Here is a 57,671-nt window from a genome sequence, read left to right as displayed (position 1 = left end):
GTCCATTTAAAGTTCCTTTTGGAATTGTTTTACCAGTGTTATCTGCTTCTGTCTGCGTTTTATTACTATTTAATTTGCCAATTACCGCTTGGATGAATTATCTCGGCTGGTTAGCAATCGGATTATTGCTATACATTACTTATTCTAAATCTCATGTCATATATTAGAACCGTGTTCATTCTCGGTGAATAAATGTTATTTTTTTTGTTCACTCTTGTTAAACACTTCACTAAATACACAAAAACGTAATTTATTTTTACATTAAGGAAACATGAAATTACGACAATGTGAAATAGAAATTACTTAAAGTCAAAGGCACAAATTGTCAGTTGAAATTTGAAATAGGATCCGTAAATGATTTTGATCAATGATAATTTACAAAGATCGTTCAGAATGTATTGAATAATTATAAGTAAATCGACTTGATGTTATTGCCTTTATATCAAGGGAAATGAGGCTTTATATTATTTTGAAAGATGGATAAGGAAACACAAATCGTTACTATTAAAAAAATCAGTTAACTAAATAGGAAAATCCGTATTAATGATTATTAATAGAAAATAATTTATATTTTTTCCCGAAAGCGCTTGCAAATCACAATATAGTACGCTATATTTCAAGTGTAAGATAAAAGTGAAAAACTTAACAAAGGGGGCTTAAAGAATGGCGAATTTTTATATTTTAACCAATAATCCGATGGTTGAAGAGAAATATCCAGAAATTACAGAATTTGAAGAAGATTCAACAGTTGGGGATATTTTTAATCACAGTAGAGATGCCATTCATTTAGGCGCCAATTTGATTAATCATCCACTTGCTGGAAGTATCAAACCCAATCAAAGCCCATATAAGAGTTTAGTTTTGAGCGATCGAAAAGGCGATTTGGATATGTTCTCGTTAACTTTAATTGAGGGGGCTAATCAAGTGTTAAAGAAATTAGGTCCTAGAAGACGTGGATATGCTGAAAGTGTCTTAGAGGATTTTCAAGTGATAGATTTGGACCTATTAGATTCGGCTATTGATGGATTACCTTATGAATACCATGAATAAATAGACTTATAAATTGTCTTATGTGTAGGGAGGAGAGTTTTATGTCAGAGATATATGATCTTTTAATTGTTGGTGCAGGACCCGGTGGTTTAGCTGCAGGTATTTATGGAAGTCGTGCAAAAATGAAGACTGCTGTATTGGATAAGAATGCTGAACCAGGTGGACAAGCTTCAACAACAGATGAAATGGAAAATTATCCGGGATTTTATAAAGGTACTACAGGTCCTGGAATTATGAAGGAATTTGCAGATCATGCTAAAGCATTTGGCACAGAATTTTTAAGAGGCACAGTTGATGAAGTTGATTTTACTGGACCTATTAAAACAGTCCATACACAACAAGGCGATACTTATGAGTCTAAAGTGGTTATCTTGTCACCAGGTGCTACTCCTAGAAAAATCAATGTCAAAGGAGAGGCTGAACTAAGAGGTAAAGGTGTAAGTTATTGTGCAACTTGTGACGCTGATTTCTTTGTAGATTTAGATGTTGTAGTCGTAGGTAATGGTGATGCTGCCATTGAAGAGGCAATGTATTTAACTAAATTTGCTGAAACAGTAACTATCATTGTTATTCATGAAGAAGGAAATCTTGATTGTAATAAAGCCAGTGCTGAAAAGGCTATGAAGAATCCAAAACTCAAGTGGGTCTGGAATTCAACTGTTGAAGAAATTGCTGGTGACGAACTAGTAGAAAAAGTTGTTCTAAAGAACATCAATACTGGCGAACTAACAGACTTAGAGACAAATGGTGTCTTTGTATTTATTGGTACAGAACCACATACAGACTTTCTTAAAGGAAAAGTTGAATTAGATGATCGTGGTTATCTTGTTGCTAACGATATGATGGAAACTAACGTTCCTGGAGTTTACGCAGTAGGGGATGCAAGAGTTAAGTATCTACGTCAAGTTGTAACAGCAGCAGCTGATGGAGCTATTGCCGCATCTGCAGCTGAAAAGTACTTATCAGAACTAGAAACACTACAAAATGATGTTCTTGATGAAAGTAAAAAGAAACCAGTTATCTTGGCATTTTGGGCACCACAGGTAGAAGAAAGTATTGATTCGATCGCTATTGTGGATAAGGTTGTCGAAGAGAAAAATGGTTCTATTGGATTAGTAAAACTTGATACATATAGAGCAAAGAAAACAGCTACACAATATAATGTTTCAGAAATTCCTACTATTGTATTGTTCAAAGATGGAAAAGATATAGCTCGTCTTGAAGGTACAAAGAATATTACTCCAGAAGCATTAGAAGATTTATTGAAAGAATCTGTTGAAGTCTAAAACAGATGAATAAAAAGTTTAGAGAGATCTAAATTTTTTATCTTTGAAATTTAGTCCTGTATTAGATTTCAAAGATAAAAAATTGAAAGGGGGCGAAGATGATGATGGAACATCTTACAAAGGAGAACTTTGAAGAAACAATCAGTAATTCGAAAGGTTTAGTTATGGTGGATTTCTTTAGTCCAAAATGCGTACCATGTATGGCATTGATGCCTGATGTTGAAAAACTATCAGACGAAAAATCTGATGTAGCTACATTCTACGCATTTGATACTACAGGAAATATGAGAATGGCCATGAAACAAAAAGTAATGGGCATCCCAGCATATCTATTCTATAAAGATGGTGAGAAAGTTGCTTCTCTAGGAAAAGACATTCTTGAAGAAAAAGGAATGGCAGCTGTAACAGCTAAACTAGATGAATTAACAGTTTAGTTTCATCATTGATTGAATAACTGCAAATAGGCAAGGAATGGAGGGATATTATGCGATTAGAAATTGGCAATATCCTAATAAAAGATATTGCCTTCGGCTCAAAAACCGAAGTTAAAGATGGCACACTTTTCGTTGATAAAGACGAATTGATCGAAGCCGCAACAGGCGGAGATGAAAGAATCAAATCTCTTGATGTGTATTTAGCAAAACCAGGTGACAAGACTCGTATCATTCCAGTTAAAGATGTCATTGAACCACGTTGTAAAGTTGACGGAAAAGGCAATATTTTCCCAGGTGTTATTGGGGATGTTGACCAAGTTGGTTCAGGACGTACACATGTACTTAAAGGTGCAGCAGTTGTAACAACTGGTAAGATTGTTGGATTCCAAGAAGGAATCATTGATATGAGTGGTGAAGGTGCTAAATATACACCATTCTCAAAACTAAATAATATTGTAATTAAGATGGAACCAATTGACAGCATCAAGCAGCATGAACATGAAGAAGTAATTCGTTTAGCTGGTTTTAGAGCTGCCAACTATATTGGTGAAGCAGGAAGAAATGTTGAACCTGATGAAGAAAAGGTATATGAAACAAAGCCACTTCTAGAACAAGTTAAACAATATCCTGATCTACCAAAAGTCGTATATGTATATGCACTACAAACACAAGGACTTATGCATAACACCTTCTTCTATGGCGCAAATGCTATGAAGATAGTTCCAACGTTTATGTATCCAACAGAAGTATTTGATGGAGCTATTACAAGTGGTAACTGTGTTTCAGCTTGTGATAAGAATCCATCATATGTACATCTGAATAGTCCAGTTATCGATGATTTATATTCAAGACATGGTAAAGATATTAACTTTATCGGATGTGTCATTACCAATGAGAACGTAACGCTACAAGATAAGAAACGTTCATCAAATATGACTGCTAAATTGGTTGAAATGCTTGGCGCAGATGCAGCAATCATCTCAGAAGAAGGATTTGGTAATCCTGACGCTGACTTAGTTATGAACTGTAACAACCTTGAAAATAAAGGTATTAAGACAGTTCTTGTAACTGATGAGTATGCTGGACAAGATGGTGCCAGTCAATCATTAGCAGATTCAACTCCAAAAGGAGACGCCGTTGTAACTGCGGGTAACGCCAATGAAGTTATCGATCTTCCAGTTATGGATACAGTTATCGGACATCCAGAAGTTGCCAACATTATTGCTGGTGCTTGGGATGGAAGTCTTCGTGAAGATGGATCAATTGAAGCTGAACTTCAAGTAATCACTGGTTCAACAAATGAACTAGGATTCTTCAATCTATCAGCTAAAACAATCTAATAACGAAATTATAGTAAACATTAAATTTAATAAAATTGAAGGAGAGCACATTATGGGTATTCTTGAAAACAAAAAGATCGCCATTTTAGGCGACCGTGATGGAATTCCTGGTATGGCTATCGAGGCTTGTGTAAAAACAGCGGGCGCAGAAGTTGTATTTTCAACAACTGAATGCTTTGTTTGAACAAGCGCGGGAGCTATGGACTTGGAAAACCAACAAAGAATTAAAGATCTTACAGACAAATACGGAAAAGACGATCTAGTAGTAGTACTAGGTGGTGGAGAAGCAGAAGCTTGTGGCTTGGCTGCTGAAACCGTATCAACTGGTGATCCAACATTCGCTGGTCCATTAGCAGGAGTCCAGTTAGGACTCAAAGCATATCACATGTTTGAACTAAAAGATGAAGTAGATCCAGCAGTATATGACGAACAAGTATCAATGATGGAAATGGTATTAGATAAAGACGCTATAAACAAAGAAGTACAAGAATATCGTGGATAGTTTTCACTACTTCCCAAACCTTTTGTAAAGGAGGAAATAAAATGACCAAAAAAAGAATTGTGCATTACATAAACCAATTCTTTGCCGGGATCGGTGGTGAAGAGAAGGCTGATGTTAAGCCTGAAAAGAGAGACGGTGTTGTTGGACCTGGTATGGCGTTTAAAGGTCAACTAAATGATGTAGCCGAAATCGTTGGTACAGTTATATGTGGTGATAGTTACTTCAATGAAAATGAAGCAGAAGCTTCAGAAACTGTTCTTGAAATGATCAAAAGCTACGATCCAGATCTCGTTATCGTAGGACCAAGTTTTAATGCTGGTCGTTACGGTGTCGCTGCTGGTGCAGTTGCCAAATTGGTTGATGAGAATCTTCATTTACCAGTTGTTGGTGGGATGTATCCAGAAAATCCTGGTTTTGAGCTATACAGAAAGCACGGATATTTTGTAGAAGTTGGTAACAGTGCTGCTACAATGAGAAAAGCAATTCCTGCAATGTCTTCTGTCGCAAAGCAAATTATTGACGGCAATAAAGAAATTACAGGCTATATGCCAAAAGGTCTCCGTGAAAATGTATTCAGAGAAGAACGTGGTTCAAAACGCGCTGTTGAAATGCTCGTAGATAAAATTCAAGGCAAGGAGTTCGCAACAGAATATCCAATGCCTACCTTCGACCGTGTCGATCCAGCTCCGGCCGTTAAAGATATTACAAAGGCTAGAATTGCCTTAGTATCATCTGGTGGTCCGGTTCCTAAAGGAAATCCAGACCATATCGAATCATCAAGTGCATCTAAGTATGGTAAATACAGCTTGAAAGATATCGATGACTTTACACCAGAAAACGGACAAACAGCTCATGGTGGTTATGACCCAGTCTATGCAAATGAAGACTTGGATCGTGTCCTACCAGTCGACGTGATTAAAGAAATGCTTGCTAACGGTGAAATCGGTTCGTTACATGATTATTGGTACGCTACCGTTGGTAATGGTACATCTGTAGCAAATGCTAAGAAATTTGGTACAGAAATTGCAGGGCAATTAAAGAAAGACGGCGTTGATGCTGTTATTCTTACATCCACTTGAGGAACTTGTACTCGTTGCGGTGCAACGATGGTTAAGGCTATTGAAGCCACAGGACTCCCAATTGTTCACATGTGTACAATTGTTCCTATTTCTAAGACTGTTGGTGCTAATAGAATCGTTCCTACAGTCGCAATTCCATATCCTCTTGGAAATCCAGAATTGGATCCAAAAGATGAAAAAGAATTACGTAGAAAACTAGTAAGAAAAGCTCTTAAAGCACTTGAAACACCTGTTACTGAACAAACAGTGTTTAGCTAGTAGGGAGCTCAAGAGTTTCAACTAGGAGCCGAAAATTTTTCGACTCCTTTTTTTATAAGTAACATTTTTTTCAAACAATTATTTTGGGGGTGCAGAGTATGACTTTTCCAGTACTTAAAGGAACCGCTTATACATTAGTTCATACACCGGATATCTTGGTACATGAAGGTAAATTGCAAGAGAGTGAAATGAGAAATAATCCAGACTCAGATTACCTCAAAGCTATCCCAGATCATTTACGCTCATTCGAAGATGCTGTAGGTTATGGACCTAATCAAGCTTATATTGGTAATATTCATCCACGTGATTTAAAGAATATTGAAAAGCCTTGGTATGAACATCCACTAAAGGATGCTACTACTAACGGTAAATTTGGTTCAATCATGTCTGAGGATATGTTTTATGGCTGTTTGAAAGCCGTCGACATGTTTGATCTAGTCGTTTTAGAAGCCAGCTATCAAGAAGAAATTGCTAAAAAATTAAATGATGATCCTGTAATTGGCAAGTATTGGGTAACTTTAGATAAATTGACAGAAAACCCCAGTACTGTTGATGAAATCAAATCATTGATCGAAGATAAAGATGCAAAACCATTGTATCTTGACGGAAAACTCGTTGGTTGCATTAAGAGAGCCCATGAATTTGATGCAGCTTTAACAAGTGACGTTATGTTCGAAAACTTAGTAAGTAAAGCCTCAGCAGCTTATGTATTAGCTGAATTATTTGCTAAAAATGATATTAAACCCAACGATGTTGACTACTTAATTGAATGTAGTGAAGAAGGCTGTGGTGATATGTTCCAGCGTGCCGGTGGTAATTATGCTAAATCTATCGGTGAAATTTGCGGATGTGTAAACGCAACTGGTTCAGATACAAGAAGTTTTTGTGCCGCACCATCTCATTCAATGGTAGAAGCTTCAGCCCTTGTGCAAGCTGGAGTATATTCAAACATTGTAGTTCTTGCCGGTGGATCATCAGCAAAATTAGGAATGAACGGAAAAGATCATGTTAAAAAAGATCAACCACTTCTTGAAGACTGTTTAGGTGCTTTTGCTATTCATGTGGGTGAAAACGATGGTAAATCTCCTGTTATCCGTACCGATATTGTTGGTAAGCATAAGATAGGCAGTGGTGCTGCTCCACAAGCTATCATGCAAGCTATTGTTGCGGACCCTCTAGAACATGCAGGTTTATCAATTAAAGATGTTGACGTATTTTCTGCCGAAATGCAAAATCCTGAAATTACTGTTCCTGCTGGTGCTGGAGACATACCTTCAGCAAACTACAAGATGATTGCTGCTTTAGGAATTATGAAAAAAGTGTTTGCTAGAGACGAATTAAATCAAGTCGTTGAAAATATTGGTATGCCAGGATTTGTGCCTACACAAGGTCACATTCCATCTGGTGTTCCATTCTTGGGACATGCTAAAGAAATGATTGAAAATGGTGATATTCACCGTACTATGATCATTGGTAAAGGTAGCTTGTTCCTAGGAAGATTAACAAACCTCTTTGATGGTATTTCATTTATTGTAGAAACAAACGACGGCCATGTTGGAGATGATTCAGTCGATAAAGACACAATTCGCCAAATGATCGCCGAATCAATGAAGAAATTCGCTGATTCTCTAAAATAAAGAATAAACCATCCTTAAGGGGGGAGAAAAATGGAAAATAACGTACAAAACACTATTGCTGATGTGTTTAATGAAATTGCCCAAGGATTAGAGAGTGGTAATTTTGGCTCCAGACCTCGTGTAGGTGTAACGTTACTTGGTAGTGAACATGGTGAAGAAGAAGTTCTTCGCGGAGCTGAGTTAGCACAGGCAAATGATCCCTCCATTGAAGTTGTTGCTATTGGTACATTGACGGATACAAAACTGGAAACAGTCGCTGCAAAGGATCCTGAAGATGGGCATAACAAAATGGATGAGATGTTAGCTGATGGTAGATTAGATGCCGCAGTAACAATGCATTACACTTTCCCAATTGGTGTATCAACTGTGGGTCACTCTACTACACCAGGTATTGGCAAAAATATGTTTTTAGCCAATACTACAGGCACTTCAGATATGGAGCGCATCAGCGCTATGGTTAAAAATACTATCTCTGGTATAGGTGTTGCTAAAGCCAATGGTATTGAAAATCCAACTGTAGGTATTTTGAATATTGATGGAGCACATCAAGTTGAGAAAGCATTGAATAAATTAAAAAATAATGGTTATGAAATCAATTTTACACAGAGTCATCGTGCTGATGGCGGTGTAGAAATGCGTGGTAATGATTTACTTCAAGGTGTCCCAGATATAATGGTTATGGATAGTTTGACTGGTAACATCATTACTAAAGTAATGAGCTCTTTTCTAACAGGTGGAAGCTATGAATCTGTTGGTGAAGGATACGGCCCTGGTGCCGGTAAAGGGTATGACAAGATTATCAATATTGTAAGTCGTGCTTCAGGAGCTAACGTTATTGCTGGTGCATTAAGTTATGCAGGTAGGTGTGTGAAGGGTAACTTAATAGATAAAGTAAACGCTGAATATAAAGCTGCCGAAAATGCCGGCTTGTCAGAAGTATTGGATAATTTGACAGCTGCTCCTAAGAAAGAAGAACAAGCTAAGGTCAAAGAACCTGCTAAAAAAGCCGTTTCAGAAGCTATCTTAGGTATTGATATTCTAGTGCTAGAAGATGCTGTTACAGAGCTTTGGAAAGCTGATATTTACGCTACAAGCGGCATGGGATGTACAGGTCCAGTCGTTATGGTAGCGCCAGAAGATGAAGATCATGCTCGTGAAGTTTTAAAGAAGGCAGACTATTTGTAGTAGAGTGCAAGAAAACATGGTCAGCTTTCGAGTATTAAGGCAAATGGCCCCCAACAATCCGATCTTGGATTGTTGGGGGCCATTTGTTTTAAACGTAAAAAGCTATGTTTTCTTGCACGTTTCGGCAGCATATTTAAGCAAGAAATATTTATACCACAGTCCAGCTTTTAGTATTTGTCGGAAATATTTTTACTTTTAAAAATATACTCGAGATTACTGTTATATAATAAGAAATGTATATAGTATAAAAGAAAATAATAGGAGAAACAGTATGATTATATGTAAAAACTGTGGTCATTTGAATCCAGAGGGGTCCAAGTTTTGTGAAAATTGTGGGGCGTTGATTGAAGAAACTAGAGCCCATCAATCTGTAGTAAGTCAAGGTGAACGTCAAGTTGAACAAGAGACACAATCGAGTAAACTGTCTCCTAAAAAGCCTAATAATAAATCTTTGATCATTGGGATTATTATTATTGTTTTGCTTGTTTTAGCTGCAGGGTTTGATTATATGAAAAATCATAATGGTGACGAGACTAGAACAGAAAATACTAAAAATTCTACAGATAAAAATAATAAACATGATGAGCCAAAAAGTAATCAATCTTCTTCTGATGCAGATGTCAAAACGATTTTATCGAGTAATCTATCTGGTATAAAAGGTGATACTACAGCTTATTACTATAATTTAGATGATGACACTACAGCTAGTTATGGCGATGCTAAAACTCCTCAACGTGCGGCTAGTGATATTAAATTGTATATTATGGCAGCGGCCTTTCAAAAAATAGCTGACGGTGATATTTCACTTAATGACCGTTATGAATTGACTAATGATGATAAAGTTGGTGGAACAGGTGTCACTCAAAATATGCAGGCCGGAGAATCATTAACATATCGTGACTTGATCGATTACATGATAACTAAAAGTGATAATACAGCAGCCAATATCATTACTAAAGAAGTAGGTGGTATGAGTGCTGTTAATGATGAAATAGAAAAATTAGGTTTAAGTGACAATACTAAAATGGAACGTATGTTAATGGATCAAGATGCGTTGGCTGAAGGTAAAGATAATAAGACAACATCGTATGATTTAGCCATATTTATGAAAAAACTTTATCGACACGACGTGGTATCAGCTAAATACGATAAAGAAATGATGTCAGTTTTATCTAATACAAGTAATCATTCGAAGATACCTGCGGAGATAAACACTAATGTAGTTGATGTTTATAATAAAACAGGTGAATACGCTGATTACGGTGTAGAAAATGATGCGGCCATTCTAAAACGTGATAATAAAGCCTTTGTTTTAGTAGTTATGAGTCAAAATGGAGATTCTGATGAACAAAAGGATGCAATGGGATCTCTTGGTAAAGAGTTGACCCAGGAAATTTTAGGGAATTAAAGAGTGTGACAACACATGTTCAGCTTTCGAGCATTAAAGTAAATAAAGTAGGTAATCCAATTGGATTACCTACTTTATTTGATTTAAGCGGAAAAAGCTATGTTCCAGTGACAAACCGCTTTTTGTTACACTCTCTTGTTAGAAGTATTCAAGTAAATCTTGTTCCTTCAAAGCTGCTTTTTGATCTTTATCAAGATCAAGAATTACCTTACCCTTTTTCAAAACAATTAGTCGATTACCGTATTTAATAGCTTCGGTTAAATTATGAGTGACCATTAAACAGGTTAATTCTTTTTCTAAGATAACCTTGTTAGTAAGCTCCATCAATTCTTGACTAGTTTGTGGGTCTAGAGCAGCTGTATGCTCATCTAATAAAAGTAATTCAGGTCTTTGAATGATTGCCATTAGGAAGCTTAAAGTCTGTCTTTGACCACCAGATAAATTTTCAGTAAAAGTATTGAGTCGATTATCTAGTGTAGGTAGATCTTTGGTTAACTCCTTAAATTTTTCCATATTGTCATTTAGTTTACGAAGACGTAATCTTCTAGGCAGACCGCGACGTTTTGCCAATAGAAGATTTTCAGCCACGGTCATTCTTGGAGAAGTACCAAGTTTTGGATCCTGATATACACGGCTGATATAATGGCTTCTTTTAGCAAGGTTTTTGTGAGTTATATCTTCATCATTTAATTTGATGTCACCAGATGATAACTTGTTAGCACCAGTTATAGCATCAAGTAAAGTTGATTTACCAGCACCGTTAGTTCCCAAAACGACAATGAAGTCTTTTGGATAAATTTTCAAATTGATTCCATCAAGAATATTTAAATCTTGATTGTCGTTATAAATTGTTTTAACTGCATTGTTGATTTCTAGTAATGGTTTCATTTTGACTTGACCCCGTTTCTAAATGCTCTGAAGAATTGTTCTCTAATAGTAGGAAGTGCTAAACATAATGCTAAGATGATGGCTGAAATAAGTTTAAGATCATTAGTATTAAAGCCTAATTGTAGGACGATCATTAAGATCAAGCGGTAAACAATAGAGCCGATCACGATTGTTATTATTCTGACACTTAATGGAACGTCAGGATATAAAACCTCACCGATAATGATAGCTGAAAGTCCAATAACGATGGATCCAATTCCCATGTTGACATCGGCAAATCCATTTTGTTGAGCAATCAATCCACCAGTTAAAGCAACGATACCATTTGAAACCATAATGCCGATAAACTTCATAACAGTTGTATTAATACCAAGTGATGCTGCCATTATTTCGTTATCACCAGTGGCAATAACTGCTTGGCCTTTTTCTGTGTTTAAGAAAATTATTAGTAGGAAAGTGATAATAGCTATGATAATGATTCCTAAAATAATTCCATTGAAGTTGACTGGTAACTTGTTTAATCCATATTGATCGAAAATATTATTTGGTTTAGTCAAAGACATATTGGCCTTGCCTAGAATTCTTAAATTAACAGAATATAAAGCAGTCATTGTTAAAATTCCGGCTAAAAGGCTAGGGATATGTAATTTTGTATACATGAAAGCTGTCGCAAAACCAGCTAGATTACCAAAAATAAAAGCTACAAGTAATGCAATTTCTGCTGAATAACCATGTTGAATCAACATTACCGCTGTAACGGCTCCAAGTGGAAAGCTTCCTTCAACGGTCATATCAGGAAAATCTAAAATTCTAAATGTGATGAAAAGGCCGATAGCCATGATAGCCCAGATAAAACCCTGGCTGATAGTTGATATTATTAGATTCATTTTATGATCTTCCCTTCTTTTTGAGCTTTTTTAACGAGTGAGTCAGGAAATTGAATATTAAGTTCCTTGGCTTTCTTTTCATTAAGAACTAAATGTCCCTTTTTAATAAATGTAACAGGCATTGTAGCTGGTTTTCCTTTTCCTTCAAGAATTTTGATGACATCATCACCAGTTTTTTGACCTAGTTCATATTGGCTAAGTCCGATCGTGGCAAGGCCACCATCTTTAACCATTGTTGTTGCAGCTGGGAAAACAGGAACGTTTTTCTTTCCGGCAATACTTGATAGAAGTTTCATACCACTTGCAACAGTGTTGTCTGTTGGAACAAAGATAGCTTGTGAGTTTTCGGATAAGTTTGTAGCGACTTGCTGTAAATCGTTAACGTTACTAATACTTGAAACTTTCACTTGAATATTATTTTTTTGAGCAAGTTTCTTCATTGCCTTCATTTCAGTTGTGGCTGACATATCACTTGAAGTGTAAACAATTCCCAATGTCTTTAAATCAGGCATGATTTCTTTTATCATCTTGAGTTGGCTTTCAAGAGGAGCTTGGTCAGAAACACCAGTTATATTTCCCCCTGGTTTGGTGTTGCTAGGGATGATACCAAATCCTTTTGGATCGGTAACAGCTCCCATGACGATAGGAATACTTGAAGTAGCGTTCTTTAATGATTGAACTGATGGAGTAGCAATTCCGACAGCAACATCAACGTTATCTTCGACAAATTGTTTACTGATAGTTCTTAAATTACTTTGGTCACCTTGAGCATTTTGAAATTCAATTTTGATATTTTTACCATTGATATAACCGTGCTTTTTCAAGGTATCATCTAATCCCTTATTAATTTGATCTAAGGCTGGATGTGACATTAATTGTAAAACGCCAACCTTTGGAATCTTATTTTTAGCAACCTTCTCAGTATGGCCTGTATAAAAGAATGCAAATATCAGAAATGCGAATAAAAAGATAAGAGTGCCATATAATCGTTTCGTGTGTTTCATAATTTCTCCCCCTAAATGTATAAAAAAAGACAATCTCAGCATTGTGAGATTGTCTTAATAAAACAAAAAATCCCACATGAAATTTAAAGTTATTCCATGTGGGTGTTATTTAAACGTAGTTTAATAAGCCGACATGGATACAATCCCTTTCAGGCTGCATCCATATCGGATCAACCTGAATTATCGGCTTTGCCAACGATTATTTACGATGTTTAGAGAATTAATATTTTTCATAATTGAAATCTCCTAACTAGTTGATGGCTAAAATGTTATTTCATAAATTAAAACTTGTCAATAACTAAATGTTAAAAAGATAATAAAATGGCACGTTTTATACAAAGTATTTTAGTCCAAAAACACATCTGTAGCAAGTTTTTGGAGCCTGTTTTAATAAAATTAAAATTATTTGTTAATAGGACTAATTTATATATTTTTTGAATCAAATCGATACAAATTTATTTTGTAGAAGTATTATATTAGGTATTCGTTCAAATGGATTTTCAAAGGTGTTTTCAGATGAAAAAAAATGTAATTAGAATTTTTGCGGTAATATTGGCTGTCTTAACGGTGACAATAATTACTTACTTTGATTCGTTCTTATATAAAAATCCGATTATAAGAATCGAACAAACGCAAACTATCAAAAAAGATAAGAGTACGGATGAATATAAAAATACAGATACGCAAATTGAACAAAAATTAACGGGAGTATTTTTAAATACTAATAAGCGAAAACAGAGATTAACCTTAAAAAATACTTATTATCAATCTCAGCTTTTAGACCAGAAATATCATGTTGGTCAACAGGTGATTTTATCAAAGTCAGGACATCATTATTCAATAAAAAATGTTAAGCGAGATACTGTTATAGTGTTTAGCTTAGGGTTAGTAATTATTCTTCTATTTTGTATGCAATTCAGCAGAGGGAAACTATTGATAAGTGTGCTGCTTAATTTATTAGTTTACTATGGGTTCGTAAAATTGCTGATTCATAACAACACTAACTTGTTACTATTGATGACCGTTATAACGTCTCTTTTAATCTCAGGAATAGCTTTATTAATTATTTTAGGGCCTAATAGTGACGCCTTAATGGCATATTTAAGTACGGTTTCTGCAACTACATTGTCGATATTATTAAGCATTCTGTTATTGAAACTCTCAGGTAATAGTGGTGTTCATATGGAATTAACAGATTTTGGACTGCAACCATATTTCAGTGTTTTTTATTCACAAGTTATTTTTAGTGTATTAGGAGTCATTTTAGATGAGACTATGGATATTTCTTCATCATTGATAGAAATGAAAAAAGAAGTTAATGATGTTAAAGAAAAAGTCTTATTTAAAGCTGGAATTAATATTGGACGAGAGTTGATCGGACCGCTAATCAATATTCTATTATTCATCGTTATAGCGGAGCATTTGAATTTGATTTTATTGTATTTGAGTAATGGTAACTCAATTGGTTATACATTTACGATGACTTTAAGTCTTGGATTTGCACAACTTTTGATTAGTGCGATAGGGATCGTCTTAACAGTTCCAATAACTAGTTTTATTGCTAGTAAAATAATTACAAGGAGGGCTTATTAATGCTATTTTTGTTGGGTGCTTTTGTAGTTTTATTATTAATTGTAGCAGGTAGTAGAGGCTTTTCTTTACTGTTTGGGTTATCGATAAATCTGGTTTCTATCGTTGCATTATTGATATTGATAGCTGATGGTTTTAATGTGTTGATAACAACGTCAATCATCTCCTTGATCATTTTGATCGTTGCTATTTATATGAATGTTGAGAATGCTGCTACAGCAAATATTGCTTTTAAGACATCTATATTAATTGTCGTTATTATCTTGATTATTACTGTTCCCTTAGAATTTTGGGCTAGTGCTCAAGGAATGGGATTTGAAGACCAAGAAGAATTAGAATCGTTCTCTCTAGCAGCAGGTGTGTCTTTTCCTCAGTTAGCTATAGCAATCATTGTTGTAAATAGTTTAGGTGTTATTTCTGAAACTAGTGTTGCAATCTCTAGTGGATTAAACGAAATTATCCTAAGTAAGCCGACTCTTACTCCTAAAGAAGTTTTCTCGGATGGTTTTTCAGTTGGTAATAAGATATTAAGCACGCAAACTAATACTTTATTGTTCAACTTTTCCATTGTTCTTTTTAATGAACTCTTTGAATTATAAGTTTTCAGATGTTATCAACAATAAACTGCTTGTTGCTGAAGTTTTAACTATGTTGATCTGTGCCATCGGAGTTATTTTGACAGTTCCTATAACGGCATACTTTGTTTATCGAAATGCTGGTAAAAAATCAGTTGATAGTATTGATAAATAACTTCTTGGATGCTCTTGATAAAGCAGTATACATTCTGTTGTTTCCTAGTCTATTTTTTGAGAAGTAATTTTTGTCGTTATTTATAACAATTACATTGTCGAATTCTAATCCCTTAGCAACTATAAGTGGCATAACGGATATACCTTTTTTAGGTAGAATACTATTTGAATCGAGTGCTTTTATATGTAAATCGTTTGATATTTTTTTAGCACTCTCTATGTCTGGTGTAATTATTGCTGATAGCTCAGTAGGTTTAAATTGTTTTATTTGCTGATCAATATTAGAAATTAAGTTTTTAGATGCTATTTTTGAATGAATTGGCGTCTGACCATCTGCTTGAATGATTCTTATATTTTCTAAAAGTGACGAAGTGCCAAAACTGATAAATTCTTTGGTAATACTGCCACTAGAACGATAACTTGTATAAAGATTGCGCTGTTTGACATTTATCATATTTTCTTCAAATAATTTTGACAGATCAGTAAAATCAATAGGATTGTTAGATTCTTTGATGGACTGAAACTCATCACCGACAAGTGTCCATTTGGCATTAGGCAGTGCATTTATTAAGAAGAATAATTCATCTAAAGAATAATCTTGGACTTCGTCTATCATGACAAATTTAATATTGTTCTTATTAAGATTAAATAATTTCAATTGAATAAATCGGTAATCTAAAAAGTTGTGTTCATCTATTCCTAAAATGTCGTCGATAATTTGGAATATATTGAGCCAACTTTTTTGTTTTATTTGTTGGATTAAATTGCGATATTGCCAAGTAAGCATTCTTTTGGTTGCCTTTATGATTTCTGAATCGGTAGTTGGCGATATTAATTTACCGAAGATTGCTTCTTGGTCTGAGTCGGTCAACCCATCTAGTTTAGCTTGGATATTTGAGTCCGTTGCAGATTTTAAGATATGATCCTTCACTTCTTTTAGTAATAGTTCAGTTAATGCGGTGATCCTTTTTGGTAAGGATAAAGATTTTGGTGTTCTATTAAAAATTTCCAATAATTTGGATTTAGAAAAGACAACAGTTGTATTAACCTTTAACGGTTTAAAGTCTTGATAAGACAAAGATAAGTCATTTAATTGCTCATTAATATTTTTTAAATGACTCTGTTTGTTTTTAAAATTAGTAGTGTTAGTAGGAGTATTTAAAAATTGCTTGAAAGTCATTTGTGAAGGCGTATCTTCACCAAGACTAGGTAAAACATCATTGATATAGTTGGTAAATAAAGAGTTTGGCGTTATTAATAAGACATCCTCAGCAACCAGCGTTTCGCGATAACGGTATAGCAAATAAGCGATACGTTGCAAAACTACAGATGTTTTTCCACTTCCAGCTATACCATTGACTAATAGTGCCGGAGATTTTTCATCTCGAATGATAACATTTTGCTCTTTTTGAATTGTAGCGGTGATAGATGTCATCTGATTACTTTTGTTTTCTTGAAGTGTTTTAACTAATAATGGATCTTGAATAGCAACGTTTGTATCGAAGATATCTTGTAGTATGTTGTCATGTAATAGAAATTGACGTCTCAATTTAATATCGACATTTATATTTGATCCGTTTGCTGTATAAAAGGTTTTACCCATTTTATTGTTGTAATATAGGTCAGCAATTGGAGAACGCCAATCAATCACTAATGGATCTTCATTATTCTTTGAGAAACCAGTTGATCCAATGTAAAAAGGAATACTTTCTAATTCGTCAGGGTATTTAAGGTCAATTCTGGCAAAGTAGGGACTAGGTAGTAGTTGTGTTATTTTTTTCTTAGTTATCTCTAATTGGTTTTGTTTACTATTAAAGTAATCTATTTGCTTGTTCATACTTTCCATTGAAGCAAAAGTATCTAAATTATCAGCGTAACTATCGAAATTTAGAGCTGTGTCATGTCCGGATTGTTTCTTAAAATTTATAGCTTGATTAGAATTTTTAGAAAGTAACTCTTCGACTGTTATAAGTGTATCGCTTAGTTCTTGGTAAACCTTTTTAAGATGTATTTGTTCTAAATCAAAAGTATTCTCCATCTATTGCCCTCCATAACCATTTTAGATATTAAATGATATTACGTTATGTCATTAAATAACAGTCTTGTATTGGTTCAAAAATCCGTGCATAATTATATATGGAAAGATAAATAAGACAGAGTGGGACAAAACATGTTCAGCTTTCGAGCATTAAGGCAAAAGAGTCCAGTAATCCGATTTTGGATTACTGGACTCTTTTGTTTTAAGCGGAAAAAGCTATGTTTTGTCGCACGTTTATGCTGCATGTTTAAGGAAAAAATGGTTTTGTCCCAAACTCATTTTTTGTCACGCTCTATTATCGATCAAATTTACGAATTATACGTCCAAGAATAAACATTACAACTGCAAATCCAACGATAATGATCCATGTATCTTTGATATCACTAGTTTGTGGTAATCTGCCTTTTCCTGTGGAAACATTTCCAGGAAGTGTTACTTCAGGGAAGCTAGGTTCAGTGATTACTCCAGGTTGGCCTGGTTTTATAGGCTCTGATGGAGAAGGTGTTGGTTTAACACTAGGAACATCTTCATCATTTTGATCACCGGGTTCTTCAGGACCAGTTGTAGGAGGAATAACACCAGGTTTTTCAGGTTCCTCAGGCTCTTCAGGTTCTGGTTCAGGTTCAATAGGAGGAGTTACACCAGGTTTTTCAGGTTCCTCGGGCTCTTCAGGTTCTGGTTCAGGTTCAGGTTCAACAGGAGGAGTTACACCTGGATTTGTTGGTAATTCTGGATTATCTTTTGCAGATACTTGAGTTGTCTTGTCAGCTTTTACTTCAAAGTTAATTGGAGTTTTATCTAATGTATATCCTTCAGGAGCTTCAATTTCTACTAATGAGTATTTCCCGGCAGAAAGTCCTGACATATAGAATATACCGTCTTTGCCAGTTTTTACATTGCTAATAACTTGTCCTTGAGCATCCCTTAATTCATATAGGGCATTTGGTACACCCAATCCGGTGCTTGTATTTGTTTTAGTTAGTTCAAAGTTACCAAACTCGTGGTCACCGGATGAAATAGGATAATCAACAGCTTCGTAGTTAAGATTTGTATTATCACTTGTTAAGTCAAAATAGATAGGTGTTTCGTTGATTTGATAACCTTCAGGGGCTTTTGTCTCAATCAAATGATATGTACCAATAGGTAAATCACCTACTTTGATAGATCCATTTTCGTCAGTAGTCAAATCTGGACGGACAATATTATCATTTGAATCATATAAATCATATACTGCTCCAGCAAGGGCCTTATTTGTATCAGCAGCGTACTTAATTATGGATAGCGAACCACGAATAGGCTCATCTGATTGTGATAATTCGATAGGTATACTTGTACTACCCATAACACTGAATGTGATTGAATTTTGGTTTAACTGATAGCCATTTGGAGCTTTAATCTCTTTAAGTACATATGTACCAATAGGTAGATTTCCTACTCTAAATTGACCATTTTCATCAGTAGTAAGATTGTCCTCAATAATGTTTCCTTTATAATCAGTTAGTTGATAAACAGCACCAGTAAGTGGGTTACCTTCAAAATTGCTCTTTTGAAAAACAAAGTTTCCAAGAGAATTACCGGTACCAGTACCAGAACCACCCCAATTTACATCAGCAGTAACATCTGAATGTACTTGATCAGATGATAAGGAGGCGTTATCTGACCAATTATTTGGGGCATTTTTATCAGCTTCAATTTTAACTCTAAAGGTCATATCGACGGCGGTATCAACATCACCAAAATCAAAAATCACTTTATTACCAGAAACAGTCACTTTAGGTGATAGGTAAGTTCCGTTTGGCTCAAATACACCATTTTCATTGTATGAACCAGCAGGAGCATAAACACTACTATCAACATAAGTTTGTCCGGATCCTAAAGTATCGACAATAACAACGTTGGTTAATTTTTCACCGTTAGGATTAAAGGCAATATTCCAAACAACATTCTGTGGTAAACCATCTTCATCGTAGTCATATAGCCAGCCTATTTTATTGACAGTCCAATCAAAATGGCCTGGATTTGTAGTACTGGTTTGTGTACCATGACCACTAATATTGATGGTACCTTTTCTATCATGTGATGTAGATGATAAAGCATCGTTGAATGTTATAGTACCAGTTTTTTCACCAGCTTTAACACTGAAAGTACCAATTTGAAGGCCTTCATCGTTATACATTGGGATATTAGTCAAGTCACCACTAGAACTAAAATCGTCTGGCAAGGTAAACGTTGCAGTATCACCGGCTTGAATTTGTACGCCATCTGCAATAGACCATTCATACTTTACTGAAAATTTTTCCCAGGTATACATTGTGTCTCCAACTTGGACAGGTTTGCCACTTGAATTTGTTAAGATAGCATCACCGGCACCAAGTCCGGAGGTTGGAATCGATGATAGCGGTTGGGTATTGGTATTCGCGGCACGAGCAGTTTCAGAAGTTGGAACCATCCATGTTAAAAGGGCCAATATTACTGTTACCATCGCAATTAAAAGTTTAGACTTTTTAATGCGCATGATTAACATCTCCCTTAGCAATAAATGCTCTTATCTTTTAATCAAACGTAATTATAGGTCCATACAAATTTTAAATAAAACAATCAGCCCAATTATTATTTAATGCTTACTTTACAGAGATTTGTATATATACCAATCATTTTAATTATAAAAAAGAACCGACCAAGTTGGCCGATTCTTCTTAAAATGGACTCTGCATTTGAACTATATAATTTAATATTCTAGTAGAGTAAGACGTTTCGTCAAAATTACTTTTGATCTCCTTTTTTAAATCTGACAGATTATCTGTAATAATTCCATCTACATCTAAAAACATCATTTGATCCATGACGTTAGTATCATTAACAGTCCAGGCAAATACGCTTTTATTCATTGCATGTGCTCCGTCGATAAATGTGGAATTTAATGTTGTGTATTCCATCGTAAAAGCATTCGCATGTGTTTTGGGGACTCCAGATAAGTTATATGAAAGAATATAGCTGGCAGGAACGTGTGGCATATACTTTTTACTCTCTTGAATATAATCGTAGTCTAGGGAATGTACCATATCGCCGTTATGCTGCAATTGCCGATCGTATTTATGGGCAAAGTTTTTAACAAAATCAGGGCCGTTTCCTTTTACATCTTTATATTCAATTAGTAATTTTTGATGTAACTTGGTAGCTGTTTTTAAATAGTCATCAAAACTTGCAATATAGGCGGTTTTACCATTTTCATGAATTTGAACTCGTTTAAGTTGATTTAAAGTCATTTGACTTGGCTTTTTATTAATTCCAGCAAGTCCCTTGAGGGTGGTGTCGTGGTAAACCACATATTTATGATCCTTTGTTTCTTGAATATCCATTTCAATATATGTTGGATTTTCTTTAGACGTTTCTTTTAATGCGGGAATTGAATTTTGAACACCATTACCATCATCGACTCCGCGATGGGATATTGTAACGGGTCTATCTAATAACCAGCCCTTAAAATATACAGTATTGTAACTCATGAAACTGAATAAAATACCAGCAGCAAGTAATGCCCAGAACCACTTATGTGATTTGTTTTTGTTATGTGATTCAAAGTAAGTTGTTTTAGTATTACTTAGGATTATTAATGCGGCGATAGATGTACCGTATATACTAGCCGAATAATTAATTATTTGAACAGCAGTCATATTAACTATTGCCATAGGGAATCTGATAAATGGTATTTTATCGATCAACCATTGTAGACCAACAATCAATAATAAAAGTCCTTCAAATACAAAGGGAACAATAATGATAATTACTAAGAGTATACCTAGATAATGAAGCGTGCGATTTTTGGTTTTTCTCCAACTATATTTGATTGATTGACTAATAGTTTTGTTTTCAAAAATCATTGCTGGTAAGACAAACAACCATCTTAAACCGATGTAAAAAATTACTAAGTATAAAACAACTATAAGTGCGCCTAAATAGAAGTGTTCTGTAAAGATCCAATCAAGAATAAATTCAGGAATCTTAACTTTATTTAATAAATTAGAGTAAAAGCCAATGTCTCCAATTGGCATAACGATGAGAAAGTATAATAGAAAGAATCCAAATCCTTTGAATGATAGTTGGTAGACATTTCTAAAAACATCTTTAAAATAGTCACGCCAACGCAGATTTGCATTAGATTTAATAGCTTGAAAACTATTTAAAAGTAAAGTGAATTGGCTAAATATCAATATAAGAATAAGTAGTAATATCAACAATAAACCTAGTATTACTAAGGGTTTACCCGTGATCAGACTTAAAATATTTGTATAAGAAATATAATTGACGTTTCCTAGATCCAAAATTGCATTAGTTAGTGTATTCAGAACTGGAATGACAATTAAATTAATGGATAATTCCACTAAAATGATAATCTGACTGTATTTCCAAAAATTTGACCAAAATATCTGGTTTAATGATTTGAATTCTCTAAAGCTCACCATGTTATACCCCTAATTGAAATAGTTATATTTAAATATACTACTATTTCTTTAATCTAGTACTTAATTGTTCTAACTCATCTTTATTAAAATTAGCAAAATTGAATCTAAAGTTTTCTTTTGTGGCACCGTAAATTGGTCCAGGTTTGACCAGAATGTCTTTTTTGAGGAGATTTTCAAATATTTCTGGATCATCTTGTTTGACCCATAAATAAAATCCACCCTTAGGGGATGAGAAGTGCCAGTTAGGACGTAATTCATAGAATATTTGACTGACTATATGTCGATGTTCAGCTAGTTCTAATTTCAAGGTAGTTATTTCCGAATTAAATGACTTGTCGTTTAAAGCTAAATTAGCCATGACTTGTGCCAACATACTAGGAACAATATCTAATTTCTTTTGAACCTGTAATAATCTTTGGCCGATTGCTTGGGGGGCAACTATCCATCCGATTCTAGTGCTTGACCCCAGCAATTTTGAAAGAGAACTTATGTAAATTACATTTTCTGGAGCCAGTGACTTAAATGTAGGGACTTCGTCCTTAGAATCAACTAACCAGCCAAAAACGTCATCTTCAATAATGGCTATTTGGTAATCTTGACAGATTTTAAGTATTCTTTGTCTTTGTTCAAGTGAAAATATTTCTCCAGTTGGATTTTGAAATGTTGGATTTAAAATCAGTAGTTTTATGCGATGCTTTAGGATCACTTTTTCCAGTACATCTATATCTATTCCTGAGGAAGTTAGAGGAATAGGAAAAGTTCTTATACCAACAGTTTTAAAAATAGCACTTGAATTAAAGTATGATGGCTGAGCAAAGGCAACAGAATCCCCAATTTGTAAAAGACTGCGTAATATTAACAACAAGGACTGCTGAGCTCCACCTGTTACTAATAAACTCTGATTATTTAATTTGAATTGATTTCTTTTTTCATGCATTTCGCTGATTGTTTGAATCAGTGGTAGATAACCTGCATCTTGGGATTGCTTTTGAGCTATTAAGAAGTTTTGCCAGTTGATTTGTAGTGAACCTAAATGAGGTATTAACTCCATAGGTAGTTCGTTACCGGCACCGTCCAAAAGGGTATGGTTATTTAGTGCTCTGGCCTGAGTTATTTTACTTTGATATGAGGAGTAAGTTGTTTCATGATTTTCTAAAAATAAATTCCAATCGACTTTTCTTGTTGTGGAATGGATCTGTGGTAGTGGGGAAACAAAAGTCCCACTACCACTTTTTTTGATCAATAAGCCAGATGATGAGAGTTCAAGTAATGCTCTGGTAACTGTTGAGCGATCGACTTTAAAAACATCTGCCAATTTTCTCTCTGAAGGCAGTCTTTGACCCGGAAGTAATTTTTCTTCTTGAATCAAACTGCGAATCAATTTGGTTATTGCTAAGTATTTAGGCTTTGTATCTGGCAAGTCGTCATACCAATTTATCATTAATGAACACCCTTAGACTTTTTTCTTCAGTATAATAATTGGATGGAAAAAAAACAAGCCAATTGGATGTTGTAGTAATCGCTACCTAAAGCAATACTTATTGTTATGAGGAGGTGAATTGATGGAAGATGTTTTAACTATAGCTGGGTCAGACAGTTTAGCTGGTGGCGGTATTCAAGCTGATTTAAAAACATTTGAAGAATTGGATGTATTTGGTGTCAGTGCACTAACAAGTATTGCATCGATCATAAATAATGAAGTTATATTAAATCAGATAAATTCGGCCGTGATACTGCAACAATTGGATTCTATCTTAGATCAATTGCCGATTCATTTTGCTAAAACCGGATTATTAGGAGATACTGCGGCTTTGAAAATAATTTGCAATAAGTTGGAACAATACGATTTGAAATTGATCGTAGATCCAGTTTTAGTCTTTAAAGAAGGAGATAGTCAGATAAAGTCTGATTATCTAGATTTGATGAAAGAAAGATTGTTGCCATTAGCATATGTTGTGACACCTAATTTAGAAGAGGCAAAACAATTAAGTGGATTATCAAAAATTACTACTAAAGATGATGTTAGAGAAGCAGCCAAAAGAATACAAAAAACTGGTTGTAAAAACGTAGTGATCAAAGGTGGTAATAGATTTCCTGGCGATCAAGCAATAGATTATTTGAGATGTGAAGATATCGATTACTGGTTTGAGGGATCCAAAATTAATAATTTAGCCACGGATGGTGCGGGATGTACTTTTTCTGCGGTTATTACTGCTGAATTAGCAACTGGTCAATCATTGCCAGAAGCTGTTAATTTTGCAAAAAGATTTGTGCGTCAAGGAATTAAAAAAGGAATAAAAATAAATTCTCAATTAGGTAGCGTCTGGCAAGGCGCATATCGTCATTAGGAGTGAATCGATGAAAAATAATTCAGTAAAACAAATAACTTTAGCAGCTATTTTAATTGCTATGACGGTCAGTCTTTCATTACTTGTTGTTATTCCAGTTCCTGCTACAAAGGGAATCGTTACTCTTTGTGAAGTAGGTATTTATACTAGTGCAATTTTATTTGGTAACCCAATGGGATTCACGGTCGGTGCTGTTAGTGGATTCTTGATCGATATAATTTCAGGATATCCACAATGGTGTCTTTTCTCATTGATCATTCATGGTCTTCAAGGTGCAGCGGTAGCTTACTTTACACCAGAAAGAAATAAGAGAATTAAGACAACAATTGTTCCATTACTTATCGGAAGCGTAATTATGGTAGTTGGGTATTGTTTGGCAACCGCATTATTATTTGGTTGGCCTGCAGGTATTGCTTCTATATTTAGTAATATTATTCAAGTTGGATTTGGTATGGCAGTAACATTACTTATTGTTGAAAGTTTAGTTAAATTCAGACCTAACTTGGTTTAGGGAGTGTTTTTATGGAGTTAGATTTAAATAAAATAGAAAAAGATTTAGATAGTATCATGAAGGATGTCCTAGAAAAAGCAAATTTAAAAGATGGAGACTTGTTTGTTTTAGGATGTTCAACTAGTGAGGTAGTTGGTGGCAAGATCGGAAAAGATTCTAATCTGGATGTTGGTAAAGTTATTATAAAAACTATATTAGCTAACTTATCTCCTAAAGGAATAAACTTAGCCGTTCAAGGTTGTGAACATATAAATCGAAGCTTGGTAGTGGAACGGTCAGTAGCAGAACATAATGGTTTTGAAATAGTTTCAGTAGTTCCAGCTCTACATGCTGGTGGTGCAGCATCTATTCAAGCGTTTAAACAATTTAATGATCCTGTTGAAGTAGAACATGTAACTGCACAAGCTGGACTTGATATTGGTGATACCTTTATAGGGATGCACGTTAAGTTTGTTCAAGTTCCTGTACGTCCTACAATTCAAACTCTTGGATCGGCTCATGTAACGGCGCTTCGTTCACGCCCTAAATATGTCGGTGGACCAAGAGCAAACTACGAACCAATTAAGTAAAAAATAAGACCTGCAAAATCCAAAATTGGACTGCAGGTCTTATTTTATTTATTCATCATAATGTCTAAAATTATTGGATTAGTTTCTTTTAGTCCCTTTGTAGCAAAAGTTCCTAGACCACGAATAGTTTTATCTATATCATCACTGACTAGTCCATTATTAGCTGGAATACTTACACCTTGAAGGGCTAAGTTCATAGATCGGTACATCGATGATACTGATGATGCAACTTTCATTGCACAAGAACACCCAGCACCGTCGCAAACCATTCCAACAGCATCACCCATCATATTATTAATAGTAGAAACTGCCACATTATAATCATTTTTTAGTAGGTAAACGCAACCGACTCCAGCACCCATTGATGCTGAATCAACGGCACAATAAGCGGATAGTAATGGTAAAAATGAGTGAATATATAAAGCAGTTAAGTGTGATAAGGCTAAAGCTCTAATGAGTTCTTCTTCAGAGGCTTTAGTATAATCAGCCGTTACACAAATAGGAACGGTTGCAGCAATCCCTTGATTACCAGATCCAGAATTAGTCATAGCAGGTAGTTGTGATCCTCCCATTCGAGCATCAGAAGCTGCTGAAGAATAGGAGATTATTTTATTTGATAAATCATCTGCTCCGTTTTGAAGAGGTGAATTGCGCATTGATTTTCCTAGCTTTAGTCCGTAATCATTTGTTAGACCATCATGAGCTAGATCCATATTAAGTTTTGCGGCTTGTTTAATGAATTGTAAGTTTTTTAAAGGCTCAGTTTGGCAGAAATCCCAAACTTCTTGAAGATTAACTGTTTTTAGAAATTCTTGAGAAGCTGATATTGATTGTGGTTCAGGACGTTCTTTAGAGAAAATCACTTTATCGTTTTTCTTTATTAAGAATATATTTGTATGACCACCTGCAATGCTGACTGTAACAGTATCGTTTTTATCAGCAATACTTACTTCTACATAAAGCTTGTCGTCAACGGGTGCAATTTTTGCTGATACTTTACCAGAGTCTACTAAATCATTGATTTTTGGAAGATCATCTTTGATTAATCCGGCAATAACATTGAGGCCAGCTGTTGGATCACCGGCTATTGCACCAGTGGCAGCGGCTACTAGCAAACCAGGTTTCCCAGTACCGGGAACAATTACCGCCATGGCATTTTTCATTACACCTAGTGAAACGTTTATTTCTATTTTTTGAATATCTTTGTTTTCGAGGTATGCCATGCAATTTGCTGCTCCAAAAGCAACTGCGATAGGTTCAGTACATCCTGTTGCAGGGACTACACCTTCCTTTAGCGCTTGAACGAGATTTGTTCTGGTTTCTTTTTTTAAGCACATAATCAACATATCCTTTCTACAAAGTTTGATGATAGAAGAATTATGCTGAACAGCCCTTTGAGGTGGTAAGCATAAATCATGTTCATCAACCTAGTTACTGATTCCGTAAAGAGTATAGCATTAAAGAAAACGCTTTCATACAGGCACTGGCGATTATCTTCAATTTATATTATGGAGTTTTAGGAAAAGAAAAATAAAGCATTCAAAAGTAGTGATTAATTTCACTAATTGACCTACACTTGATAGTAGGAGGGCTATTACTACATAAGTGAAAAGAGGCCGTGACCATGGTTGAACAAATAGTTGATAAGAATTTTACGACTGAGAACTTATCAAATAGAAACTATAACAATGTTCGTTTTAAAAATGTTGATTTTTCTAATGCTGATTTAGACGGTATTGATTTGGATAATTGTCTATTTGTAAATTGCAATTTTTCACATGCATCATTAAAAAATGCATCTTTGATAGGAGCAGATTTAAGAGGATGTGATATGAGCTATAGTGACATTTCTGGAGCTAATATGTTTCATTCGATGTTAGAAGACGCTGATTTAACTGGAATCGTATCAAATGATGCGACACAATATTTTAGATTGCATTGTCCGGAAAAAGGCGCTTTTTTAGGATACAAAAAGTGCTTTGATTATCGGATAGTTAAATTGTTGATACCCGCAGATGCTAAAAGGACATCAGCTACAGCTAATTCATGTCGTTGTGACAAAGCTAAAGTTATGACTATCGATGATATGTACACTGATGATATTTACCAAGATGCTATTTCATATGTTGATCCTAATTTTGTATATCGAGTAGGGCATATGGTTGTAGCGAAAAACTTTAATCCAAATCGTTGGGATGATTCAACTGGTGGAATTCATTTTTGGATGACACGTAAAGAGGCTGAAGGATATATGTAAAGGCCGTGGTACAGCAAATCAGATACATATTATCTAGTTGACAGTTATGAATTGCGTTGATAGACTTGAGCTGTAGTCAAAAGGTTATCAAGAAATAAAAAAGAGGGATGTTCGAACATCCCCCAGATAGCCCGTTTAAGACGGTGGCTGCATTAACTTATATTAATTAGAAATAATAACCGTAAACTAGGCCAAAAGTTTAGACGGTTATTTTTTTTGATTAAATTTGAGTATTATAACTACTAACGTTGCAAAAGATATCATAAACGAGAGAGCTTCAAAAACACTCATGGTTATCCTTTCGAGAGGCAACACATTTATTTTAATCAGAGGCATCACCTCAGATTTTCTTGAAGTTAGTCACCGTCATTAACTTGCTATCACAAATAATTATCTACTAATCGGTCATCAATTAATAGTAATTTATGTATCATAAATTCCCACAGGATTCAAAAATAAAAATGGGAGAGATCGAATATCCATGTAACAAGAACAGAAAGCTTTAACTTAAACGTAGCAATATAATATAATATTTTAAATACATAGTAATAGCCTTAAAAGTCCTGACATGGTATTTCACCTAGTCAGGTATTAATGGGTATAAAAAAACCAGTTATATTAAGACTTTCAAGCCTCAACGTAACTGGTTAAATGTAATATTATGGGTGGCCAGGGGATCGAACCCTGGACCCACGGATTAAGAGTCCGTTGCTCTGCCAGCTGAGCTAGCCACCCATGTGATCTATCAATCAACGAGTTATATAGTACCATAAGGAACAAATCATGAGCAAGTGTTTTTTAAATAAAATTTTTTATTTTTAAGGTTCGCTTATGCTGATTTTGTTTTAATAAGCTATAACTAGTATAATGGTCAAGTCAAGGAGAGATAAATATGGCTAAGAAAATTCTAGTAGTAGACGATGAGAAACCTATTTCAGACATTGTTAAATATAATCTTGAGAACGAAGGCTACGAGGTAATAACAGCTTTTGATGGTCAAGAAGCATTGGACAAAGTAGAAGAAGAGAATCCAGATTTAATTCTACTCGATTTAATGTTGCCTGTAATTGACGGTCTAGAAGTAGCTAGAACAGTTCGTAAGACTAAAGACACTCCAATTATCATGTTAACTGCTAAAGATGCAGAAATAGATAAAGTCATTGGTTTGGAAATAGGTGCAGATGATTATGTCACAAAACCTTTCTCAAACAGAGAGTTAGTTGCACGTGTTAAAGTACGTTTGAGAACACAACAACATGCTCAAAGTGAAGATAATAAAGTGAGTGAAATTAAGATTGGTGATTTGACCATTCTCCCTGATGCCTATACTGTAACCAAAAATGGTAAAGAAATTGAGTTAACTCATCGTGAGTTTGAACTACTTTATTACTTGGCACAACATATTGGTCAAGTAATGAAGCGTGAACATTTACTTCAAACAGTTTGGGGATACGATTACTTTGGTGATGTTAGAACGGTTGATGTTACTGTTCGTAGACTCCGTGAAAAGATTGAAAATAATCCCAGTCAACCAGAATGGTTAATGACTAGACGTGGTGTGGGATATTATCTAAGAGACCCTGAGTCTGAAGTTTAAAAATATTAAAAATAAACTGACTTGAAACATTGAGTCAGTTTTTTTGTTATCTTCATAGCTGTATAATGTAACTAAGACTGTAAATTATAGGTGAGGAATTTTGAAAAAGAGATTTGCTTTTTTACATTCCATTAATTTCAAAATAGGACTGTCATTTATTTTGATCTTGATAGTTACGATTGAAATCATTGGAGCATACTTTGTTCGTCAATTAGAGGAACAAAACGTCCAACAGTTCGAGGATTCTGTTGTTATTCCTGCATATCGTTTGAACCAAGTTTCAGAAAGTTTGAATGATAATGATTCAAAAACTAAGGAAAATATCAGTAATGTTATTCAAGATTATACAAGAAACAATAATGATATTACTGATGTGCAGATAGTGGATCGTAACGGAATAATTGTTAGTACAAAAGATGTCGATAAAGAATCGATTGGAACCAAAACTCTTAAAGATCAAGTTAAAAAGAGTATCAGTACTGATAAGAAGATAACTCAAATCTATTATGATAAGGCGACAGGTAGTTCTTACGAATCTATCTCACCAGTTTCATCTCCGGATAACAGTACTGTTGTTGGGGCTATTTATGTTAGAGCCAGTATGGAGTCAGTTTATTCAGGGATAAATAATATTATCGTTATCTTCCTAACGGCTTCGTTAGTTGCCGGACTATTAGGGGCAGTTATCGCCATATTTATTGCTCGTGCTATCACTCGACCAATTGATGAAATGAAGCAACAGGCTGTAAGAATGGCTGAAGGGGATTATTCCGGACAAGTTCGTGTCTATTCACCGGATGAGTTAGGTCAATTGGCAATGGCGGTTAATGATCTTTCAGTTAAAGTTGAAGAAGCTACTGAAAACTCGGAGTCTGAGCGAAGGCGTTTGGATAGTGTTCTAACACAGATGTCTGATGGTGTTATCGCTACTAATCGTTTAGGAAACATTACAGTTATTAACGAAATGGCCCAAGAATTTTTGGATAAAGAGGAAGGAGAAGCTGACGGAAAGCCCCTTGTAGAAATACTAGGAGTTGAAGATCGAATCAGCTTTGACCAATTACTAGAAAATCCAGAACCAATGATAATTGAAACTAGTGATATATCTGATAACGACGACGATGATGACAATTCATTGATTTTAAATGCTGATTTCTCATTGATTCAAAGAAATAGTGGTTTTATCAGTGGTATGGTTTGTGTTTTGCATGATGTTACTGAACAACAAAAAATTGATAGTGAGCGTCGCCAATTCGTTTCAAATGTTTCACACGAGTTAAGAACACCTTTGACAAGTATCAGTAGTTACATTGATGCGTTAAATAATGGTGCTTGGGAAAACAAAGAATTGGCTCCACAATTTTTAAAGGTCACAGCAGAAGAAACCGACCGTATGATTCGTATGATTCAAGATTTATTGAATCTTTCACGTATGGATCAAGGCCGTTCAAAACTTGATAAGGAATTAGTTAACTTTAATGAGTTCTTCTCTTATATTTTGGATCGCTTTGATATGATGCTTAAAAAAGAAAAAGCAGATGCTAAAGAAGACGATAAGAAAGTCGTCAAGAATTATCGCATTAAACGTATTTTTACTAACAAAGATTTGTGGGTAGAATTAGATACTGATAAAATGACGCAAGTAATGGATAACATTATAAATAATGCAATCAAGTATTCTCCAGACGGAGGCGTTATAACGTGTCGTCTTCTGGAGACCAACAAGCACATTATTATTAGTATTTCTGACCAAGGCCTTGGTATTCCTAGAAAAGATATTAAAAAAGTCTTTGATAGATTTTACCGTGTTGATAAAGCCCGTTCTCGTAAACAAGGTGGTACAGGTCTAGGATTATCCATTTCTAAGGAAATCGTAGAACAACACAAAGGTAGAATTTGGGTAAATAGTGCCGAAGGTAAGGGTTCAACATTCTATATTTCTCTACCTTTTGATCCTAATGAGACTGGAGGAGAATGGGATGAAATTTAGTCGATTAGTTGTACAAGTTCTCTTAGTTTTTGCAGTTGTAACTAGTGTCGTTTTGTCCTATTTCATTTGGACAAATACTGCTCGCTATCAACGAGGCAGAAATGTTGATGTGACAACTACTGAATCAGATAAAAATAAGATACCGATCAATCAAGTGATAAGTCCTACTCAAGTTATTTGGCAGGATGGAAATGATCAAAAGCTTATTTATAATAATGAAGAAAACATTTCATTTAGTGTTCAAAATGTTATGAGTGACTGGAAATTTGATCATGTAACAAAAATCTTCAAAAAAGATGGTGCTAGATATCAAAAGACCATCCAAAAGCATAATGATATTCAATTAGTTTATCCAACCGCCATAACGGTTAGAACTTTGGGATATTTATTAAATAGTTCTGTGTTAAAGCATTCTACTGATTATTCATTTAATAGAATTATTATTAATTTAAACAATAAGAAAGATAAGAATATATACTTAGCAAACGACAATAATTATGCAGTTTATAAAGTTGGAGTTAGAGATGCTTCGGCTGAACCAATTTTGAAGTTAGCTAAAAAGTCTAATATTGATTTGAAAGTTCGCTTGAATTTAATGAAGCATGGCGTGTTCACTTTCTATACTGAGCCAATTAAAATGAGAACATATTCTTATGTTATTGATGAAAAGCAAGATAGTGAATATACTACTTCATTGTTTGACGCCAATAGTGACGACTTAGTAACTTCTCAAGATGGTGATGTTTATACCTATAACTACAGTGAAACTAAACGATTAATATCAGATCATGATCGAGGAGAGCTGACTTTCTACGACTATACAGATACTTCAGTTCCTAAGAACAAGGTAGCCTTTTTCCAACGTGGTTATAATAAAGCTGTGAACCTGCAAAGTTCAGTTTCTAATTTGCGTTTATATGATGCTGATTTTAATGATAAGGATCTTGTTTTCCGCGAATATGTTGAAGGTTTCCCAATCTTTAAGAAGAGTCAGTTTGGATCAATTAAGATAGGATTTAGTAGAAATGGTACAACTGAACATTTTCTAAATAAGGTCTTAGAAGTCCCTGTGCCATCATCTAATTCAGAGACTACTTTGAAATCAACGACTTCTATTCTTAAAGGATTAGATAAGGCTGGATATTCAGTTAATGATATTCAAGATATACAAGCAGGGTATCAATGGGAAAGTGAATCTGAAAATCAAGATGTTGTTGATTTAACTCCAACCTACTATATTAAAATCGATAATCATTGGCGTCCATATCAAGAGTGGACCAATGAATCTGCAGAGGAGGGATAGTAATGGATTTTCGAAGAATTGAGATTATCTTTTTGATAGTTTTCGTATCGTTAGATGTATTCCTTTTGCTATCTTTTCGTAATAGTCAACAAATTGTAACTAGCAGCAGTACAAATACGTCTACGGTTTCAGAGATGAGAAAACGAGATATTAGCTTTGGTAAATTAGATACTAAAAGTGGTTCGGCGTATTATTTAGGATCAAAACCAAATAATAACTTGGTTAATAATGTTGGAAAACTGCGAGATCAAGAATTCCAATATGATGAAAGTACTCATAAACTAACAAGTTCATTGAATACTCCTATTACAATTACTAAATCCAATCGTATTAAAAAATTAGATACATTTATGAAGAGAGAATCAAATGTTCTCTTTGGTACGCAATATAAGTATGTTCCACAATTATCTACTAGTAGTCAGATAGTTTTTGCTCAAACAGATGAAACCCTAGGCGAGATATATGATAAGACGGCACAACTGACTTTTAATGTTAGTGGTGATAAAGTTACAGGGTATACACAGACTTATGTAAATGATGTAATGATCCTTCATGAAAAAGAAGCTACTAAGAGTGAGAAGGATATAATTATTAACCTTTACACTAATTCTGAGATTTCAAATAATTCTAAAATAACGTATGCTAACTTGGCCTATACAAAACTTCTAGAAGCAAAGGGCAGTACGATATATATTCCAGTTTGGTTTGTAACGGTTCAAAATAAAGATAGTAAAGTTAATTCCTTAAAGAAGGTCAATGCCTTTACAGGGAATGTAATTAAAAGTTCAACAACAGGAGACGACTATAGTGAGTGATGATTTAAAAATAAGTGTTTTAGCAAGTAGTAGCTCAGGTAATGTTACCTATATCGAAACTCCTAAGCACCATGTTTTAGTAGACGCAGGAATGTCTGGAAAGAAAATTAAAGAATCTTTGGCAAGTGTTGGTAAGGATATCAATACTATTGATTCTTTATTCGTTACGCATGAACATTCAGACCATATAAAAGGCGTGGGAGTTTTAGCAAGACGCTATGATTTAAATGTTTATGCTAATAAAAAAACTTGGGATGCAATGATGCCTAAAATCGGCAAAGTTCCTGAAGAGAAAATCAATGTTTTTGAGCATAACAAAGTTATGACTTTAGATGATTTAGATATTGAGAGTTTTGCGGTGTCTCATGATGCTGCTGATCCTCAATTTTATAAGTTCTATCATAACGGTAAGGAATTCGTTATTTTAACAGATACAGGATACGTATCAGAGCGTGTACAAAAGACGATTGAGAACGCTGATGGATATTTGTTAGAGTGTAACCATGATGTTGAGATGTTACGTAACGGCATGTACCCATGGCCTTTGAAACAACGTATCTTGAGTGAAAAAGGGCATTTATCAAATGATGATGGTGCACACACTTTGATGGACGTTATTGGTAATAACACAAAACAAATATATCTTGGTCATTTAAGTCATGAGAATAATACTAAAAAAGCTGCACATACAGCTGTAGCAGATATTTTAGAGGATCATGATTTTGGAGTTGAACATGATTTTTCAATTCATGACACCGATCCGGCTATTGCCGATCCTTTGATGACTTTGTAAATTAATAAGAAGCGTGGAATCTAATAAATTTCGCGCTTTTTTTGAAAAAATATCTAATCTAGTTCATAATTTGTTCAAAATTTAAGGTTATATTAAGTGTAATGAGTATTGGGGAAGTGAATACGTATGGATAATAAAAATAAAACTGATTCTAGAGTAAGAGAGAATAAGCGAAGTCCAAATGATCATTCAATGCTAAAGATGGCTCTTGTTGCATTTATTTCGGCCATGTTAGGTGTTGGTATTGCTTTTGCCGGGTTCTCATATTTTGGGAATAGAACTTCTGATACTGCTTCAGTTGGTTCTCCTGGAACGACTCAAGTTAGTGACTCTAAAGCAAATACATCTAGTACAATGTCTGGAGCATATAAAAAAGTAAGTAATTCTGTTGTTTCAGTCGTCAACTTACAAAGACAAAGCAAATCTAGTGATGGAGATCTTTCATCGATTTTTGGTGATTTGTTTGGAGACAGTAATTCTGATTCAGATAGCAACTCTGATTCAACTGAAAATTCAAATGATAATTCAGACAGTTCAAAGTCTAATTTAAAAGAATATAGTGAAGGTTCAGGTGTGATTTATTCTAAACAAAATGGTAAAGGTTATATCGTAACTAATAACCATGTTGTTTCTGGATCAGATTCATTGGAAGTTATTTTAGCCGATGGGACTAAATTATCAGCCAAACTAGTAGGTACTGATTCAACAACTGATCTAGCTGTCCTAGAAATTTCGGGTGATAAAGTACCTGCAACATCTAACTTTGGCAATTCGGATAATATTTCACCAGGTGACCCTGTAATTGCTATAGGGTCACCATTAGGAAGCCAATATGCTACTACAGTAACTCAAGGTATCATATCTGCAACGAATAGAACTATTGAAACTCAAGATCAAAATACAGGTCAAGCTAATGGTGAAGCAACCGTAATTCAAACTGATGCTGCCATTAACCCTGGTAATTCTGGTGGTCCATTAGTTAACACTGCAGGACAAATTATAGGTATTAATTCTATGAAGTTAGCTTCAAGTACTGACGGTACTTCAGTTGAAGGTATAGGATTTGCCATCCCAAGTAACGAAGTTGTTAAAATTATTAATCAACTTGTTAAAAATGGTAAAGTGGAACGTCCTTCATTGGGTATCAAAGTAGTTGATTTGGATCAAATTACCGATGATTCGCAATCTAATTTGAAATTACCAAATGACGTTACTAAAGGTGCGGTAGTTTATAGTACAACAACTGGTTCAGTAGCCAAAAGAGCTGGAATTTCTAAGGGAGATGTTATTGTCAAACTTGGAGATAAGAAGGTAAGTTCGGTTGCTGATCTACATAGTGCTTTGTATTCGCATTCATTAGGTGAGACGGTGAGCGTTCAATATTACCATAACGGTAAGTTACAAACAGCTAAGGTTCATTTAACTAAAAAAACTTCTAACTAAAATGAGACGTGTGACTATTATTAAAATAGTTTCACGTTTTTTTTTGAACGTTTATCAATATTTATTAGTTTTTTTTCGTCTTTTTAAATGATGAATGAAAAATAACTTTCCACATATGTGGATAACTTGTGTATAAGTAGAAAATAATTTATATTTGCGTTGTCGAGAAGTTTTCCACAATACACAGTTACTCTGTTGATAAGTGCAAATTAGTTGACAAATATATTTTGCAAAACGCCTACATATCAAGCTTAATCCGTGTTACACAGATTTATACAAACTTTTAATTAACTGTGTATAAAGTGGATAACTGAATAATTCGATTTTTACGGTTTGGCAATAAGGCTAATTTTGATTATTATATTTACGAGGAGAAAATAAATGAATATTAAATTAGTAACCGTAGGTAAGCTAAAAGAAAAGTATTTGAAGGCTGGAATTGCCGAATATGCTAAGAGATTAGGGGCATTTTGTAAATTTCAAATTGTAGAATGTCCAGACGAAAAAGCCCCCGAGAACCTAAGTGAAGCAGAGGATGCTCATGTTAAGGAAGTCGAGGGTGAAAGAATCTTATCTAAAATAAAAGATAAGGAATATGTTATTTTGCTAGATTTACGTGGAAAAGAATTAACATCTGAAGAATTAGCGAAAAAAGTTGATGACTTATCCACATATGGAACAAGTGATATTACTTTTGTTATTGGTGGATCTCTTGGAGTTAGTCCAGAGGTTACAAAACGAGCTGATTTTAGTATCTGTTTTGGGAAATTCACTTTACCACATCAATTGATGCGTCTAGTTATGACTGAACAGATCTATCGTTCATTTATGATAATTAATCATCGAACTTATCATAAGTAAAACTTAGTTTTCCACGGGTCTGAAAATAAAAATTTGAAACATTTATCTGATCAATTGATGGAGGTCGTCAAATGCAATCGTCGAATATAAAAAAGGTTTTGATCGTTTTAACTAATACTATGCAATATGGGGATAAAAAAGAGCCTACTGGTTTGTGGTTAGGTGAGGCTACGGAATTTGCCAAAATAATTCAGGATGCTGGATTTACAGTGGATTATGTCAGTCCAAAGGGTGGATTTGTTCCACTTGATCCACGTAGTATGAAATATGTTGATGATGAAATTATGGATTTCTATGAATCTGATGACTTTAAGAAACGTGCGTTAATGAATTCATTGGCACCTGAAGATGTAGATCCAGATAATTATTCAGCAATATATTATGCAGGTGGCCACGGTGTGATGTGGGATTTCCCTGATAGTGAGCCTCTGCAAAAAATTGCCCTAAAAATATATCAGAATAACGGATTTGTGACATCAGTATGCCATGGAATCGCTGGATTATTGAATATTAAGTTACCAAATAATGATTACTTGATTTCTAATCGTGAAATTACTGGATTTACTGAGTCAGAGGAAGTTTTAGCTGGTAAAAAGAAAATTGTTCCATTTTTTAATCAAAATGAAGCTGAAAAGCGTGGAGCGAAATTTATGAAGAAACGTGCATATAGTGAGTATGCGGTTCAAGATGGACAATTGATAACAGGGCAAAATCCATTTTCTGCCAAAGCCGTGGCTAAAACTTTAGTAAGCAATTTTAATAAAAATGTTTGATAAATATCAAAAATCTTAGGATAGTGAAATAATATACAAGGAAACGCTTTCGTCGCTTCCTTTTTTTGTTATTCTAATAATGTTCTTTGCCTCGGTAATTAAAAATTACAAAGGAGGTGTAAGACGTTTTAATTATTGAGCAAATCTAAAAGAACAATAAAGAGATTTATCAAAAAGAGGGATTTGATGAATATAACAATGAATTTAGCTACTTTATTGGTTTCTTTGATTGCCTGTTACTTTATTTATGTGTTGAATCGAAAAACCAACTTTACTTTTACTTCTGTAGTGGCTCTAATAGTTGGTATAGTCATAGGACTTGTATTTAAAGGAAGTACATCCTATGTTGCCGTTTTGGGAACTATTTATACAAGAGTCATTTCAATGATGGTTATTCCATTATTAATGGTTTCATTGATAAAGAGTATTTACTCAATGCAATCTTTGAAACAGCTTAAAAAAATTGGTTCAAAATCATTATTTTGGTTATTATTCCAAACTTTCTTAGCAGCAATCGTGGGTGCTGCATTGGCTGTTGGATCAGGCATTGGTAAAGGAAGTCATTTAAGTATTGTAAATGGATTTAAAGCTGAAAAAATTCCGCATTTCACTGAGGTAATAACGGATTTCTTCTCTGATAATCTATTTACTTCTATGGCTGAAGGTAAGGTTATTCCGATTGTATTCTTTTCTATTATTGTAGGAATTGCCGTGGTTGCTTTATCAAGTAAACGTCCAGGATCGATGAAGACTTTCAAATCATTTATCGATGACTGTCATGATATTGTTTACCAAATTATTCGTGTAATCATTAAGTTTTTACCATATTCAATTATATTTTTGATGGCAGATACAATCGGAACTAGTGACGCTAAAGCTTTAATGCCACTAGTTACTATAATCGTTTTGGCCTTTGTTGGTTGCTTCTTCCATATGTATGTAACGGACAGTTTGCTATTGAAATTTGTAGCAAAAAGATCACCGGTTCAATATTTCAAAAATATTATGCCGGCCCAATTGATGGCTTTCTCATCGAGAAGTTCATCAGGGACTTTGCCACTATATGTCGAATGCCTAACTAAAAAAGAAGGCGTTTCTGAAAATATAGCTAACTTTGTTGGTCCTTTAGGAACGACGGTAGGAATGTCAGGCTGTGCTGGGATATGGCCTCCATTACTATCCATCTATGCTATGAATTCATTGGGAATGAATGTTTCATTTCTACAAATTGCAGTAATAGTTTTACTTTGTCCAGTAGTGTCTCTTGGAACAGCTGGGGTTCCAGGTGGTGGTATTATGCTTGCAACAGCAATGTTTGTAACACTTGGACTACCCGTAGAATTGGTAAGTATCTTTGCTGGGATCGATGCTTTTGCCGATATGGCAAGAACAACCACTAACGTCACAAGCTCAATGGTGGCAGCAACTTTGGTTAATGCTTCTGAAAATAAAGTTGCGGTGGCTGATTCACCAAAAACAAAGCCAGCTATGGCATAAAACAAAAACCATGATGGGATTTTTCAATCATGGTTTTTTGATACTGTCTTATTTTGAATTTACAACATCTTGGTAGTACTTAGGAGTAAAACCAGTTCGATCTTTAAATGATTTAGTAAAGTGACTCTGATTACTAAAGTGTAGAGCTTGTGCAATAGAATTTATTGACATGGATGTATTTCGTAATAGATATTTTGATTCGGAAATTCTTTTATCAATAATAAATTTGCGCAGAGGAATGCCTGTTTCATGTTTGAATAGGGATGATAGATAGTTAGGATTCATATCTAAGTAGTTACTAATCGTTTCATTGCTAATGTATTTGTAAATATTTACGTTGATAAACTCGATCGCATCATTGATACACTTGGAATTGTAGTTGTTAGCATTGCTTTTTAGTAGGCTGTAATATTCTACAGCCATGTGTTCTATAAAAAGTTGAATGTCATCCACATTATTTAATTTATCTAGTTTGGCTGTTAGTTTGTCGGATAATCTGAAAGTGATACCTACTGGGCAATTTTTTTTAATGCATAATCTTGAGATCAAAGTAATCAAACTGATTATCCGATATTTCTTTGAAGTCAGTTCGTCGTTAGATAGTGGAGAATTACTGATATTAATTAGTTTATTGAATAACAATTGAACGTTTTGTTTGTTGCCTCTAGCCAGTTCATGCATAGCTATTTCTTCTAATTGAAATTTATTTTCAATGTTATATATTTTGAAATCCTGATTAAATCTTTTCGCAGTGTTCATACGGTCTAATTTGTCGGGAAGGTTAATAATGTCGGCCTGCATTTTCTCAGACTTTAAAAAATCAGCACCTATTTCTACGTACTTTTGCATATTGACCAACTGCTTATCTAAGGCAGGTTGTTCTTCTGAAGTTACGGCAAACATATAGGGAGTGCCATTAAAGTAAAATTTCGTTGCTGCAACTATGTCAGAACTGAGTTTCAATATGTTAACTGTTTCTTCTGTATTTCTATCCCAAAGTTTTTCGGAAATAGTATTTAAAAAAATAGTGTCATTAATATCATATTCAAAGATACAAATTCTATTTTGGTACAGCGCAAAAGGTATAGGTGATATTTTTTTAAGGAAAGGCACTTTAGTAAGCATAACCAATTGTCCTCCTAAAAATTATTCTTCTACGTAAAATATACACCAAATAAAACGATTACATTCATTTTTCAAGAAATATTTATTAGGTTATTAAGGACTTATATGTTGCATCATATTGAAATCAAAACAAATCCAACACCATATCTAGTATTGCAAAATTGCTAAAATACAATATGTTCCATGTGAAACAATTTACTTTTTTAATGTGTTGTCATATTGACCAAATTGACTGTAAATGGATCAATATAGTGTTATTATGTCTATTTTATTATCCCTAAATCAATCATAGATTGTGCTGTTGCAATAATTGCTTCTTTAGCCGAACGAGGATGCCAGTCTAGCATTGTAACAGCTTTTTCCTTACTAGTTTCTGCGTATACTCCTAGTAAGGAAGCCACCATTCTTAATTTAGGATCAATTAGTGCTGCTGTTTTTACTAAAATATTTGGCATAACTTTAGTTGGTAGTTTGTCCGCATATTTTGGAAATGTCTCTCTCAAAATATTGGCAACATCTAGCATAGAGAGTGTCTCTCCAGTTGTGGCAAGAAATCTTTCTCCGTTGGCTTTAGGGGATGTCATTGCTAGTAGATGTAAATTGGCTACATCACGAACGTCAACGTAACCAGAATTGATATTTGGAACAGCTTTGATTTTACCCTCAAGTAATTGTTGAATTTGAATATTTGAATGTGAATAATCTGATGCCAAAACAGGTCCCATTACTCCAACGGGATTAACTGTAGAAAGCTCTAATCCATGCCCTTGATTTTTAATAAAATCCCAAGCTGCACGTTCAGATAAGGTCTTTGATTTTTGGTAAGGATGGATATTTTTGGCATTAAGATTTGACCAATCTTTTTCAGTATAGGGTGTATTTCTGTTCTTGTGGCCTGCAAAAATAGCCCCATAGGCGGATGTGAGAACCACTCTTTTAATGCCATTATCTCTAGATGCTTTTAGAACTCTTAATACACCATTTACTGCGGGCTTTATCATTTCATCTTCATTTTTAAAATGTAATGTTGGGGTTGGAGAAGCTGGATGAATGACATATGTGGCATCATTCATTACTTTTTCCCAATTATTATCAGAAGTTAAATCTGCCATCTCAAACGATAGATTGGAAAAATCTTTAATACCACCTCGAGTTAAAAGTTTCTTGACTAATTCAATTTTCTTGGAAGATCTAATAGTTGTCCTAACTGAGTAACCTTGTTCTAATAATTGAATAATAATACGTGATGCAATAAAACCACTACCACCTGTTACTACTACTAATTGATTTTTCATTTTATTTGCCTACCTTTTTATATTCACTATAGTTACACTTGTAACATCTGTTAACGAATACTACAATGTGAGTAATCATATTTCAAGCGAATGGACAGCATCTGTGACAGAATGGAGAAATTGTAATGGCAGCTACCAAACATGCACAATCAATCAAACAAGATTCAAAAGACTACTTAACTACTGCATTGTTACAAATATTGGAAACAAAGAATCTTAATGAGATAACTATCAGTCAAGTAGTAAAAAAAGCTGGTGTCAGTAGAATGGCTTTTTACAGGAACTTTGAAACTATAGGCGATTTATTGACAGCTTATTTTGAACCATTGATAAGTGATAGATTTAAAGATATTAAAGATGACATATCAGAACAAGATAAATTGTCTAAGGTTGGAAAATTTTTTGTGGACTATGCGGACACTTTTAAATTATCGACTGATCATGGATTTGAATTTGTCATAAAAGATATTTTTGATAAAGAAATGATGTCCTTCTATGAAACAATTTCTTTACCTAAAGAGATTACTAATACTAGACGAAAATATTGGGTAAAATTTATGAGTGCAGGGGTCTATGCTATTTGGAGAGAATGGTTGATCAATGGGGAAAAAGAATCATTAAAGGAAATTCATGATATTTTAGCCGACTTTCAGAACTCTACAATGAAATCACTGATTAGATAAATCATTTGAAGATGGTTTATTTTTTTAAGTTTACTTGTTGACAATAAAATAACAGGTTGTTATGATAATACCTGTAATTAATAAAACAACAAATAAGAAGGTATATATATGAAATACGCAATCTCAGCTGCAACTGGTAATTTTGGACAAATTGTAATTCCTGAACTTTTAAAAAATGTCGATGCTAGTGATGTAACGGCTATCGTTAGAAATGTTGATAAAGCTAAAAAGGTTTTACCTACAGGTATCAATATTGAAAAGGCCGACTATACTGACAAAGATGCATTAATAAAGGCTTTGAAGGGAATTGATAAATTGTTATTTATTTCTTCAGTACCGGGAGGAAAAGTCTCACGTGAAACACAACATAAAAATGTTGTGGACGCCGCAAAAGAGGCTGGTGTAAGTTACATTGCTTATACTAGTTTTGCAAAAGCAGATGATGCTAAGTCAGCATTGTCATCAGATCATAAGGCTACTGAAAAGATGATCAAAGATAGTGGTCTTAAATATTCATTCTTACGTAACGCATGGTACCTTGAAAATGAAGCCAGTTATCTTAAAGCAGGAGCAAATGGACAAGATGCTGTCTATGCGGCTGGAGAAGGTAAAATAGGATTTGCTTTGGAACGCGAATACGCAGTTGCCGCAACTAAAGTAATGGAACTTGATGATGCAAAAAATGTTTATGAATTTGCTGGTAAACCCGTTACTTATGCAGAATTGGGTCAAGCTGTTAAAGAAGTTACCAGAAAAGACTTTGAATTCAAGAGTGTCTCAGATGATGAATATCGTCAAAGTCTAATCAAGTCTGGATTTGATGAAGGATTAGCAGATGTTTTTGTAGGGATGCAAGATATGATGCGTGATAACGAGTTGAACGTCGATTCTAGTGACTTACCGGATGTATTAGGTCATAAACTAACTTCACTTACAGATGCAATCAAAGAAATTTTGAATCGCTAGGCATTTGAGTATAATAGGGTGAGTATGTTTTAGAGAGGAAGTGACCATCATGAAGTATTCCTATAAGTTGAGCGATGCCATTCATATTTTGACGTATATTGATATTATTCCTGATGAGAGTATCAGTAGTAATGATATTGCCGAAAGTATTGAAGCAAATCCCAGCGTTGTTCGTAAATTGATGGCAAATCTTAAGAAAGCTGGGTTGTTAGAAAGCCAAGTCGGTGCTGCTCATCCCAAATTGGCTAAACCAGCCGATACGATCACACTATTAGATGTTTTTAAAGCAGTAGAAACTAATCATGATCTATTACACGTTGACCCAAGAACGAATATGAATTGTCCTGTAGGGGCTAATATTCAACAAACGTTAAATGATGCTTATAAAAGAGTTCAAAAAGCTGCTGAAGACGAAATGTCGAATCTCACAATTCAAGATATGATCGATAGTATTCAAGATTTACGACAACAAAAAAACTCTTAAAAAACTTTTCATTGGAATTATTTCCTGACAAGTATATTAAGAGTTTTTTTTAATTTGTTTTTAAATCGAATTTACAGTCTGGACGGCCGCAGCCACATCTAACTTGTTCGGACTTTGGATTATATTTTTGCGTCCATTGGCAAATATCTTTTAGAATAGGTAATGCTTCGATACCCTTTTTGGTTAAATCATATTCAACTCTAACGGGTATTTCGTTGAACTGTGTTCGACTTATGATCGAATAATCAGTTAATTCTTTTAAGGTTAAAGCCAAGACGGCATCTGTTATTCCGTCTAATTCTTTTTTCAAAGCTGTATATCTCAAACTACCATTATTAGATAAGCAACAAATAATTCTAGTTTTCCATTTACCATCAAAAGCAGCTAATCCTTTTTCTAGAGGACTTCGAAAATCATTTTCCATTTTGTGTTCGTACATATTCAACTCTTCCTTTAAACGTTGATATATCAATAACTAATAATTTTATGAGTAACTAATAAATTTGCTAACGTCTTCATATTATAAATACTATCTCTTACAATTATACTTGAAAACAAGGAGGAGTTACTAATGAGTGTTAAAGCATATTTACAAATCACAATGGTTGTTGATGATAAAAATCGTGCTGCTGCAGCAAAGGTGTATAACGATTACCGCAAACCATTCTTAGATACTATTCCAGGAGCATTAACAAAGGATTTACTAGTTAGAGATGAAGATGTTCAAGTATTACATGGTTTTGACAGTGTCGAACATGCTAAAGCATACTTGGATAGCGAATTATTTACGACTAAGGTATTCCCAGGATTAAAACCATTATGGAATGGAAATCCAGACGTTAGAGTATATGGAATGTAAGCTACAGATAAAAGCAAAAGAGTCACCATCAACTTGAATAATCAAATTGATGATGACTCTATTTTTATATAATCAAATTAATTCAAAATGGACATTTTCTATTTTTCATAGCTTTGAATTGAATCGAAGATATATTTAACAAATGCTTCACGGTCCACATCTTCAAGAACTTTAATGTTGTTTTCTTTTGAAGCATAAACACGACGATCTGGATAAGTCATACCACGGAATTCGTCATTTGTAAGTGAAACATCGATAGGATAGCTTTCACTCTTAGTGAATAATTCTGGTGCGATCAAGCTGATAACGGCACATGCATCGTGAACTGGAATCTTAGTATGACCGTTCTTTAGTTCCGCTGCGGAATAAAATTCCATAATTGAACTAGCCATAACTCCCACGTGACCAAGATCTTTAATGTGGTCAATTTCATCCATCTTCATATAAGCCTTATTTTCAGTTAAATTTAAACCTGAAAGTGTGATAGGTAGCCCTGATTCAAAGACGATTTTAGCAGCTTCAGGATCAACATAAGCATTAAACTCTGCGGCTAAAGTTATATTACCTTGTAAAGTTGATCCACCCATAATATAAATATGCTCGATATTTTCTTTTACTTCAGGGAAAACTTTTAGTAAAAGAGCAATATTTGTTAGTGGAGCAGTAGCTACAATATTAACTTTTTCATCACAGTTTGAAATACGGTCGTACAAATATGTAACGGCGTTATTACTTGTCAAAGGATAGTCTTCACTATTCTTAGGGAAGTCGTATCCGTCCATACCAGTTTTACCATGAACTTGACTGGCAGTTTCAATTTCTTTAACCAGTGGAGTTGCTTGTCCAGAAGCAAGTTCTGCGTTTGATCCTAAAAATGTTAGTAATTTTTTGGCGTTCGCTGTAACGTAATCCAATTGAACGTTTCCGCCAACTGTTGTTACACCAATTAGATCAGCCTTTTCGGGGTGTGCTAATAGAACGGTCAATGCAATGGCGTCATCAATACCAGGATCACAGTCCATAATTACTTTTGTCATTACTAAATTACCTCGCTTTAATTGTTTTTTAACTTCTCAGGTAGTTTTTGTAGAGCATGTAAGAATCCACGTCTTTCAAAAGTGCCCAAACTAGAAAGAATTTTTTGATCATTTTCTTTCATGAATTTATCAATTTTGTCTTGTAGATTTTTAGCTTTAGGTAAAATAACGATTTTCTTTAGACGAGAATCAGTTTCGACTGGCTCACGTTTAATTAAATCTATTCTCTCCATATTCTTTAAGATATTAGTAGCAGTTGATCGTCTAATATTAAACTCTGACTCAATATCTTTTTGAAAAGTTTCTTCGTTTTCTGGAATATGTGTGAGAAAGTCTATGATCTGAACTTGAGTACCAGTTAAATCATATTTAGCCGCAAAATCATTGACACTTCTTGATATCTCATTTGATGCGACTTTGATTAAGTGAGCCACATTACTCGACATAGTATCCTCCTAAGATTTAAACATTACAGACAAATTATAGCATGTAAATATATTGAGTACCTTAACTGGATTTTTACAAAACAAAAAAGATCGCAACAGGGGAATGTTGCGATCACTTTCACTCTTTTCGAGTTTATGTCAGCAGAGCTAATTAAATCCTAGGAAAGGGCTAATCCAGTAAGACATCATCGTTATCATTATCAGACGCATCACCACCTTTAATTGTAGTAGTATCTTTAAGCTCAATTTTGATATTTTTTCTCGAATAAAATAGATACATAACTGCACCGATCAATAACCATCCGAGATAATTTAGCCAAGCGTTGAGCGGCAGGTTGACTAGTAGAAAAGCACATACAAGCATTGAAAGAACGGGGATGATTCTTCCAAATGGAACTTTAAAAGGTCGGTTTAATTTGGGGTATTGTCTTCTTAATAATAGGACCATCAACGAGATGAGAAAGAAGACGCATAATGAACCAACATTAGAAAATATTGCTAAATTTTTGATATCCAATAGTCCGGCACAAACAGAAGCAATAGTACCTATCAACCATAAGGCCTTATTTGGGCTACCTGTATTACTGTTTAATTTGGATAAATTACTAGGGAGAAAACCGCCACGACTCATTGACATAGTTATATTTGATGAAGCGTAGATGAAGGCGAGTACAACAGCGATAATACCTAGAATTGCTCCAGCTGAAACAATTTGTGCTGAAATTCCATGTCCATTTTCAAGTAAAACAAATGACATAGCTTCAGGGACGTTAAGATTTTTATAGTGCATGACCCCAGTCATAACTAGGCTTACAACTATATATAATAATGTGGAAACTATAAGTGAGATGATAATAGCTCTTGGTAAAGTTTTTTGTACATCTTTAACTTCTTCAGCCGAAGTTGCCAAAGCGTCAAATCCTAAAAAGGCAAAAAATACAGTTGAAGCTCCAGCAAATACTCCAGTAGTTCCATAAGGTAGAAATGGTGACCAATTTTTAGTCTGAATATCTGCAAAACTGACAACCACAAATAGTAAAATGATCGACAATTTTACTATTACTAAAATATTATTTAGAACCTTACTTTCGCTAGTACCACGGGTGAGTATCAATGTAACTAACATGATCATAATTACAGCGGGGAGATTTATTACTCCACCATTGAATGGTGACTTTATAAGGGCATTAGGGAGGATAATGCCAAATTCATGTAAGAATGATTGGACATAACCAGTCCATCCGTTAGCCACCGTTGCAGTTGTAGTTATGTATACTCCAAGTAGAGTCCACCCAGCAAAGAAAGCAACATTTTGACCGATAGTTACCCAGGCATAAACGTAGGCACTACCAGAATTTGGAATACTAGTTGTTAGTTCTGAATAGCATAGGCCAATAAGACCACTGGCTAGAGCTGCAATTAAAAATGAATAAATTACACCAGGTCCAGCATCTGTGGCAGCAACAATACCGGTCAAAACTAGAATTCCTGTTCCAATGATCGCACCGATCCCCAATATAGAGAGATCAAATAAACCAAGCGTTTTTTTACGATTTGTTTTCCCGTGTAATAAGAAATCCAAATCAATTTTATTACCCATATCTAAACTAGATTGGCATCAGCTGAGTATTCCTTATAAGGTATGTTCAAACTTTCAGCCACTGCTTTTTCAGTTAAATTACCGGCAAAAGTATTGATTCCAGTAAAGATAGTTTTATTTTCTGCTGCACGTGCAAGTCCTTTGTTAGCAATTTGAATTGCATAAGGAATTGTTGCACTTGATAAAGCCTCAGTAGCAGTCTTTGGAACAGCACCAGGAATATTAGCGACCGTATAATGAATGACATCATGTTTTATGTAAATAGGATCATCGTGAGTTGTAGCTTTAGAGCTTGTTTCAAAAATTCCACCTTGATCAATTGGAATATCAACAATAACAGATCCAGGTTCCATACTTTTGATCATTTCTTCTGTGACAAGAGTAGGAGCTGCAGCACCAGGAATAAGTACAGCACCGATAACTAAGTCTGAATTTTTAACGCATTCAGCTATATTATGTTCATTTGACATTAATGTCTGAATCTTACCGTCAAATATGTTTTCAATTTCAGCCAGACGCTGTGCATTAATATCTAAGATCGTTACATTAGCGCCGAATCCAATAGCAATTTTTGCGGCGTTAAAGCCTACAGTACCAGCACCGATAACTGTAACGTTACCTCGTCTAACTCCTGGAACACCTCCAAGGAGTAGTCCTTTTCCTTGATGTGGTTCTTCTAAGAAGTGGGCACCTACTTGGACAGACATCCTACCGGCGATTTCACTCATAGGTACAAGTAATGGTAATCCTCCTCGAGCGCCAACCATTGTCTCATATCCAATACCAGTAGTTTTAGCGTTTAGGAGAGCTTCGGTTAGCTCTTTATCAGCCGCCAAGTGTAAATATGTATAGATAATTAGGTCTTCTCTGAAATATTTATATTCAGATTTAAGCGGTTCTTTAACCTTGATCACCATATCGCAATTCCAAGCATCGGTGACGCTTCCGATTGATGCTCCCATTGCTTTATAGTCACTATCTGGATAACCAGAACCGATACCTGCTCCTGTTTCAACAATTACTTCATGTCCAGCACGAACTAAATTTGCCACTCCAGAAGGTGTTGAACCAACACGTTCCTCTTGATTCTTGATTTCTTTAGGTATACCAATTCTCATTTTAGTGCCTCCTTAGTTTTGTAATCGCTTACATGTTGCGATTTCAATATATCAAGAATTTTGAATTTTCACAATATGAAAATGATAAATAAGTTATTTTCAAATAAATAAATTGCTGTATACACTGTGTTTATGCAAGATGTATTTAAAAAGAAATTATTATTCGATAACTAACCATTTCACAATGTCTATAAATGAAAATAATGAAACCATTAGGAGTATTGATATGATTGATACTTAGACCAATTCTGAATACTTTAATTTTCAATAAGCATAAAACTTGCTAAATAAGAAACCTAATTTAGAGCCAAAAAAATAAGAATCATCTTCAATCTTTCTGAAAATAATTCTTAATTAGACTTAGTCAATATGTAAACGAAGTAAGGAGCTCCGATCAGAGCAACGATTATACCAACAGGTATTTCGGATGAAGAACTTATTAACTGACCGATAGTATCAGCGGCTAATAATAAGAAACTTCCCAACATACCAGATAAAACAAGTTGTTTGCTATGTTTATAACCTATAATGCGTCGAGCTAAGTTAGGTGTGATTAGTCCAATAAAACCAATTCCGCCACTAATCGAAACACTCACACCTGCTAAGATAACGGATAAACTTATTAGAAGGATTCGTTCTTTTTTAAGAGATATACCTAGTGATTGGGCTGCATCGTCACCTAAATTAAATGAATCTAAAATAGTTAATTTAGTAAAAATGATAATAGTACAAATAATTATCCAGGGAAGAGCTATGAGAATATATTCCCAACTCGTTCCCCAGATGCTCCCGGTCAGCCAGTTCATAACGAATTGGTAGTTATCAGGCGAAAGCTTCAATGTCAGTAAAACCATGATTGAAGAGAAACAACCTGATAAAGCCACACCTGTCAGCAATAGTCTATTAGGTGTTATTCCGCTATTGCGTTTGTAAGAAAAGATAAATACCAGTGCAGTACTGATCAGTGCTCCGAGTAAAGCAAGTATCGGTAATAAATAAATGTTAGCATCTTGATTTTTTACTAAAGCGATAAATAGCATAACGGCGATACCCGCACCTGAATTAATACCGAGAAAACTTGTATCTGCCATGGGGTTTTGAGTAGTTGTTTGAATAACGCTACCAGCGATAGCTAAGGAAAATCCGACGATTAAAGTTATTACGATTCTTGGCATTCTAAAGTCGAAGATAACAATCGATTGAGAATAATTTCCGTTACCTAGTAATAAATTTATGATTTCTGAAGGAGTTATTTTCATATCGCCAGTATTAAGATCAATAATTGCTAAAGCTATCATTAAAATAATCAATATCAAAAGCCAAGAAGTAAGTCTTATTCCTTTTCTCATGCGTTATGACCATCCTTTCTAGCTAGATAAATAAAGAATGGAACACCAATTAGTGAGATTATTAATCCAAAAGGAGTTTCATTTGGCGGATTGATCATTCGTGCAACTAAATCAGCACAAACTGTTAAATCAGCTCCTAAAATTAGTGTTAAGGGAATGATTTGACGATAATCTGTACCGATCAAAAATTTTGCAATATGAGGTACGATAAGACCAACGAATGCTACAGCACCAACTAAAGAGACAGATATTCCAGAAAGAATAACAACACAGCATAATGCTAATATTCGAATTACATTGATATTCTTTCCAAGACTTTTAATAGAATCGTCGCTTAAATGTAGTAAATTCAAACTGGGCGCTAGTAACAACAGGATAGCTAATCCTACAAATATCCATGGACCCAAATTGTTGAGCTGTGACCAACTGACAGCCGAGACACCACCAAAATGCCAAAAAGCTAAGTCTTGTTTCAAGTGCATTAATAATGCCAGACCCTCACTTATCGCCGCAAAAAAAGCACTTATCGCCATACCTGCTAAGACTAAAATAGTAGGGCTCATTTGTGATTTTTTTAATGAACTAATTATAAAAACTAATATCGATGTAAAGGCAGCTCCAAAAACTGAAAATATAGTTGTAGCTTGAGTAGAAAGGTGCGGAAAGAAGACAAAACTTAGTGTCAACATTAAAGCAGCACCAGAGTTGATACCTAAAATACCAGAATCAGCCATAGGATTTTTTGTAACGCTTTGCATAAGGGCACCGCTACCGGCAAGTGCAGCACCAATCAAGATAGCTCCAATAACTCTAGGTATTCTTATATCTCGAATTATTCTTTGATTTATATCAGTCGAATGGTAATTAAAAATAGCATTAAAAACAGTGGAGTTATCATTTTGATTTGCTCCAAATCGAATACTTAAAATAGCCAGTAGAACTAGCAATATTATGCCCGATATTAAATTTATCGAGAATTTTAGTTTTTGGTTCAAACCTGACCACCTCGCCAGCGATTATAAGTTAAAATCATTGGTTTTGAATTATCTTCAATAATACGTGCATCAATATCAAAAATGTTTCGTAAGTTATCTTTTGTTATAACATCTTGAACAGGGCCACTAACTTGTAAGACACCCTTTTTTATAGCAATTAGTTGATCAGAAAATCTAGCAGCATGGTTTAAATCATGCAAAGCCATAATAATAGTGCGGTGTTCTTTTTCGTTTAGTTCTTTAATAAGAAGCATTACATCTAATTGATGTGTCAGATCCAAATATGTAGTAGGTTCATCAAGAATGATCGTATCAGTATCTTGAGCTACAGCCATGGCAATCCAGGCACGTTGTCTTTGCCCACCAGAAAGAGTGCTGAGACGACGATTTCTTAAATCTTTGAGGGATGCTTTTTCTAGTGCCCAATCAATTTTTTTGTGATCTTCTTTTGATAAAGTAGAAAATCTTTTTCTATAAGGAATACGTCCAAACGTTACCAGTTCTTGTACCGTTAGATCGTTAGCTAGATTATTGGTTTGTGGAAGAACAGCCATTTCTTTAGCAATATCACTGATCTTCTTTTGATTAATATTTTGATTATCTAAATAAACTACGCCCTCACATGGTTTTAGCAGGTGGGCAATAGTGCGTATTAGTGTTGATTTACCGCATCCATTTGGACCAATTAAAGTTGTTATTTGCCCTTTTGGAATTTGAATTGATAAATCATGTATTGTTAATTTTTTATCATAACTAACACAGACGTCCTTTGTCTCAATAATATTCATAAAAATTCACTTCCTAAGGAATACTTCCACATATAGATGGAATATTATATACATAATATTGTAATATATTTTACCGTATTTTATTGACATTTGATAACCCTTTCACAGATAATCTAGGTATCTTATTGGATATGAGGGAAGAAATTTGAAGAGAAATAAAATTATTAGAGTGTTTGTCTATATTGGATTATTATTTACGATATTTTTGACTGCTTGTGGTAACGGTAATAGCAAGAAAAGTTCAAACAGAACTCTGACTGATTCGATGAATCATAAAGTTTCCGTACCCGAAGAACCAAAGCGTGTTGTTGGTAGTTATTTAGAAGATTACTTAGTCTCTGTTGGGGTTAAACCAGTCGTTCAATGGTCCGTAAAAAAGGGCTCAGGGACACAACAATATTTAAAGAAAGACTTGAAAAATGTTCCTTTGATCGATTATTCCTTACCTTATGAAGCAGTAACTAAAGCAAAACCAGATTTAATTTTAATGGGGACTGATAGTGCGGTCGCCAATGGGAAATATAATCAATACAAAAAAATAGCACCAACTTATGTTGTTAAAAATGGTAATAACGTAAGTTGGCGAGTACAATTTATGGATGTATCTAAAGCAGTTAATAAAACTGATAAAGCTAAGAAAGTTTTGAAGAAATATGATAAAAAAGTAGATTCAGCACGTTCTGAATTAGAAGAAGCAGCTCCAAATAAATCCGTTGCTGTACTTTGGGTAACTAATAACTCGGCTTTTATTGTTAGTGATAAATCCGCCAGTGGATCATTACTTTATGGAGATTTGAAATTAAAAGAACCCGACCTAATCAAACAAGTTTCAAAAAAAGCTACTGCTGATTGGTCGGCCGTTTCCTTGGAAAAGCTTGCTAAGTTAGATGCTGACTATATTTTCTTAGTTAATAGTGATAAAGATGCTTCGATGTTCAAAGACCCTATTTGGCAAAATATTTCAGCTGTAAAAAATGATCATTTATTCAAGTATGGTGACGATTCGAGTTGGCAATATAAAGGCCCAATTGCCTATACAGAAATGATTGATAACGTTTTAAAGGATATTGTTAAATAATTAGAGCAAATAATTATATGTATTAAAAAATAAATACATTATTGTCAATTTTATGTCTATCAGTAATTTTGCGAGAAACATTTTTTGTAATAAATCTCAACCTCAACTATATTAGGTATGAATAGGAATATAGGAGGAATATTATGGCTAAAGTATTAGTTTTAGGAGCAAATGGAAAGATAGCACGTTTGGCAGAACAAATATTTTTGGATTCAACAGATAATAGTTTGAGACTATATCTTAGAAAACCAGAACGTTTACGTGATATCAAGAATGATTTGGTAGAAATTGTTGGCGGGGATGTCACAGATGTTAAAACGCTTGAAGATTCTATGAAAGATGTCGATATTGTTTACGCTAACTTGGCCGGTGGTAATATTGAGGATCAAGCCAAGGCAGTTGTTGAAGCAATGCACGCAGCTGGCAAGAAGCGTTTAATCTGGATCTCTACATTAGGTATTTATGATGAAGTTCCTGGTAAGTTTGGTGAGTGGAATAATAGTACATTAGGAAATTACATTACAACATATGCAGCAGCAGCCAAGGTACTTGAAGATTCAGACCTTGATTACACTATTATTCGCCCAGCTTGGTTGACTAATAAGGATGAAGTTGATTTTGAGCTTACTCAAAAGGGTGAGACATTTAAGGGTACAGAAGTATCAAGAAAATCAATTGCCCAATTAGTTGTTGATATAACACAAGCACCTGATAAGCATGTAAGAGAATCATTAGGTGTTAATAAACCTAATACTGATGGTGATAAACCTGCTTGGTATTAGTAGAGAGTGGGACAAAAGACGGTTTGCCACCGGAGCATAGCCTAGAAATACGGATGATTGGGTATTATCAATCATTCGTGTTTCGTAGCTATGTGGAGGTTGCAGTCTTTTGTCACAAGTTTAGTCTATAAAGTTTGTAAAAAGGAGTTGTGACTCATATCATGGCTCCTTTTTTTATGGAATGAATTTATCATTTAAAAAATAGATGTAACGATGGCATAATGGTTATTAAATGCTTTACATTATAAAAGCAACCGTCAGGTTCTCTAAAATGTTTGGCCTTACAAGTAAAATTAGTATCAATCAAGGGGGACGCAATTATGAGAATTGGCGATCAATTACAAAAGCAACGAAAACTACATGACATGTCACAAAACGAGTTGGCAGATAAATTACATATTTCTCGACAATCTATTTCAAAATGGGAAAATGGTGCCACCTTGCCTAGTTTTAGTAATGTGCTTGCAATTAGTGATTTATTCAATGTCTCTTTAGATGAATTGATTCGAGGGGATGAAGAGCTCATGAATAAGTTTGAAGACGATAAAATAAGGTTAAGTAAGACGGAAACTATTTTTATAATTGGATCACTTGCTGTATTAGTTGGTTTGATTGTTATCTATAGTAATGGAATATCAATTGCTAGTGTTGATGATTGGTTGCCTGATATAGGATTTATTAGCTTTCTGTGTTTTGTATCTAATATTAAATGGGATATTTTTAACAAAAGTTTGAATAAAAAGGCTGTCGTTTTTGGAATAATATTGTTGGTAGCGGTTTTAGTTCCGTATATTATGCATGGAGTTCCTAGTTTGCTGGAAGGATTGAGAAAAGGGACTAGTTATTAAGTGAAAAAAAGTGTGATCTTGAGAAAAATCGGTTCTTTCTCAAGTTTGGTTGGAATAAGTATGTTTTTGAAATAGTACTATGTCGCCTCCAGGAACAAGAAAATTAGTCCGCTATGGGACCGACCCGAGCCTCGGTCTCGGGTCTCGATTTTGAGCTTCGCAAAATGCGCGAAGTTCAAAAGTCGTCCTGTGCTGTAAGGCCGGAAATCCACCGACCTAACATCACCTTTACAGCGGCCCAATTTTCTTGTTCCTTCCGGCTAGGTTATTTTTTGTTTTTGCTATCTCATGAAAAAATAACCAAACTTGAGAAAAAATTAAAAGCTTTCATTAATAGTAGTGACGTTTTGGCCAATGATACAAAAGTAGAGATGGCTCCAAATATTGACGGAACAAATATTCAAGATACAAGTGTTTTTGGACGATCCTCTTTTGAGGATCTTTTTTTGATATAATCAAATATGCACGTCTATAGATTCAAAAATGAAATAAATCAATAGAGAATTTGAAATTTTTACGATAAGTAGGTGTTTCTTTGTGAAATGCCTGATAAGTTTTGAGATGAAAAATAATTTTTAGGATTGAAAGGGAGATTGGGCGAACAATGGCCGGAGAAGTGAATACACAAAGATTTAAAATGGGAGCTTTTTTCAAAGAATTTGGAGATCTACAAGTTCCACTTTATCAACGTGGATATGATTGGCAGACGGATCAAGTTGAAGAGATGATAAATGATTTGTCTGAAGTTATTGAGGAAAAACAAGATTCACATTTCTTTGGTCTAATCGTGTTAAATAGTGATGTTGAAGATAAAAAGAAATATGTTATTGACGGTCAACAACGTATAACAACTAGTTTTATTTTCTTATCTGTTGTTAGAGATATGTTTTTGAAATTGAATAAAGATCATTCTAACGCAATTGCCGAAGTCAGAGCCAGTGACCTTCAAGATAATTACTTTGGACAAAAAGAAAATTATCGTTTTGGTCAAAGTAAAGATTTAAATGATTATTTCGAACGTAATATTATGAGTAAAGGTCCCTTTGATAAGAACTTATCTGCTAAGCGTTCGTCCGAAAAAAATGTATTTAATACGTATCAAACAATCTACAGAATGATTGAGAATAAAGTTTCAAAAAAACAACAGCCAAATGATAAAGTAGCCGTACTGTACGATATTCTAACAAGCTTTTTAGAAAAATTTTACGTAATTACCTTATCAACAACAAGCCGTTCAGATGCATTCGTTATCTTCGAGACATTGAACGATCGTGGAACTGAATTGAGTGCTAGTGATCTTTTGAAAAATCATTTGTTAAGAATTTCAGGCAATGATATTGATTATGTTAAAGAATATTGGGATTCAATGGTTGACTCGTTAAATGGTGGAGCTAAAAATGTTACTAAGTTTGTGAGATCATATTGGAATTCCAAAAATAACTTTGTGACAGAAAAATTATTGTATAAAGGAATTTATTCAAAAGTTCAAAGTAGTTCGGATGCTAAAAATCTTATTCAAAGTTTGAATCATTTGGCCCCTGTTTATGGTGCTATTTCTGATCCTAAAAATACAGAATATTTCTCCAATGAAGTATTGAATAAAGAACTAATAACATTGTCAGATTTAGGTGTTAAAACGTACTATCCAATAATTTTGGCATTAGTAGAAAATGGATATTCTGAAAGTGAAATTTTAACGGTCGTGCATAAAGTTAATTCTTTTGTTGTCAGAAACTTTACAATAGGTGGCTTAGTTGCCAATAAATACGAGAAGACATTCTCGAAAATAGCTATAGGGGTAAACAATCATCAATATGAATCGGTAGATGAAGTTAACCAAGCAATTGCTGAAGACATGGTTTCTGACGATAAATTTGGAGTTGATTTTGGTCAAGCACAAGTTAAAACTGAGAAAGCAAGTAAGCACATTTTAGCTGACACCTTCTACTCAGATGAGATTGAAAAGATTGATATTAATAATGTTAAAGTTATTAATTTAAATGAAAATATTAGTGATCCTAATCTGATTGGTAATAAATTACTGTTAACTAAGAGTGAATATGCCGGTATTAAACAGGCTAAAGCCAATAAAGTTTCTATATTGAATCGTTCAAAATTTGATTATACGAGAATGATGGCAAAACGTGCGAATATAACTGAAGATGAAGTTAAAGATCTTCAAGTAAAATATGCGACTGATGCTGTTTCTTTTTGGAAATAGGTAAAAAATGAAGCGCAATAAAAAGTGCTGCAGTATTTAAATCTTATACCAGTGAAGATATGGCCATTTATGAAGTTAAGAAGTTATTTTTGAGATAGGTGTTTTTGGGCGACTCTCTTTTGAGGGTCGTTTTTTTTGATATAATCAAACTGATATGTTTTATGGAGGTTATTGTATGAGTTGTTCATATGAAGAAACAATTAATAAGCTTGTCAAATTTAGAGATTCAAAAAATTGGAATGAATATCACAGTTTAATTAATCTTTCTCGAGCTTTAGGAATTGAAAGTTCAGAAGTTGAGAAAATATTTCTTTGGAAATCTAAAGATGAGGATCTTTCAAATGAAGATAAAGAAAATCTAAAAATGGAACTAGCAGATGTTTTAACATATGCATACTATATGTGCAATAAACTAGACATTGATCCTAACGAATTAGTGCTTAAAAAAAATCAAATTAATCAGCATAGAAGTTGGAATTTTTCTAAGAAATAGGTGACAAATTTTGGATGCCATTAATAACGAGCCAATTATAAAAAAAATAAATTATAGTAAAGATGGTTTGGAAAGTTTCAGTTCTGAACTAATTAGTGATACAAAAAAAGATCAAATTTTATTGTCAAAGTATCCGACTGTTTATATTATTTATCAAAAGGATAGTAGTGGTAAATATACGACATATGTTGGAGAAACAGATGATATTACTCGTAGGACTAAAGAACATTTAAATAGTGATGAAGATAAATGGAGATATCTATCAAGAAATAAGAAATCAGAGATGTTAGTGATAGGTCATCCTTTTTTTAATAAGTCGTTGACTTTGGATATTGAAAATCAGTTCATCATGTCTCTTAATGGGATGGAAAGTGTTAAGTACACTTTGAATCAAAAGTTTAATGCTCAAAATAGATATTTCACTTCTATTCTAATGATGAAATTATTTAGAGATATTTGGGATGATTTGCATGATAAATATACATATTTATTTCCTGTAGATTCTTCTAACGCTATTGATACTGCACTGTATAAAATTTCGCCATTTCATAGATTAACTGATGAACAAGAGAAAGCTATGGCAATTATTTTTGAGAAAATTCTTAAAGCTGGATCAAATAAAAATTTTGGACAAATAATTTTTATTGAAGGAACAGCAGGGACTGGAAAAACGGTATTATTAAGTCATTTATTTCATACAATTATTGCTGGAAAAGGTGTGAATGAACCTAAGGATTACTTGCTGGTAAATCATGATGAACAACTTAAAGTTTATCGTCAGTTAGGAATTAAATTGCAGTGGATGAAGAGTTCTGATGATGACATGATTAGTAAACCAACACATTTTATTTTGGAGCATGAAAAGCATCCAGAAGAGAAAGCAGATACCGTTGTTGTTGATGAGGCACATCTTTTATGGACTCAAGGTAAACAAAGTTATAGAGGCAAG

53 protein-coding genes, 1 tRNA gene and 1 pseudogene (2 of these 55 cut by a window edge) are annotated in these 57,671 nt (G+C 34.2%); 36 read left to right on the top strand and 19 right to left on the bottom strand.

Features of this window, described 5'->3' with window-relative positions; translation table 11 throughout:
- The 10 genes from FC72_RS02400 to FC72_RS02345 form a co-directional block, all read left to right on the top strand.
- A protein-coding gene (locus tag FC72_RS02400) for an APC family permease (protein WP_057764410.1) crosses the window boundary here: on the top strand, nt 1-167 show its 3' portion. Its footprint begins 1,189 nt before the window's first position; the window shows 167 of its 1,356 coding nt (coding positions 1,190-1,356); its start codon lies beyond the left edge, outside the window; its stop codon occupies nt 165-167.
- 496 nt (nt 168-663) lie between these two features.
- Complete coding sequence (locus FC72_RS02395) at nt 664-1,050, top strand: GrdX family protein (protein WP_057764408.1); 387 nt, start codon at nt 664-666, stop codon at nt 1,048-1,050.
- Nucleotides 1,051-1,091: 41 nt separating this feature from the next.
- Entirely contained in the window at nt 1,092-2,336 is a 1,245-nt protein-coding gene (gene trxB, locus FC72_RS02390; protein ID WP_057764406.1) for a thioredoxin-disulfide reductase, read from the top strand.
- 101 nt (nt 2,337-2,437) lie between these two features.
- Nucleotides 2,438-2,770, top strand: coding sequence for a thioredoxin family protein (locus FC72_RS02385; RefSeq protein WP_157051089.1), 333 nt, complete (start codon nt 2,438-2,440; stop codon nt 2,768-2,770).
- A 50-nt stretch (nt 2,771-2,820) separates the two neighbouring features.
- Entirely contained in the window at nt 2,821-4,110 is a 1,290-nt protein-coding gene (locus tag FC72_RS02380) for a glycine/sarcosine/betaine reductase component B subunit (RefSeq protein WP_057764404.1), read from the top strand.
- Between the two features lie 52 nt (nt 4,111-4,162).
- Complete coding sequence (gene grdA, locus FC72_RS02370; RefSeq protein ID WP_083480723.1) at nt 4,163-4,612, top strand: glycine/sarcosine/betaine reductase complex selenoprotein A; 450 nt, start codon at nt 4,163-4,165, stop codon at nt 4,610-4,612.
- A 41-nt stretch (nt 4,613-4,653) separates the two neighbouring features.
- Nucleotides 4,654-5,949, top strand: a complete 1,296-nt coding sequence (gene grdB / locus FC72_RS02365) for a glycine reductase complex selenoprotein B (RefSeq protein ID WP_083480722.1) — start codon at nt 4,654-4,656, stop codon at nt 5,947-5,949.
- Nucleotides 5,950-6,047: 98 nt separating this feature from the next.
- Nucleotides 6,048-7,586 (top strand): glycine/sarcosine/betaine reductase complex component C subunit beta, encoded by a 1,539-nt coding sequence (gene grdC / locus FC72_RS02355; protein ID WP_057764394.1) that lies wholly within the window; start codon nt 6,048-6,050, stop codon nt 7,584-7,586.
- Between the two features lie 30 nt (nt 7,587-7,616).
- Nucleotides 7,617-8,771 (top strand): glycine/sarcosine/betaine reductase complex component C subunit alpha, encoded by a 1,155-nt coding sequence (grdD, locus tag FC72_RS02350; protein WP_057764392.1) that lies wholly within the window; start codon nt 7,617-7,619, stop codon nt 8,769-8,771.
- Between the two features lie 271 nt (nt 8,772-9,042).
- A complete protein-coding gene (locus FC72_RS02345; protein WP_057764390.1) occupies nt 9,043-10,179 on the top strand; it encodes a serine hydrolase in 1,137 nt (378 codons plus the stop codon).
- A gap of 138 nt (nt 10,180-10,317) precedes the next feature.
- On the opposite strand, the gene FC72_RS02340 is transcribed toward FC72_RS02345, so the two are convergent.
- The 3 genes from FC72_RS02340 to trpX are packed head-to-tail and all read right to left on the bottom strand — an operon-like array spanning nt 10,318 to nt 12,958.
- Complete coding sequence (locus FC72_RS02340; protein ID WP_057764388.1) at nt 10,318-11,067, bottom strand: ABC transporter ATP-binding protein; 750 nt, start codon at nt 11,065-11,067, stop codon at nt 10,318-10,320.
- The gene (locus FC72_RS02335; protein WP_057764386.1) at nt 11,064-11,954 is read right to left on the bottom strand and encodes an ABC transporter permease; all 891 of its coding nucleotides are present in this window, start codon (nt 11,952-11,954) and stop codon (nt 11,064-11,066) included. The genes FC72_RS02340 and FC72_RS02335 overlap by 4 nt, the downstream gene beginning before the upstream one ends.
- Entirely contained in the window at nt 11,951-12,958 is a 1,008-nt protein-coding gene (gene trpX, locus FC72_RS02330) for a tryptophan ABC transporter substrate-binding protein (RefSeq protein ID WP_057764384.1), read from the bottom strand. Before trpX ends, FC72_RS02335 begins: the two co-directional genes overlap by 4 nt.
- Before the next feature lie 516 nt (nt 12,959-13,474).
- On the opposite strand from trpX, the gene FC72_RS02325 reads away from it, so the two are divergent.
- Nucleotides 13,475-14,551 (top strand): YibE/F family protein, encoded by a 1,077-nt coding sequence (locus FC72_RS02325; protein WP_083480721.1) that lies wholly within the window; start codon nt 13,475-13,477, stop codon nt 14,549-14,551.
- A pseudogene (locus tag FC72_RS02320) lies at nt 14,551-15,298 on the top strand (YibE/F family protein). The gene FC72_RS02325 and the pseudogene FC72_RS02320 overlap by 1 nt, the downstream one beginning before the upstream one ends.
- Here FC72_RS02320 and FC72_RS02315 read toward each other — a convergent pair.
- The 4 genes from FC72_RS02315 to FC72_RS02300 form a co-directional block, all read right to left on the bottom strand.
- Nucleotides 15,275-17,335 carry a HelD family protein gene (locus FC72_RS02315; protein ID WP_057764381.1) on the bottom strand — a complete coding sequence of 687 codons (2,061 nt, stop codon included), beginning with the start codon at nt 17,333-17,335 and terminating at the stop codon, nt 15,275-15,277. The pseudogene FC72_RS02320 and the gene FC72_RS02315 sit on opposite strands and share 24 nt — an antisense overlap.
- Before the next feature lie 295 nt (nt 17,336-17,630).
- Nucleotides 17,631-19,850 carry a SpaA isopeptide-forming pilin-related protein gene (locus tag FC72_RS02310; RefSeq protein WP_057764379.1) on the bottom strand — a complete coding sequence of 740 codons (2,220 nt, stop codon included), beginning with the start codon at nt 19,848-19,850 and terminating at the stop codon, nt 17,631-17,633.
- Between the two features lie 181 nt (nt 19,851-20,031).
- On the bottom strand, nt 20,032-21,798 hold the full coding sequence (locus FC72_RS02305) for a glycerophosphoryl diester phosphodiesterase membrane domain-containing protein (RefSeq protein WP_057764377.1): 1,767 nt from the start codon (nt 21,796-21,798) through the stop codon (nt 20,032-20,034).
- Between the two features lie 40 nt (nt 21,799-21,838).
- Complete coding sequence (locus FC72_RS02300; protein WP_057764375.1) at nt 21,839-23,239, bottom strand: aminotransferase-like domain-containing protein; 1,401 nt, start codon at nt 23,237-23,239, stop codon at nt 21,839-21,841.
- Nucleotides 23,240-23,360: 121 nt separating this feature from the next.
- Here FC72_RS02300 and thiD point away from each other — a divergent pair, with 121 nt between their 5' ends.
- Genes thiD through FC72_RS02285 form a run of 3 tightly spaced genes read left to right on the top strand, consistent with a single transcriptional unit; the run spans nt 23,361 to nt 25,226 of the window.
- Entirely contained in the window at nt 23,361-24,146 is a 786-nt protein-coding gene (thiD, locus tag FC72_RS02295; RefSeq protein WP_057764373.1) for a bifunctional hydroxymethylpyrimidine kinase/phosphomethylpyrimidine kinase, read from the top strand.
- Nucleotides 24,147-24,156: 10 nt separating this feature from the next.
- Nucleotides 24,157-24,657: an ECF transporter S component gene (locus tag FC72_RS02290; RefSeq protein WP_057764371.1), complete on the top strand. Its 501-nt coding sequence runs from the start codon at nt 24,157-24,159 to the stop codon at nt 24,655-24,657.
- A gap of 11 nt (nt 24,658-24,668) precedes the next feature.
- Nucleotides 24,669-25,226 carry a TIGR01440 family protein gene (locus FC72_RS02285; protein WP_057764366.1) on the top strand — a complete coding sequence of 186 codons (558 nt, stop codon included), beginning with the start codon at nt 24,669-24,671 and terminating at the stop codon, nt 25,224-25,226.
- A gap of 44 nt (nt 25,227-25,270) precedes the next feature.
- On the opposite strand, the gene FC72_RS02280 is transcribed toward FC72_RS02285, so the two are convergent.
- Nucleotides 25,271-26,563, bottom strand: a complete 1,293-nt coding sequence (locus FC72_RS02280) for an L-cysteine desulfidase family protein (protein WP_057764365.1) — start codon at nt 26,561-26,563, stop codon at nt 25,271-25,273.
- A 287-nt stretch (nt 26,564-26,850) separates the two neighbouring features.
- Between FC72_RS02280 and FC72_RS02275 the strand changes: the two genes are divergently transcribed.
- A complete protein-coding gene (locus FC72_RS02275; RefSeq protein ID WP_057764363.1) occupies nt 26,851-27,483 on the top strand; it encodes a pentapeptide repeat-containing protein in 633 nt (210 codons plus the stop codon).
- 662 nt (nt 27,484-28,145) lie between these two features.
- Here FC72_RS02275 and FC72_RS02270 read toward each other — a convergent pair.
- A tRNA-Lys gene (locus FC72_RS02270) sits at nt 28,146-28,218 on the bottom strand.
- 157 nt (nt 28,219-28,375) lie between these two features.
- Here FC72_RS02270 and yycF point away from each other — a divergent pair.
- The 9 genes from yycF (at nt 28,376) to FC72_RS02225 (ending at nt 38,555) form a co-directional block, all read left to right on the top strand.
- On the top strand, nt 28,376-29,080 hold the full coding sequence (gene yycF, locus FC72_RS02265) for a response regulator YycF (RefSeq protein ID WP_057764361.1): 705 nt from the start codon (nt 28,376-28,378) through the stop codon (nt 29,078-29,080).
- A 100-nt stretch (nt 29,081-29,180) separates the two neighbouring features.
- The gene (gene walK, locus FC72_RS02260) at nt 29,181-31,070 is read left to right on the top strand and encodes a cell wall metabolism sensor histidine kinase WalK (protein WP_057764359.1); all 1,890 of its coding nucleotides are present in this window, start codon (nt 29,181-29,183) and stop codon (nt 31,068-31,070) included.
- Complete coding sequence (locus FC72_RS02255; protein ID WP_057764358.1) at nt 31,060-32,373, top strand: YycH family regulatory protein; 1,314 nt, start codon at nt 31,060-31,062, stop codon at nt 32,371-32,373. The genes walK and FC72_RS02255 overlap by 11 nt, the downstream gene beginning before the upstream one ends.
- A gap of 2 nt (nt 32,374-32,375) precedes the next feature.
- Nucleotides 32,376-33,188, top strand: a complete 813-nt coding sequence (locus FC72_RS02250; protein WP_057764355.1) for a two-component system regulatory protein YycI — start codon at nt 32,376-32,378, stop codon at nt 33,186-33,188.
- A complete protein-coding gene (locus FC72_RS02245; protein WP_057764354.1) occupies nt 33,178-33,981 on the top strand; it encodes an MBL fold metallo-hydrolase in 804 nt (267 codons plus the stop codon). Before FC72_RS02250 ends, FC72_RS02245 begins: the two co-directional genes overlap by 11 nt.
- A gap of 126 nt (nt 33,982-34,107) precedes the next feature.
- Entirely contained in the window at nt 34,108-35,424 is a 1,317-nt protein-coding gene (locus FC72_RS02240; protein WP_057764351.1) for a S1C family serine protease, read from the top strand.
- A 381-nt stretch (nt 35,425-35,805) separates the two neighbouring features.
- Nucleotides 35,806-36,285, top strand: coding sequence for a 23S rRNA (pseudouridine(1915)-N(3))-methyltransferase RlmH (gene rlmH / locus FC72_RS02235; protein ID WP_057764349.1), 480 nt, complete (start codon nt 35,806-35,808; stop codon nt 36,283-36,285).
- Between the two features lie 86 nt (nt 36,286-36,371).
- A complete protein-coding gene (locus FC72_RS02230) occupies nt 36,372-37,058 on the top strand; it encodes a type 1 glutamine amidotransferase domain-containing protein (protein ID WP_201781787.1) in 687 nt (228 codons plus the stop codon).
- A gap of 186 nt (nt 37,059-37,244) precedes the next feature.
- Nucleotides 37,245-38,555, top strand: coding sequence for a dicarboxylate/amino acid:cation symporter (locus FC72_RS02225; protein ID WP_057764344.1), 1,311 nt, complete (start codon nt 37,245-37,247; stop codon nt 38,553-38,555).
- Nucleotides 38,556-38,603: 48 nt separating this feature from the next.
- On the opposite strand, the gene FC72_RS02220 is transcribed toward FC72_RS02225, so the two are convergent.
- A complete protein-coding gene (locus FC72_RS02220) occupies nt 38,604-39,680 on the bottom strand; it encodes an AraC family transcriptional regulator (RefSeq protein WP_057764342.1) in 1,077 nt (358 codons plus the stop codon).
- 263 nt (nt 39,681-39,943) lie between these two features.
- On the bottom strand, nt 39,944-40,975 hold the full coding sequence (locus FC72_RS02215) for an SDR family oxidoreductase (RefSeq protein WP_057764340.1): 1,032 nt from the start codon (nt 40,973-40,975) through the stop codon (nt 39,944-39,946).
- A 125-nt stretch (nt 40,976-41,100) separates the two neighbouring features.
- Here FC72_RS02215 and FC72_RS02210 point away from each other — a divergent pair, with 125 nt between their 5' ends.
- The 3 genes from FC72_RS02210 (at nt 41,101) to FC72_RS02200 (ending at nt 43,108) form a co-directional block, all read left to right on the top strand.
- The gene (locus tag FC72_RS02210) at nt 41,101-41,658 is read left to right on the top strand and encodes a TetR/AcrR family transcriptional regulator (RefSeq protein ID WP_057764338.1); all 558 of its coding nucleotides are present in this window, start codon (nt 41,101-41,103) and stop codon (nt 41,656-41,658) included.
- A 108-nt stretch (nt 41,659-41,766) separates the two neighbouring features.
- Nucleotides 41,767-42,624, top strand: coding sequence for an SDR family oxidoreductase (locus tag FC72_RS02205; protein WP_057764336.1), 858 nt, complete (start codon nt 41,767-41,769; stop codon nt 42,622-42,624).
- Between the two features lie 49 nt (nt 42,625-42,673).
- Nucleotides 42,674-43,108, top strand: a complete 435-nt coding sequence (locus FC72_RS02200) for an Rrf2 family transcriptional regulator (RefSeq protein WP_057764334.1) — start codon at nt 42,674-42,676, stop codon at nt 43,106-43,108.
- A 49-nt stretch (nt 43,109-43,157) separates the two neighbouring features.
- Here FC72_RS02200 and FC72_RS02195 read toward each other — a convergent pair whose 3' ends face one another.
- Nucleotides 43,158-43,547, bottom strand: coding sequence for a winged helix-turn-helix transcriptional regulator (locus tag FC72_RS02195; protein ID WP_057764332.1), 390 nt, complete (start codon nt 43,545-43,547; stop codon nt 43,158-43,160).
- Between the two features lie 132 nt (nt 43,548-43,679).
- Between FC72_RS02195 and FC72_RS02190 the strand changes: the two genes are divergently transcribed.
- Nucleotides 43,680-43,967 carry a hypothetical protein gene (locus tag FC72_RS02190; RefSeq protein ID WP_057764330.1) on the top strand — a complete coding sequence of 96 codons (288 nt, stop codon included), beginning with the start codon at nt 43,680-43,682 and terminating at the stop codon, nt 43,965-43,967.
- Between the two features lie 98 nt (nt 43,968-44,065).
- Here the strand turns inward: FC72_RS02190 and FC72_RS02185 are convergent, their stop codons facing one another.
- The 7 genes from FC72_RS02185 to FC72_RS02155 all read right to left on the bottom strand — a co-directional run bounded on the left by FC72_RS02185 (nt 44,066) and on the right by FC72_RS02155 (nt 51,300).
- Nucleotides 44,066-45,004, bottom strand: coding sequence for a nucleoside hydrolase (locus tag FC72_RS02185; protein WP_057764328.1), 939 nt, complete (start codon nt 45,002-45,004; stop codon nt 44,066-44,068).
- A gap of 17 nt (nt 45,005-45,021) precedes the next feature.
- Complete coding sequence (locus FC72_RS02180; RefSeq protein WP_057764326.1) at nt 45,022-45,450, bottom strand: MarR family winged helix-turn-helix transcriptional regulator; 429 nt, start codon at nt 45,448-45,450, stop codon at nt 45,022-45,024.
- A 169-nt stretch (nt 45,451-45,619) separates the two neighbouring features.
- Nucleotides 45,620-47,050 (bottom strand): APC family permease, encoded by a 1,431-nt coding sequence (locus FC72_RS02175; protein WP_057764324.1) that lies wholly within the window; start codon nt 47,048-47,050, stop codon nt 45,620-45,622.
- A 2-nt stretch (nt 47,051-47,052) separates the two neighbouring features.
- Nucleotides 47,053-48,168: an alanine dehydrogenase gene (gene ald, locus FC72_RS02170; RefSeq protein ID WP_057764322.1), complete on the bottom strand. Its 1,116-nt coding sequence runs from the start codon at nt 48,166-48,168 to the stop codon at nt 47,053-47,055.
- A 350-nt stretch (nt 48,169-48,518) separates the two neighbouring features.
- Nucleotides 48,519-49,517: a FecCD family ABC transporter permease gene (locus FC72_RS02165; RefSeq protein WP_057764319.1), complete on the bottom strand. Its 999-nt coding sequence runs from the start codon at nt 49,515-49,517 to the stop codon at nt 48,519-48,521.
- Nucleotides 49,514-50,512, bottom strand: coding sequence for a FecCD family ABC transporter permease (locus FC72_RS02160; RefSeq protein ID WP_057764317.1), 999 nt, complete (start codon nt 50,510-50,512; stop codon nt 49,514-49,516). The genes FC72_RS02165 and FC72_RS02160 overlap by 4 nt, the downstream gene beginning before the upstream one ends.
- On the bottom strand, nt 50,509-51,300 hold the full coding sequence (locus tag FC72_RS02155) for an ABC transporter ATP-binding protein (protein ID WP_057764316.1): 792 nt from the start codon (nt 51,298-51,300) through the stop codon (nt 50,509-50,511). Before FC72_RS02155 ends, FC72_RS02160 begins: the two co-directional genes overlap by 4 nt.
- Before the next feature lie 145 nt (nt 51,301-51,445).
- Here FC72_RS02155 and FC72_RS02150 point away from each other — a divergent pair, with 145 nt between their 5' ends.
- The 7 genes from FC72_RS02150 to FC72_RS02120 form a co-directional block, all read left to right on the top strand.
- A complete protein-coding gene (locus FC72_RS02150; RefSeq protein ID WP_057764314.1) occupies nt 51,446-52,378 on the top strand; it encodes an ABC transporter substrate-binding protein in 933 nt (310 codons plus the stop codon).
- A 143-nt stretch (nt 52,379-52,521) separates the two neighbouring features.
- The gene (locus tag FC72_RS02145) at nt 52,522-53,160 is read left to right on the top strand and encodes an SDR family oxidoreductase (protein WP_057764312.1); all 639 of its coding nucleotides are present in this window, start codon (nt 52,522-52,524) and stop codon (nt 53,158-53,160) included.
- 320 nt (nt 53,161-53,480) lie between these two features.
- Nucleotides 53,481-54,008 carry a helix-turn-helix domain-containing protein gene (locus FC72_RS02140; RefSeq protein WP_057764310.1) on the top strand — a complete coding sequence of 176 codons (528 nt, stop codon included), beginning with the start codon at nt 53,481-53,483 and terminating at the stop codon, nt 54,006-54,008.
- 164 nt (nt 54,009-54,172) lie between these two features.
- On the top strand, nt 54,173-54,463 hold the full coding sequence (locus FC72_RS02135) for a hypothetical protein (RefSeq protein WP_157051088.1): 291 nt from the start codon (nt 54,173-54,175) through the stop codon (nt 54,461-54,463).
- Nucleotides 54,464-54,612: 149 nt separating this feature from the next.
- Nucleotides 54,613-56,229 carry a DUF262 domain-containing protein gene (locus tag FC72_RS02130; protein ID WP_057764306.1) on the top strand — a complete coding sequence of 539 codons (1,617 nt, stop codon included), beginning with the start codon at nt 54,613-54,615 and terminating at the stop codon, nt 56,227-56,229.
- Nucleotides 56,230-56,404: 175 nt separating this feature from the next.
- The gene (locus tag FC72_RS02125) at nt 56,405-56,722 is read left to right on the top strand and encodes a nucleotide pyrophosphohydrolase (RefSeq protein WP_057764304.1); all 318 of its coding nucleotides are present in this window, start codon (nt 56,405-56,407) and stop codon (nt 56,720-56,722) included.
- A 10-nt stretch (nt 56,723-56,732) separates the two neighbouring features.
- Nucleotides 56,733-57,671: the 5' portion of a DUF2075 domain-containing protein gene (locus tag FC72_RS02120; RefSeq protein ID WP_083480718.1), read on the top strand. It continues 798 nt past the right edge of the window; only the first 939 of its 1,737 coding nucleotides appear in the window; its start codon is at nt 56,733-56,735; its stop codon lies off the right edge, out of view.

It is taken from the genome of Companilactobacillus tucceti DSM 20183 (assembly GCF_001434665.1).
Lineage (GTDB): Bacteria > Bacillota > Bacilli > Lactobacillales > Lactobacillaceae > Companilactobacillus > Companilactobacillus tucceti.
This window is presented reverse-complemented; position numbering and strand designations above follow the sequence as displayed.

Excerpts from the sequence above, each read along its gene's own strand:
- FC72_RS02395 (WP_057764408.1), top strand. The coding sequence starts at position 664 with ATGGCGAATTTTTATATTTTAACCAATAATCCGATGGTTGAAGAGAAA.
- trxB (WP_057764406.1), top strand. The coding sequence starts at position 1,092 with ATGTCAGAGATATATGATCTTTTAATTGTTGGTGCAGGACCCGGTGGT.
- FC72_RS02385 (WP_157051089.1), top strand. The coding sequence starts at position 2,438 with ATGATGGAACATCTTACAAAGGAGAACTTTGAAGAAACAATCAGTAAT.
- FC72_RS02380 (WP_057764404.1), top strand. The coding sequence starts at position 2,821 with ATGCGATTAGAAATTGGCAATATCCTAATAAAAGATATTGCCTTCGGC.
- grdC (WP_057764394.1), top strand. The coding sequence starts at position 6,048 with ATGACTTTTCCAGTACTTAAAGGAACCGCTTATACATTAGTTCATACA.
- grdD (WP_057764392.1), top strand. The coding sequence starts at position 7,617 with ATGGAAAATAACGTACAAAACACTATTGCTGATGTGTTTAATGAAATT.
- FC72_RS02345 (WP_057764390.1), top strand. The coding sequence starts at position 9,043 with ATGATTATATGTAAAAACTGTGGTCATTTGAATCCAGAGGGGTCCAAG.
- FC72_RS02340 (WP_057764388.1), bottom strand. The coding sequence starts at position 11,067 with ATGAAACCATTACTAGAAATCAACAATGCAGTTAAAACAATTTATAAC.
- FC72_RS02335 (WP_057764386.1), bottom strand. The coding sequence starts at position 11,954 with ATGAATCTAATAATATCAACTATCAGCCAGGGTTTTATCTGGGCTATC.
- trpX (WP_057764384.1), bottom strand. The coding sequence starts at position 12,958 with ATGAAACACACGAAACGATTATATGGCACTCTTATCTTTTTATTCGCA.
- FC72_RS02325 (WP_083480721.1), top strand. The coding sequence starts at position 13,475 with ATGAAAAAAAATGTAATTAGAATTTTTGCGGTAATATTGGCTGTCTTA.
- FC72_RS02315 (WP_057764381.1), bottom strand. The coding sequence starts at position 17,335 with ATGGAGAATACTTTTGATTTAGAACAAATACATCTTAAAAAGGTTTAC.
- FC72_RS02310 (WP_057764379.1), bottom strand. The coding sequence starts at position 19,850 with ATGCGCATTAAAAAGTCTAAACTTTTAATTGCGATGGTAACAGTAATA.
- FC72_RS02305 (WP_057764377.1), bottom strand. The coding sequence starts at position 21,798 with ATGGTGAGCTTTAGAGAATTCAAATCATTAAACCAGATATTTTGGTCA.
- FC72_RS02300 (WP_057764375.1), bottom strand. The coding sequence starts at position 23,239 with ATGATAAATTGGTATGACGACTTGCCAGATACAAAGCCTAAATACTTA.
- thiD (WP_057764373.1), top strand. The coding sequence starts at position 23,361 with ATGGAAGATGTTTTAACTATAGCTGGGTCAGACAGTTTAGCTGGTGGC.
- FC72_RS02290 (WP_057764371.1), top strand. The coding sequence starts at position 24,157 with ATGAAAAATAATTCAGTAAAACAAATAACTTTAGCAGCTATTTTAATT.
- FC72_RS02285 (WP_057764366.1), top strand. The coding sequence starts at position 24,669 with ATGGAGTTAGATTTAAATAAAATAGAAAAAGATTTAGATAGTATCATG.
- FC72_RS02280 (WP_057764365.1), bottom strand. The coding sequence starts at position 26,563 with ATGTGCTTAAAAAAAGAAACCAGAACAAATCTCGTTCAAGCGCTAAAG.
- FC72_RS02275 (WP_057764363.1), top strand. The coding sequence starts at position 26,851 with ATGGTTGAACAAATAGTTGATAAGAATTTTACGACTGAGAACTTATCA.
- yycF (WP_057764361.1), top strand. The coding sequence starts at position 28,376 with ATGGCTAAGAAAATTCTAGTAGTAGACGATGAGAAACCTATTTCAGAC.
- FC72_RS02255 (WP_057764358.1), top strand. The coding sequence starts at position 31,060 with ATGAAATTTAGTCGATTAGTTGTACAAGTTCTCTTAGTTTTTGCAGTT.
- FC72_RS02250 (WP_057764355.1), top strand. The coding sequence starts at position 32,376 with ATGGATTTTCGAAGAATTGAGATTATCTTTTTGATAGTTTTCGTATCG.
- FC72_RS02240 (WP_057764351.1), top strand. The coding sequence starts at position 34,108 with ATGGATAATAAAAATAAAACTGATTCTAGAGTAAGAGAGAATAAGCGA.
- rlmH (WP_057764349.1), top strand. The coding sequence starts at position 35,806 with ATGAATATTAAATTAGTAACCGTAGGTAAGCTAAAAGAAAAGTATTTG.
- FC72_RS02225 (WP_057764344.1), top strand. The coding sequence starts at position 37,245 with ATGAATATAACAATGAATTTAGCTACTTTATTGGTTTCTTTGATTGCC.
- FC72_RS02220 (WP_057764342.1), bottom strand. The coding sequence starts at position 39,680 with ATGCTTACTAAAGTGCCTTTCCTTAAAAAAATATCACCTATACCTTTT.
- FC72_RS02215 (WP_057764340.1), bottom strand. The coding sequence starts at position 40,975 with ATGAAAAATCAATTAGTAGTAGTAACAGGTGGTAGTGGTTTTATTGCA.
- FC72_RS02210 (WP_057764338.1), top strand. The coding sequence starts at position 41,101 with ATGGCAGCTACCAAACATGCACAATCAATCAAACAAGATTCAAAAGAC.
- FC72_RS02205 (WP_057764336.1), top strand. The coding sequence starts at position 41,767 with ATGAAATACGCAATCTCAGCTGCAACTGGTAATTTTGGACAAATTGTA.
- FC72_RS02200 (WP_057764334.1), top strand. The coding sequence starts at position 42,674 with ATGAAGTATTCCTATAAGTTGAGCGATGCCATTCATATTTTGACGTAT.
- FC72_RS02195 (WP_057764332.1), bottom strand. The coding sequence starts at position 43,547 with ATGTACGAACACAAAATGGAAAATGATTTTCGAAGTCCTCTAGAAAAA.
- FC72_RS02190 (WP_057764330.1), top strand. The coding sequence starts at position 43,680 with ATGAGTGTTAAAGCATATTTACAAATCACAATGGTTGTTGATGATAAA.
- FC72_RS02185 (WP_057764328.1), bottom strand. The coding sequence starts at position 45,004 with ATGACAAAAGTAATTATGGACTGTGATCCTGGTATTGATGACGCCATT.
- FC72_RS02180 (WP_057764326.1), bottom strand. The coding sequence starts at position 45,450 with ATGTCGAGTAATGTGGCTCACTTAATCAAAGTCGCATCAAATGAGATA.
- FC72_RS02175 (WP_057764324.1), bottom strand. The coding sequence starts at position 47,050 with ATGGGTAATAAAATTGATTTGGATTTCTTATTACACGGGAAAACAAAT.
- ald (WP_057764322.1), bottom strand. The coding sequence starts at position 48,168 with ATGAGAATTGGTATACCTAAAGAAATCAAGAATCAAGAGGAACGTGTT.
- FC72_RS02165 (WP_057764319.1), bottom strand. The coding sequence starts at position 49,517 with ATGAGAAAAGGAATAAGACTTACTTCTTGGCTTTTGATATTGATTATT.
- FC72_RS02155 (WP_057764316.1), bottom strand. The coding sequence starts at position 51,300 with ATGAATATTATTGAGACAAAGGACGTCTGTGTTAGTTATGATAAAAAA.
- FC72_RS02145 (WP_057764312.1), top strand. The coding sequence starts at position 52,522 with ATGGCTAAAGTATTAGTTTTAGGAGCAAATGGAAAGATAGCACGTTTG.
- FC72_RS02140 (WP_057764310.1), top strand. The coding sequence starts at position 53,481 with ATGAGAATTGGCGATCAATTACAAAAGCAACGAAAACTACATGACATG.
- FC72_RS02135 (WP_157051088.1), top strand. The coding sequence starts at position 54,173 with ATGCGCGAAGTTCAAAAGTCGTCCTGTGCTGTAAGGCCGGAAATCCAC.
- FC72_RS02130 (WP_057764306.1), top strand. The coding sequence starts at position 54,613 with ATGGCCGGAGAAGTGAATACACAAAGATTTAAAATGGGAGCTTTTTTC.
- FC72_RS02125 (WP_057764304.1), top strand. The coding sequence starts at position 56,405 with ATGAGTTGTTCATATGAAGAAACAATTAATAAGCTTGTCAAATTTAGA.